50 protein-coding genes, 2 pseudogenes and 1 riboswitch (2 of these 53 cut by a window edge) are annotated in these 55,706 nt (G+C 73.3%); of the genes and pseudogenes, 31 read left to right on the forward strand and 21 right to left on the reverse strand.

The genetic code is table 11. The features are described from left to right. The 4 genes and pseudogenes from ABTY61_RS20230 to ABTY61_RS20245 form a co-directional block, all read left to right on the forward strand. Positions 1-995, forward strand: partial view of a serine hydrolase domain-containing protein gene (locus ABTY61_RS20230; protein ID WP_350506386.1) — the 3' portion only. It extends 73 nt beyond the left edge of the window; the window shows 995 of its 1,068 coding nt (coding positions 74-1,068); its start codon lies off the left edge, out of view; its stop codon occupies positions 993-995. A gap of 242 nt (positions 996-1,237) precedes the next feature. Beyond that, entirely contained in the window at positions 1,238-2,065 is an 828-nt protein-coding gene (locus ABTY61_RS20235; protein WP_350506387.1) for a hypothetical protein, read from the forward strand. Next, positions 2,064-2,294 (forward strand): annotated as a pseudogene (locus ABTY61_RS20240) (steroid 3-ketoacyl-CoA thiolase); the annotation flags it as partial. The gene ABTY61_RS20235 and the pseudogene ABTY61_RS20240, both read left to right, overlap by 2 nt. 107 nt (positions 2,295-2,401) lie before the next feature. Continuing rightward, positions 2,402-3,613, forward strand: a complete 1,212-nt coding sequence (locus ABTY61_RS20245; protein WP_350506388.1) for an alpha/beta hydrolase family protein — start codon at positions 2,402-2,404, stop codon at positions 3,611-3,613. Positions 3,614-3,716: 103 nt separating this feature from the next. On the opposite strand, the gene ABTY61_RS20250 is transcribed toward ABTY61_RS20245, so the two are convergent. Continuing rightward, a complete protein-coding gene (locus ABTY61_RS20250; RefSeq protein ID WP_350506389.1) occupies positions 3,717-4,256 on the reverse strand; it encodes a winged helix-turn-helix transcriptional regulator in 540 nt (179 codons plus the stop codon). A gap of 121 nt (positions 4,257-4,377) precedes the next feature. Between ABTY61_RS20250 and ABTY61_RS20255 the strand changes: the two genes are divergently transcribed. The 3 genes from ABTY61_RS20255 (at position 4,378) to ABTY61_RS20265 (ending at position 11,137) form a co-directional block, all read left to right on the forward strand. Further along, a complete protein-coding gene (locus ABTY61_RS20255) occupies positions 4,378-5,850 on the forward strand; it encodes an MFS transporter (RefSeq protein WP_350506390.1) in 1,473 nt (490 codons plus the stop codon). Between the two features lie 1,088 nt (positions 5,851-6,938). Continuing rightward, positions 6,939-10,619: a SpoIIE family protein phosphatase gene (locus tag ABTY61_RS20260; RefSeq protein ID WP_350506391.1), complete on the forward strand. Its 3,681-nt coding sequence runs from the start codon at positions 6,939-6,941 to the stop codon at positions 10,617-10,619. A gap of 113 nt (positions 10,620-10,732) precedes the next feature. Next, positions 10,733-11,137: a nuclear transport factor 2 family protein gene (locus ABTY61_RS20265; protein WP_350506392.1), complete on the forward strand. Its 405-nt coding sequence runs from the start codon at positions 10,733-10,735 to the stop codon at positions 11,135-11,137. A 36-nt stretch (positions 11,138-11,173) separates the two neighbouring features. On the opposite strand, the gene ABTY61_RS20270 is transcribed toward ABTY61_RS20265, so the two are convergent. The 3 genes and pseudogenes from ABTY61_RS20270 to ABTY61_RS20280 all read right to left on the reverse strand — a co-directional run. Further along, positions 11,174-12,241, reverse strand: a complete 1,068-nt coding sequence (locus ABTY61_RS20270) for an S-adenosylmethionine:tRNA ribosyltransferase-isomerase (protein ID WP_350506393.1) — start codon at positions 12,239-12,241, stop codon at positions 11,174-11,176. After that, the gene (locus ABTY61_RS20275) at positions 12,238-12,996 is read right to left on the reverse strand and encodes an SDR family NAD(P)-dependent oxidoreductase (protein ID WP_350506394.1); all 759 of its coding nucleotides are present in this window, start codon (positions 12,994-12,996) and stop codon (positions 12,238-12,240) included. Before ABTY61_RS20275 ends, ABTY61_RS20270 begins: the two co-directional genes overlap by 4 nt. Positions 12,997-13,167: 171 nt before the next feature. After that, positions 13,168-14,088 (reverse strand): annotated as a pseudogene (locus ABTY61_RS20280) (pseudouridine synthase); the annotation flags it as partial. A gap of 174 nt (positions 14,089-14,262) precedes the next feature. Between ABTY61_RS20280 and ABTY61_RS20285 the strand changes: the two are divergent. Both ABTY61_RS20285 and ABTY61_RS20290 read left to right on the forward strand, forming a co-directional pair. Next, a complete protein-coding gene (locus ABTY61_RS20285) occupies positions 14,263-15,351 on the forward strand; it encodes a PP2C family protein-serine/threonine phosphatase (protein ID WP_350506395.1) in 1,089 nt (362 codons plus the stop codon). A 179-nt stretch (positions 15,352-15,530) separates the two neighbouring features. After that, positions 15,531-15,917, forward strand: a complete 387-nt coding sequence (locus tag ABTY61_RS20290; RefSeq protein WP_350506396.1) for a DUF3224 domain-containing protein — start codon at positions 15,531-15,533, stop codon at positions 15,915-15,917. Positions 15,918-15,947: 30 nt separating this feature from the next. Here the strand turns inward: ABTY61_RS20290 and ABTY61_RS20295 are convergent, their stop codons facing one another. Further along, positions 15,948-16,784 carry a poly-gamma-glutamate hydrolase family protein gene (locus ABTY61_RS20295; RefSeq protein WP_502895377.1) on the reverse strand — a complete coding sequence of 279 codons (837 nt, stop codon included), beginning with the start codon at positions 16,782-16,784 and terminating at the stop codon, positions 15,948-15,950. Positions 16,785-16,973: 189 nt separating this feature from the next. On the opposite strand from ABTY61_RS20295, the gene ABTY61_RS20300 reads away from it, so the two are divergent. Then, positions 16,974-17,924: a DUF5995 family protein gene (locus tag ABTY61_RS20300; RefSeq protein ID WP_350506398.1), complete on the forward strand. Its 951-nt coding sequence runs from the start codon at positions 16,974-16,976 to the stop codon at positions 17,922-17,924. A 57-nt stretch (positions 17,925-17,981) separates the two neighbouring features. On the opposite strand, the gene ABTY61_RS20305 is transcribed toward ABTY61_RS20300, so the two are convergent. Then, the gene (locus ABTY61_RS20305; RefSeq protein WP_350506399.1) at positions 17,982-19,421 is read right to left on the reverse strand and encodes a GuaB1 family IMP dehydrogenase-related protein; all 1,440 of its coding nucleotides are present in this window, start codon (positions 19,419-19,421) and stop codon (positions 17,982-17,984) included. 306 nt (positions 19,422-19,727) lie between these two features. Here ABTY61_RS20305 and ABTY61_RS20310 point away from each other — a divergent pair, with 306 nt between their 5' ends. Further along, complete coding sequence (locus ABTY61_RS20310; RefSeq protein ID WP_350506505.1) at positions 19,728-21,212, forward strand: SDR family NAD(P)-dependent oxidoreductase; 1,485 nt, start codon at positions 19,728-19,730, stop codon at positions 21,210-21,212. 22 nt (positions 21,213-21,234) lie between these two features. Continuing rightward, complete coding sequence (locus ABTY61_RS20315) at positions 21,235-21,687, forward strand: nucleotide triphosphate diphosphatase NUDT15 (RefSeq protein WP_350506400.1); 453 nt, start codon at positions 21,235-21,237, stop codon at positions 21,685-21,687. A gap of 144 nt (positions 21,688-21,831) precedes the next feature. Here the strand turns inward: ABTY61_RS20315 and ABTY61_RS20320 are convergent, their stop codons facing one another. From ABTY61_RS20320 to ABTY61_RS20330, 3 genes are read right to left on the reverse strand one after another with little or no spacing between them, the layout of a single operon-like run. Further along, on the reverse strand, positions 21,832-24,066 hold the full coding sequence (locus tag ABTY61_RS20320) for an FtsX-like permease family protein (RefSeq protein ID WP_350506401.1): 2,235 nt from the start codon (positions 24,064-24,066) through the stop codon (positions 21,832-21,834). Further along, the gene (locus tag ABTY61_RS20325; protein WP_350506402.1) at positions 24,063-24,749 is read right to left on the reverse strand and encodes an ABC transporter ATP-binding protein; all 687 of its coding nucleotides are present in this window, start codon (positions 24,747-24,749) and stop codon (positions 24,063-24,065) included. Before ABTY61_RS20325 ends, ABTY61_RS20320 begins: the two co-directional genes overlap by 4 nt. After that, entirely contained in the window at positions 24,746-25,270 is a 525-nt protein-coding gene (locus tag ABTY61_RS20330) for a PadR family transcriptional regulator (protein ID WP_350506403.1), read from the reverse strand. Before ABTY61_RS20330 ends, ABTY61_RS20325 begins: the two co-directional genes overlap by 4 nt. A gap of 361 nt (positions 25,271-25,631) precedes the next feature. Between ABTY61_RS20330 and ABTY61_RS20335 the strand changes: the two genes are divergently transcribed. Then, positions 25,632-26,297 (forward strand): Rv1733c family protein, encoded by a 666-nt coding sequence (locus ABTY61_RS20335; protein WP_350506404.1) that lies wholly within the window; start codon positions 25,632-25,634, stop codon positions 26,295-26,297. A gap of 30 nt (positions 26,298-26,327) precedes the next feature. Here ABTY61_RS20335 and ABTY61_RS20340 read toward each other — a convergent pair whose 3' ends face one another. The 3 genes from ABTY61_RS20340 to ABTY61_RS20350 all read right to left on the reverse strand — a co-directional run bounded on the left by ABTY61_RS20340 (position 26,328) and on the right by ABTY61_RS20350 (position 29,580). Next, positions 26,328-27,005 (reverse strand): YoaK family protein, encoded by a 678-nt coding sequence (locus ABTY61_RS20340; RefSeq protein ID WP_350506405.1) that lies wholly within the window; start codon positions 27,003-27,005, stop codon positions 26,328-26,330. 57 nt (positions 27,006-27,062) lie between these two features. Beyond that, entirely contained in the window at positions 27,063-27,797 is a 735-nt protein-coding gene (locus ABTY61_RS20345) for an MgtC/SapB family protein (RefSeq protein WP_350506406.1), read from the reverse strand. A 118-nt stretch (positions 27,798-27,915) separates the two neighbouring features. After that, positions 27,916-29,580: an NRAMP family divalent metal transporter gene (locus tag ABTY61_RS20350; RefSeq protein WP_350506506.1), complete on the reverse strand. Its 1,665-nt coding sequence runs from the start codon at positions 29,578-29,580 to the stop codon at positions 27,916-27,918. Positions 29,581-29,958: 378 nt separating this feature from the next. Then, a riboswitch (M-box (ykoK) riboswitch) is annotated at positions 29,959-30,135 on the reverse strand. 168 nt (positions 30,136-30,303) lie between these two features. On the opposite strand from ABTY61_RS20350, the gene ABTY61_RS20355 reads away from it, so the two are divergent. From ABTY61_RS20355 to ABTY61_RS20370, 4 genes are all read left to right on the forward strand, one after another. Then, positions 30,304-31,074 (forward strand): ABC transporter ATP-binding protein, encoded by a 771-nt coding sequence (locus ABTY61_RS20355; protein ID WP_350506407.1) that lies wholly within the window; start codon positions 30,304-30,306, stop codon positions 31,072-31,074. Beyond that, positions 31,071-33,812: an FtsX-like permease family protein gene (locus ABTY61_RS20360; RefSeq protein WP_350506408.1), complete on the forward strand. Its 2,742-nt coding sequence runs from the start codon at positions 31,071-31,073 to the stop codon at positions 33,810-33,812. The genes ABTY61_RS20355 and ABTY61_RS20360 overlap by 4 nt, the downstream gene beginning before the upstream one ends. A 141-nt stretch (positions 33,813-33,953) precedes the next feature. Continuing rightward, a complete protein-coding gene (locus ABTY61_RS20365; RefSeq protein WP_350506409.1) occupies positions 33,954-34,325 on the forward strand; it encodes a BlaI/MecI/CopY family transcriptional regulator in 372 nt (123 codons plus the stop codon). Beyond that, a complete protein-coding gene (locus ABTY61_RS20370; protein WP_350506410.1) occupies positions 34,322-35,230 on the forward strand; it encodes a M56 family metallopeptidase in 909 nt (302 codons plus the stop codon). Before ABTY61_RS20365 ends, ABTY61_RS20370 begins: the two co-directional genes overlap by 4 nt. A 57-nt stretch (positions 35,231-35,287) precedes the next feature. On the opposite strand, the gene ABTY61_RS20375 is transcribed toward ABTY61_RS20370, so the two are convergent. Continuing rightward, positions 35,288-36,361 carry a C40 family peptidase gene (locus ABTY61_RS20375; RefSeq protein ID WP_350506411.1) on the reverse strand — a complete coding sequence of 358 codons (1,074 nt, stop codon included), beginning with the start codon at positions 36,359-36,361 and terminating at the stop codon, positions 35,288-35,290. 441 nt (positions 36,362-36,802) lie between these two features. Between ABTY61_RS20375 and ABTY61_RS20380 the strand changes: the two genes are divergently transcribed. Genes ABTY61_RS20380 through ABTY61_RS20395 form a run of 4 tightly spaced genes read left to right on the forward strand, consistent with a single transcriptional unit; the run spans position 36,803 to position 42,327 of the window. Next, positions 36,803-38,671: a methylmalonyl-CoA mutase family protein gene (locus ABTY61_RS20380; protein WP_350506412.1), complete on the forward strand. Its 1,869-nt coding sequence runs from the start codon at positions 36,803-36,805 to the stop codon at positions 38,669-38,671. After that, on the forward strand, positions 38,668-40,893 hold the full coding sequence (gene scpA, locus ABTY61_RS20385; protein ID WP_350506413.1) for a methylmalonyl-CoA mutase: 2,226 nt from the start codon (positions 38,668-38,670) through the stop codon (positions 40,891-40,893). Before ABTY61_RS20380 ends, scpA begins: the two co-directional genes overlap by 4 nt. 13 nt (positions 40,894-40,906) lie before the next feature. Beyond that, positions 40,907-41,899, forward strand: a complete 993-nt coding sequence (meaB, locus tag ABTY61_RS20390) for a methylmalonyl Co-A mutase-associated GTPase MeaB (protein ID WP_350506414.1) — start codon at positions 40,907-40,909, stop codon at positions 41,897-41,899. 14 nt (positions 41,900-41,913) lie between these two features. After that, complete coding sequence (locus ABTY61_RS20395; RefSeq protein ID WP_350506415.1) at positions 41,914-42,327, forward strand: SRPBCC family protein; 414 nt, start codon at positions 41,914-41,916, stop codon at positions 42,325-42,327. A gap of 161 nt (positions 42,328-42,488) precedes the next feature. Here ABTY61_RS20395 and ABTY61_RS20400 read toward each other — a convergent pair whose 3' ends face one another. Next, positions 42,489-42,980: an ATP-binding protein gene (locus ABTY61_RS20400; protein WP_350506416.1), complete on the reverse strand. Its 492-nt coding sequence runs from the start codon at positions 42,978-42,980 to the stop codon at positions 42,489-42,491. Between the two features lie 225 nt (positions 42,981-43,205). Between ABTY61_RS20400 and ABTY61_RS20405 the strand changes: the two genes are divergently transcribed. Together ABTY61_RS20405 and ABTY61_RS20410 are read left to right on the forward strand one after the other, a co-directional pair. Then, positions 43,206-43,532: a putative quinol monooxygenase gene (locus tag ABTY61_RS20405; RefSeq protein ID WP_350506417.1), complete on the forward strand. Its 327-nt coding sequence runs from the start codon at positions 43,206-43,208 to the stop codon at positions 43,530-43,532. Continuing rightward, positions 43,529-44,767, forward strand: a complete 1,239-nt coding sequence (locus tag ABTY61_RS20410; protein ID WP_350506418.1) for a helix-turn-helix domain-containing protein — start codon at positions 43,529-43,531, stop codon at positions 44,765-44,767. Before ABTY61_RS20405 ends, ABTY61_RS20410 begins: the two co-directional genes overlap by 4 nt. A gap of 88 nt (positions 44,768-44,855) precedes the next feature. Here ABTY61_RS20410 and cyaB read toward each other — a convergent pair whose 3' ends face one another. Together cyaB and ABTY61_RS20420 are read right to left on the reverse strand one after the other, a co-directional pair. Beyond that, on the reverse strand, positions 44,856-45,425 hold the full coding sequence (gene cyaB, locus ABTY61_RS20415; protein WP_350506419.1) for a class IV adenylate cyclase: 570 nt from the start codon (positions 45,423-45,425) through the stop codon (positions 44,856-44,858). A gap of 13 nt (positions 45,426-45,438) precedes the next feature. Then, the gene (locus ABTY61_RS20420; protein WP_350506420.1) at positions 45,439-46,323 is read right to left on the reverse strand and encodes a helix-turn-helix domain-containing protein; all 885 of its coding nucleotides are present in this window, start codon (positions 46,321-46,323) and stop codon (positions 45,439-45,441) included. A 101-nt stretch (positions 46,324-46,424) separates the two neighbouring features. On the opposite strand from ABTY61_RS20420, the gene ABTY61_RS20425 reads away from it, so the two are divergent. The 3 genes from ABTY61_RS20425 to ABTY61_RS20435 are packed head-to-tail and all read left to right on the forward strand — an operon-like array spanning position 46,425 to position 48,311. Beyond that, on the forward strand, positions 46,425-46,598 hold the full coding sequence (locus ABTY61_RS20425; protein ID WP_350506421.1) for a hypothetical protein: 174 nt from the start codon (positions 46,425-46,427) through the stop codon (positions 46,596-46,598). Continuing rightward, positions 46,595-47,821, forward strand: a complete 1,227-nt coding sequence (locus tag ABTY61_RS20430) for a methyltransferase domain-containing protein (RefSeq protein ID WP_350506422.1) — start codon at positions 46,595-46,597, stop codon at positions 47,819-47,821. Before ABTY61_RS20425 ends, ABTY61_RS20430 begins: the two co-directional genes overlap by 4 nt. Beyond that, positions 47,814-48,311: a phosphoribosyltransferase gene (locus ABTY61_RS20435; RefSeq protein ID WP_350506423.1), complete on the forward strand. Its 498-nt coding sequence runs from the start codon at positions 47,814-47,816 to the stop codon at positions 48,309-48,311. The genes ABTY61_RS20430 and ABTY61_RS20435 overlap by 8 nt, the downstream gene beginning before the upstream one ends. 40 nt (positions 48,312-48,351) lie before the next feature. Here the strand turns inward: ABTY61_RS20435 and pcp are convergent, their stop codons facing one another. The 3 genes from pcp to ABTY61_RS20450 are packed head-to-tail and all read right to left on the reverse strand — an operon-like array spanning position 48,352 to position 50,712. Then, positions 48,352-48,996, reverse strand: coding sequence for a pyroglutamyl-peptidase I (pcp, locus tag ABTY61_RS20440; RefSeq protein ID WP_350506424.1), 645 nt, complete (start codon positions 48,994-48,996; stop codon positions 48,352-48,354). Between the two features lie 28 nt (positions 48,997-49,024). Then, a complete protein-coding gene (locus ABTY61_RS20445; protein WP_350506425.1) occupies positions 49,025-49,993 on the reverse strand; it encodes a DUF979 domain-containing protein in 969 nt (322 codons plus the stop codon). Next, entirely contained in the window at positions 49,990-50,712 is a 723-nt protein-coding gene (locus ABTY61_RS20450) for a DUF969 domain-containing protein (RefSeq protein WP_350506426.1), read from the reverse strand. Before ABTY61_RS20450 ends, ABTY61_RS20445 begins: the two co-directional genes overlap by 4 nt. Before the next feature lie 159 nt (positions 50,713-50,871). Here ABTY61_RS20450 and ABTY61_RS20455 point away from each other — a divergent pair, with 159 nt between their 5' ends. Genes ABTY61_RS20455 through ABTY61_RS20470 form a run of 4 tightly spaced genes read left to right on the forward strand, consistent with a single transcriptional unit; the run spans position 50,872 to position 53,972 of the window. Next, positions 50,872-51,621, forward strand: a complete 750-nt coding sequence (locus ABTY61_RS20455; protein WP_350506427.1) for a GntR family transcriptional regulator — start codon at positions 50,872-50,874, stop codon at positions 51,619-51,621. After that, positions 51,618-52,442, forward strand: coding sequence for a LamB/YcsF family protein (locus ABTY61_RS20460; RefSeq protein WP_350506428.1), 825 nt, complete (start codon positions 51,618-51,620; stop codon positions 52,440-52,442). The genes ABTY61_RS20455 and ABTY61_RS20460 overlap by 4 nt, the downstream gene beginning before the upstream one ends. Continuing rightward, positions 52,439-53,062, forward strand: a complete 624-nt coding sequence (locus tag ABTY61_RS20465; RefSeq protein ID WP_350506429.1) for a 5-oxoprolinase subunit B family protein — start codon at positions 52,439-52,441, stop codon at positions 53,060-53,062. The genes ABTY61_RS20460 and ABTY61_RS20465 overlap by 4 nt, the downstream gene beginning before the upstream one ends. Before the next feature lie 46 nt (positions 53,063-53,108). Further along, positions 53,109-53,972, forward strand: coding sequence for a 5-oxoprolinase subunit C family protein (locus tag ABTY61_RS20470; protein WP_350506430.1), 864 nt, complete (start codon positions 53,109-53,111; stop codon positions 53,970-53,972). 136 nt (positions 53,973-54,108) lie between these two features. Here ABTY61_RS20470 and ABTY61_RS20475 read toward each other — a convergent pair whose 3' ends face one another. Next, a complete protein-coding gene (locus ABTY61_RS20475) occupies positions 54,109-54,402 on the reverse strand; it encodes a putative antibiotic biosynthesis monooxygenase (RefSeq protein WP_350506431.1) in 294 nt (97 codons plus the stop codon). 122 nt (positions 54,403-54,524) lie between these two features. Here ABTY61_RS20475 and ABTY61_RS20480 point away from each other — a divergent pair, with 122 nt between their 5' ends. Next, entirely contained in the window at positions 54,525-55,121 is a 597-nt protein-coding gene (locus ABTY61_RS20480) for a TetR/AcrR family transcriptional regulator (protein WP_350506432.1), read from the forward strand. Between the two features lie 15 nt (positions 55,122-55,136). On the opposite strand, the gene ABTY61_RS20485 is transcribed toward ABTY61_RS20480, so the two are convergent. After that, a protein-coding gene (locus tag ABTY61_RS20485; protein ID WP_350506433.1) for a glycosyltransferase family 2 protein crosses the window boundary here: on the reverse strand, positions 55,137-55,706 show its 3' portion. 486 nt of this gene lie beyond the right edge of the window; 570 of the gene's 1,056 nt are visible here — the last part of the coding sequence; its start codon lies beyond the right edge, outside the window; its stop codon occupies positions 55,137-55,139.

The following is a 55,706-nucleotide window of genomic DNA, read 5'->3' on the forward strand; positions in this document are numbered from 1 at the left end:
CCGGGCTGGCCGGTGACGCCGTGGCGGTCCACGGCGCCGGGCGGACGGGGCCGGGGGGCCAAGTCCCGGGGGCCCGAACCCTGTTCGACATCGGCTCGGTCACCAAGGTGTTCACTTCACTCACGCTCGCCAAGCTGGCGCTCGACGGCGTCGTACGCCTCGACGAGCCGCTCGCGGAGGCGCTCGAGGAGGTGCTCCCCCGCCCGGCGGCCGTGCCGACCCGGCACGGGGAGGCGATCACCCTGCGGCACCTCGCCACCCATACCTCGGGGCTCCCCCGGTTGCCCCGGGGCATGGTGCTGCGCGGACTGCTCCGGCCCAACCAGCCCGACCCGTACGCCCATTGCACGACCGAGCGAATACTCTCCGGGCTCGCGCGGACGCGGCTGCGCTCCGTCCCCGGGCGCGACTTCCGCTACTCCAACCTCGGCGCCGGACTGCTCGGACTGGCCCTCGCCCACCGGGCCGACACCGGGTACGGGGAACTGGTGGCGCGCGAGGTCTGCACGCCGCTGGGGCTGACCGACACCTGCCTGCGGTCGGACGCCGAACAGTCCGCACGGCTGGCCCCCGGCCACGCGCCGGGCGGGCGGCCGGTGCCGTCCTGGGACTTCGCGGCGCTCCCGGGCATGGGCGGGCTCCGCTCCACCGCGGCCGACCTCGCGGCGTTCCTGCGGGCGCAGTTGGCGGCCGAGCGCGAGCCTGACGCGCCGTTGGCACCCTCGATGCTGCTCACCCGGGAGACCCGCCACCGGGTCAACCCGTGCGCCTGGACGCACCTCGGCTGGCTCGGGCACCGGCTGCACGCCCAGCAGGGCAGGCACCTGCAGCTGTGGCACAACGGGGGGACGGGCGGGTCCAGCTCCTTCCTGGCGTTCGACCCGGAGCAGCAGGTGGGGGTGGTGGTGCTGGCCAACTCCCGGCGGCCGGTGGACGCGGCGGGCACGGCGCTGCTGCGGCGGCTGCAGGTGGGGCTCGGCGCGGCCGGGCGCTGAGCGGCGGGGTACCGCTGCTTGGCGGCCGTCCCGGAGCCCGATAGGCCGAACGGCACCCCTGCTCCGGACACAGTCCGGCTGTTTCGGGCCAAAAGGTGTCGATTGGCACTGTCCCCGAAGGCGGTGGGTGATCGATCCTGGTGATCCGACAGCCGCAGTTCCGGTTGGGGGCGGTTGGCCGGTGGGGGACGGTTGGCCGGTGGGGGGCGGTTGAGGAGAGCGCCGAGGGCAAGGAGGCCGAAGTGGCGATGGTGTGGTCGCCCGCGTGGGCGCAGTCGTTCATGGAGAACGGCCAGGCCCGGTGCGGGCCGGCCGGTCCGCTCGGACCGGTGGTGCGGGTGCACCGGGCGTTCCGGCCGGTCCCGTGGCGGGCGCGGACGTGGCTGGACGCGGCTGCGGCGGTCCTGGCGCTGGCGTTCTGCCTGGCGCTCGGTGAGTGGTGGCCCGCGCCCGTGGTGGCGGCTGTGGCGGTGGTGGCCGTGAGCGGGTACGGCGTACTGCGACGCGCGCCCGGCCTGCACTCCGTGCGGGTCCACGAGGGCGGGCTGGCGCTGGTCGGGGCGGACGGCGGCGAGCGGCGGCTGCTGTGGGCGGGCATCGAGGCCGCCGAGTACTCCCCCGGCGGGCACCGCCGGGAGCCCGAGCGGGGTCGAATATGGCTCGCCGACGCGGACAGGCCCTTGGTGCTGACCCAGTTGCACGGCTTGGAGGGGCTGGTGCGGGAGGTGGACGAGCGCCTCTCCCCCGGCCTCCGGGCCGCCCTTCACGAGACGCTGCGCACCGAGGGGAGCGTCCGGTTCGCCCGGGGGCGGCTGACCGTGACGGCCGCCGGGCTGGTGCACCGGCCCGCGCATCACCTGGCCCCGACGGAGGCCCATCGGTGGGCGGAGGTGCACTCGGTCCGGGCGTCCGGACTCGGGGAGTTGGAGATCCGGACGCGGCCGGTCGGACTGCCGCTCACCCTCCCGGTGTCCAATGCCCGCGCGGCGGCGGAGTTCCTGGAGGAACTCCGCTCCCGACCCGGACCCCGGCCCCGCCCCCGGCCCCGGAGCGCCTTGGCGAACGCCTGACGAGGCCTTCGCCAGCGTGGTCCTGGCCTGGCTGCAGGAGACCGGCGCCGACCCGGCCCGGCTCAACGCCAACGGCGGCGCCATCGCCCCCGGCCACCCACTGGGCGCCGGCGGCACCCGCCTGATGACCACCCTGGTGTACGAACTGCTCAGCAGCGGCGGGCGGTTCGCCCTGCAGACCATGTGCGAGGCGGGCGGCCTGGCCGACGCCACCGTCCTGGAGGCGCTCGACCGATCCACAGCTTCCCCTAGGGGCCGCCGAAGGCCCATCCCCCAAGGGATCAGTACATCGCTGAGCGGACGTCAGTTCCCGCGTCCCGACCTACCGTCGGTCGCATGAGCCGACACACGAACCGCCTTCGCACCACCGCGGCCGCAGCCGCCCTGCTGCTCGCGCTGCCCCTGTCGATCGCCGCGGCCGCACCGGCCCTGGCGGCGCCCGCCACCCCGGCCGCCGCCACCGGTTCCGCCGCCGGCGCCACCACCGCCCCGACCGCCGTCCACGTCGAACTCCCGCGCCCGACCGGGCCGTACGCGGTCGGGCAGGAGGTCCTGCACCTGGTCGACCAGAACCGTCCGGACCCGTGGGTCCCCTCCGCCGGGCCGCGTCAGCTGATGGTCACGATGTACTACCCCGCGCACGCCGGAACCGGCAGCCCGGCTCCATACATGACCGCCGCGGCCGCCCGGATGCTGCTGGACGGCAAGCTCCCGGGCAACACCCTCCCGACCGAGGACGTGACCAACACCCGTACCTGGTCCGCGACGGACGCGCAGCCGAAGGGCGGCCACTACCCGCTGGTGGTGCTGTCGCCCGGCTTCACCATGCCGCGCGCCTCGCTCACCAGCCTCGCCGAGGACCTGGGCAGCCGCGGGTACGTGGTGGCCCTGGTCGACCACACCTACGAGAACACCGGCACCACCTTCCCGGACGGGCAGACGCTGCCCTGCGTGGTGTGCGGCACGCTCAAGACGCCCGAGGCCTGGCAGGGCCTGGACGAGAGCCGGGCGAAGGACGTCTCCTTCGTCATCGACCAGCTGACCGCCCGCCCCCACCCCGCCTGGCGCTACGCCCGCATGATCGACCGCGACCGGATCGGCATGGCCGGGCACTCGGCCGGCGGCGCGGCCGCCGTCCCGGCACTGGTGACCGACGACCGCATCCAGGCCGGGGCGGACCTGGACGGCAGCATGGACTACCTGGTGCCCGAGTCCGGCATCGGCGGCAAGCCGTTCCTGATGATGGGCCACCCGCTGCCCGGCGGCGGGGAGGACACCAGCTGGACCAAGAGCTGGTCCCGGCTCGACGGCTGGAAGCGGTGGCTGACCGTCGACGGCGCCGACCACGGCAGCTTCACCGACTTCCCGCTGTTCTTCGAGGCGCTCGGCATGCCCCAGGGGCCGGACACCACCCTGTCGGGCCAGCGGGCCGTCCAGCTGACCCGCCAGTACGTCGGGGCGTTCTTCGACCTCCAGTTGAAGGGCATCGACCAGCCGCTGCTCGACGGACCGACCGCCGCCAACCCGGAGGTGCGGTTCAACTCCTGACCGGCAGCAACCCCCTGAGGTACCGCACCCCGAGGCCGCCGGCGACCAGCCGGCGGCCTCGTCGGCCTGCCCGCCGCCCTGGCGGCGCTCCGGAGGAGACGGTCTAAGCAGCGGCGGCCGAGGCGATCGGTTCGAGGAGCGGGTGCGGGCGGACCAGGGCGCGGGAGACCGGGTCCTCGCGGCGGCCTCCGGTGTGGGCCGGGTTGGGGCGCATGGTGACCTCGGCCGGGGGGACGGGCCCGCCGCCGCAGGCGGGGCAGGCGCCGATGAGGTCCAGGTCGGTGCCGCAGGCGAGGTGCGCGAACAGGTGGTGCGGGCCGCCCGGGGTGGCGTGCCGGCCGCCCCAGCGGCTCAACTGGTAGAGCGGGCCCCAGAGTTCGAGGCCGACGTCGGTGAGCAGGTAGCCGTGGCGCAGCGGCGCCTGCTGGTACGGCTCCTTGCGCAGCACCCCGGCCGCGACCAGGGCGTTGAGGCGCGCGGTGAGTACGGCGCGCGGGATGCCGAGGTGGGCGAGGAAGTCATTGAAGCGCTGCACACCGTAGAACGCGTCGCGGACGATCAGCAGGCTCCAGCGTTCGCCGACCACCTCCAGGGCGCGGGCCAGTGCGCAGTCCTGCAGTTCGTAGTCGGTTCCCAGCGCCATGCGGGCCAGCGTAGTCCACGGCCGAAGTGGGTTCAATGAACAGACTCACAGTGGTAGCGTGCTGCCCGAGACGAAGGTTCATTCACCAGACCAATCGGTCCGCCCTCCGGAGGGAACACCCATGCCCCCCGCGCCACCCAACACGTCCGCCCCTCCCGTTCGGCCCGTCCGGCCCGTCCGGCCCGGTGCCACGCTGGCCGTCACGGCGGCCGCGACCGCCCTGGTCACCGTCGCCTACACCGCCCCCACCGCCTCGCTCGCCGCCACCGCCCAGGCCGCCCACCTCGGCGCCTCGGGTCTCACCTGGATCCTCACCGGCACCCTCGTCGGCATCTCGGCACTCCTGCTCACGGCCGGCAGCGCCGCCGACGACCACGGCCGCAAGCGGGTCTTCACCTCCGGCGTGCTGCTGTTCGCCGTCGCCGAAGCCCTGGCCGCGCTCGCTCCCGGCGGCACCGTCTACCTGGCCGCCCGGGTACTGCTCGGCGTCGCCTCGGCCGCCGTCCTCGCACCCGCGCTCGGCCTGATCAGCCACGCCCACCCGGCCGGACCCGAACGGATCAGGGCGCTCGGCATCTGGGGCGCGGCCGTCGGCCTCGGCATCGCGGTCGGGCCGGTGTACGGCGCGCTCGTCCAGCAGTGGGCCGGCTGGCGCGCGGTCGGCGGCGGACTCGCCGTCGTCTCCGCCGCCGTGGCGGCCTGCGCCGCCGCCTGCCTCACCGAATCCCGGGCCGAACAGCCCCGCGCGCTCGACCCGTACGGTGTGCTCACCCTCGCCGCCGGCACCACCCTGCTCATCGCCGGACTCGCCGAAGGCCGCAGCGGCTGGGGGCGGCCGTCGGCGGTGGTGCTGCTGGTCGGCGGCGTGGCGCTGCTCGCGGCCTTCGCGGTGGTGGAGGCGAGGGTCCGCGAGCCGATGCTCGACCTGGCCCTGTTCCGTAGCCCCGGATTCATCGCCGCAACCGGCGGCGCCCTGTTCACCGGGCTTTCGCTGGTCGGCTTCATGAGCTACCTGCCCACCCTGTTGCAGGGCGTGCTCGGCCTCTCCGGGCTGGCGGCGGGCGGCGTGCTGGCCCTCTGGTCCGGCCTCTCCGTGGTCGCCGCCCTCCAAGCCCGACGGCTGGCCGCCCGCCTCGCGGCCACCACCCAGGTCGCCCTCGGCCTGCTCGTCTGCGGCCTCGGCGAAGCCGGCCTGTACGGGCTCACCCCCGGCTCCTCCTGGCTCCGGCTGGCCCCCGGCCTGGCCGTGGCCGGTCTCGGCAGCGGCGTCCTCAACGCCGCCCTCGCCCGGCTGGCGGTCAGCAGCGTCCCCGCCCACCGCGCGGCCATGGGCTCGGGCGCCAACAACACCTCCCGCTACCTCGGCTCCGCCCTCGGCGTCGCCGTGACGGTCACCGTCGCCGCCTCCGCCCACCCCCACACCCCCGGCCCCGAAGCCGCCGCCCGCGCGCTCGCCACAGGCACCGACCGCGCCGTCCTGGTCGCCGCCGCCCTCTGCCTCCTCGGCGCAGCCCTCGCCCTGGCCGCCCACCGCGCCGACCGCCGCCCCGCCCCCACCCCAGAGCCCACCCGCACCCCCGCCCCGGCCCGATGACCCAGCAAGCGCACAGGAAGTCGACCCGGCCGACTTCCACACAGCCCGGCCCCCGAACACGAACCGCTCAACCCCAGTCAACCGAGTCGGAACAGGAGATCGACCCACCCGACGTACCACGCACCCCGGCGACCGGCTGCCCGCAGCGGGAAGGGCCGCTTAGGCCCGGCCCGAACCGACACAGGAAATAAGGCCCGCCGACTTTCCGTGCACAGCCACCACATTCGCACAACGCGGCGACCGGCCACCCGCAGCGAATAGGGCCACTTGGACTCGGTTCGATCCTGCGCAGGAAGTCGGCCCCGCCGACTTTCCGTGCACAGCAACCGAGACAGAAAGTCGGGCTCGCCGCCTTCCGCACAAGACGGCGACCGAACGCCGACCGATCAGTCCCCGCCGAAGTCGGGTCCATCGACCTTTCACGCAGGAATGCAAGACCGGTAACCGCTGCGCCCGGCGCAGTCGCTCGGCCGCACCCCGGCCGCACAGAGAGTCGACCCGGCCGACCTCCTGCGCAATGTGGCGACCAGCCCGCCGCCGGTGCGGGAATCCCCGCATGGCCTCGGGCCGGACCGGTACAGGAAGTCGGACCCGCCGACTTCCTGTGGACGGCCACCAGATTCGCGCCGGGCGGCCACTGCGCCAACCAGCCGCAATCAGGGCGCATAGAAAGTCGACCCGGCCGACTTCCCGCGCGAGGCGGCGAGTGCCCGGCCGCGGCGGGAAGGGCCGCTTGGCCGCGAGCCGAGCCGAGCCGACGGAGGAAGTCCAGCCCCGAAAGGCCGCCGAATGCGCACCGGGCGGCCGTTGCGCCCGATACGGCTGCGCAGAAAGTCGAGTTGGTGACTCAGTTGGTCGACTTCCTGTGCGGGGCGTGGGAGTCATCGTTGGCGGTGGTGGTCGTCCGGGGGTGGTGGATCCTCTGCTGGAGGCGGGCATGGGGCCCTCGGCGTGGTGGGGTGGGGTGGCCGAAGAAGCCCGGTGTTCTGTCCGTGTCCGGCAGGGGTGGGCCACGAGGGGCGGGGCGTGGGGGCCGCGTGCGAGGATGGCAGGGCTGGTGGGAACGAGCTCCGGGCGGGTCTCTGGCCATGGTGGACGACGACGCGCAGCGCCGGGGGGAGCCACAGCAGCACGCCCTGCTGATGGTGCCGATCGCCACGGCGCTGATCGACGCCGACGGGCGGATCCTGGACTGGAGCGGCGACGCGGAGGCGCTGCTCGGTTACCGTGCGGACGAGGCGGTGGGGGCGAAGGCGGCCCGGCTGCTGACCTCGAACGAGCACCGGCCCGAGGTGCTGGCGCTGTTCCGGGAGATCCTCGCGGGCCGGGAGTGGTCCGGGGTCTTTCCGGTGCGGCACCGGGACGGGCATCTGGTGAAGCTGGAGTTCCGGACCCATCCGGTCCGGGGGCCCGGCGGGGTGCCGCTGGTGCTCGCGGTGGCGTCGGAGGTGACGACGTTGCGCCGGATCCAGGCGGACCTGGCCGTGCTGGACGGTTTCTTCACCCAGTCCCCGGTCGGCATGGCGGTGTTCGACACCGGGTTGCGCTACGTCCGGCTGAACGAGGCGCTGGCCGTGGCGAACGGCCTGCCCGCGCGGGAGCACCTGGGCCGCCGGCTCTCCGAGGTCCTGCCCGGGATCAACGGGGCCGAGGCCGAGGCGGTGATGCGGCAGGTGCTGGCGAGCGGCCGGCCGGTGGTGGACTTCCGGTCGCAGGGCCGTACGCCGGGGGATCCGCAGCGGGACCGGGCCTGGTCGGCCTCGTACTTCCGGCTGGCGGACCGGGGCGGGCGGGTGCTCGGGGTGAGCGCGACCATCATCGACGTCACGGAGCGCTACCGGGCCGACGCCCGGGCGGCCCGGGCGCAGGAGCGGCTGTCGCTGCTGGTGGACGCGACCGCGTCGATCGGCACCACGCTTGACCTGCGGCAGACCGCGCGGGAGCTGGCGGACGCGATGGTTCCCCGGGTGGCGGACATCAGCGGGGTGTTCGCGCTGGAGGCGCTGATCGCCGGGCGCAACGTCGAGCCGCCCGTGCCGGACTCCGCCCAGTTGGTGCGCCGGCTGGCGTTGGCCACCGCGGATCCGCTGTACCCGGCCGATGCGCTGCCGGTGGACTCGGTGTACGAGCTGCCCGCGGACTCCCCGTACGCCCGGGCGCTGATCACCGGGCGGACGGTGGTGGTGCCGTCCTGGGAGCTGTCGCCGCTGGCCGACGCGCTCAGCGAGAGCCGCCGCCGGGCGTTCCTGGGCGACCGGCCGCGCTCGGTGCGGATCACCCCGCTGGTGGCGCGCGGCACGACGCTCGGCATGGTGGTGTACTCGCGGCGCGGTGAGCGGGAGTCCTTCGCGGAGGCCGACATCACGCTCGGCGACGAGCTGGCCTCGCGCGCGGCCGTCGCGATCGACAACGCCCGGCTGTACCTGCGCCAGCACCAGACGGTGCTGGCCCGGCAGCAGGCGCTGCGCGAGGCGAAGGCCGCGCAGGAGCGGCTCGCGCTGGTGAACGCGGCCTCCGCCCGGATCGGCACCACGCTCGATCTCGACCGCACCGCCCACGAGTTGGCCGAGGTGGCGACGCCCCGACTGGCGGACACGGTGGTGGTGGAGGTGCTGGAGGAGCTGGTCCGCGGCGAGCGGGAGGCGCACGCACCGGCGGACGGTTCGGCGCTGCTGCGGCGGATGGCGTTCCACTCGGTGCACGGCTCCACCCTGGCGCCGATCGCCCGGCTGGGCGGGGTGCACCGGTTCCTGCCCGGTTCCCCGTACGCGTGGAGCCTGGCGCACCGCAAGCCGGTGCTGGTGCCGCGGATGGACGAGGAGGGCATGGCCTGGTTCGCCGAGGATCCGGTGCGCACGGCCGCCGTGCGGGAGCAGAACGTGCGCTCGTTCATGGTCGTCCCGCTGATCGCGCGCGGCAATCCGGTCGGGGTCGCGGGCTTCTACCGGACGTTGGTCGCGCGCCCGTACGAGGACGAGGACCTGGCGCTGGCCGGGGAGTTGGCGGTGCGGGCGGCGGTGTCGATCGACAACGCGCTGCTGTTCACCCGCGAGCGGGACGCGGCCGCGGCCCGGCAGCGGGCGCTGGACGAGGCCTGGGCCGCCCAGCAGCGGCTGGGCCTGCTGAACGAGGCCAGCACCCGGATCGGCACCACACTCGATCTGCACAGCACCGCACGGGAGTTGGTGGACGTGGTGATCCCGCGATTCGCGGACTTCGTGACGGTGGACCTGCGCGACGCGGTGCTCGGCGGCGAGGAGCCGGGGCCGGTGCCGAGGGCCGGGCCGGTGCTGATGCGAGCGGTGGCGGTCGGCGAGGCTGCGGCGGACGGCACCATGACGGCCGCCGCGGACCAGGTCGGCGAGACCTCGCAGTCCGCCGAGGTGTACGCCCAGAGCCTGCGCACCGGGCGGTCGATCCTGGTCCCCGAGGTGACGGAGAAGGAGCTGCGCCGGATCGTCGCCTCCCCCGACCGGGTGCAGCCGGGGCTGGCCGCCGGGGTGCACTCGTACCTGATGGTGCCGCTGATGGCGCGCGGACTCGTGCTGGGCGGCGCGGAGTTCGTCCGCACCCACAATCCGGTGCCGTTCGACCCGGCGGACCGTTCGCTGGCCGAGGAGCTGGCCGCCCGTACCGCGCTGGCGATCGACAACGGCCGGCTCTACCGCCGGGAGCGGGACACCGCGCTGACCCTCCAACGCAGCCTGCTGCCGCAGGAGATCCACCGAACCCTCGGCCTGGAGCTGGCCCACCGCTACCTGCCCAGCAGCGTGGTCAGCGAGGTCGGCGGCGACTGGTTCGACGTGGTGCCGCTCTCCTCCGGCCGGGTCGCCCTGATCGTCGGCGACGTGATGGGCCACGGCATCCGGGCCGCCGCCACCATGGGACAACTGCGGACGGTGGCAAGGACGTTGATCACCCTGGAGCTCAGTCCGGTGCGGGTCCTGCACCGGCTGGACGAGGCCACCTCGGCGCTCGGCGATGGCCAGTTCGCCACCTGCGTCTGCGTGGTCTACGACCCGGCGGACCGCAGCTGCACCGCCGCCTGCGCCGGTCACCTGCCGCCCGTGGTCGCCGACACCGAGGGCAACGCCCACCTGGTCGAACTGCCGCCGGGCGCACCGCTGGGCGTGGGCGGAGTCCCGTTCGAGAGCGTCGAGTTCACCCTCCCCGAGGAGGCCATCCTGACCCTCTACACCGACGGACTGGTCGAGCGCCGGGGCCACGACCTGGACGAGGGGCTGGAGCTGCTCTGCCGTACGGTCGCCGACCGGCGCCGCTCGCTGGAGCAGACCTGCGACGCCGTCCTGACCCGGCTCACCGGGCGCACCCAGGACGACGACATCGCCGTCATCATGGCGCAGGTCCGCCCGGCGGGCGCCGACCGGATCGCCGCCCTGCCCCTCACCGGCGACCACTCGATGGTCGCCCACTCCCGGCACTTCACCCGCGAGACACTCACCACGTGGGGCCTGACCGCGCTCGCCGACGGGGCCGAGCTGCTCACCAGCGAGCTGATCACCAACGCCCTGGTGCACGCCGGATCGCCCACCCAGCTGCGGCTGTTCTGCGACCGGGTGCTCACCGTGGAGGTCGCCGACCGGGAGAGCGAGACGCCCCGGATCCGGCGCGCCCGCAGCGAGGACGAGGGCGGGCGCGGCATCCACCTGGTCAACGAGCTGGCGCACCGCTGGGGCAGTCGCCGGACCGGGGAGGGCAAGGTGGTCTGGTTCGAGCTGGAGCTGCCGCCAGGCTTCCCGCCTGCGTGAACAACCAGTGGTTGTCGGCGGCCGGCCGGGGTTGTTGGCCGCCGGGGCGACCATGGGGCTTTGCTGGTGCCACGGCGGGAGAGCCCCGGCCGGACGGACCACAGGAGCCCACCATGCAGCAGAACGACGCCCGCACCGTCGTCACCGAGTACGTCACCCGGCTGGCCGCGGGTGAACTCGACGCCGCCATCGCGCTGTTCGCCGAGGATGCCGCCTGGACGTACCCGGGCGGCCTGGCGCTCTCCCGCACCTGGCGCGGCAAGCAGGAGATCTTCGGGGACTTCCTCGGCCAGGTCGGCACCCTGTTCGCCCCCGACGGCCTGCCGAGCATCACCCTCACGAGCGTCCTCGCCGACGGCCCGCAGGCGGTGGCCGAGTGGACCGTCGTCGGGAGGGCCGCCAACGGCGCCGCGTACGAGAACCACTGCCTGGGCGTGTTCACCGTGGAGAACGGCCTGATCACCGCCGTCCGCGAGTACCTGGACACCCACCACGTGGCGCAGACCCTGCTGGCATGAACCCGCGGCGCCCCCGATCGGCACCAGGAACACCGGTCAGTCCGGCAGCAGCAGGTTGACGTCGCCGAACTCGTGCCACAGGTAACGCTGTTGCACGGCCCCGCGGTAGCAGGCTGCCAGCAGCGGGCGGCCCGCGACGGCGGCCAGCAACAGCAGGTGGGAGGCGCGCGGCTCGTGCCAGCCGGTGAGCAGGCCGTCCACCGCGCGGACCCCGCGCTCCGGGGTGACCACCAACTCCGTCCAGCCGCCCGCCTCCTGGAGCGTGCCGTCCGGGGCGACCGCCGACTCCAGGGCACGCACCACGGTGGTGCCGACGGCGATCACCCGGCCGCCCTCGGCCCGGACACGGCCGACCAGCCGGGCGGTGGCCGCCGGGACGTGGAAGCGCTCCGCGTACGGGGCCTCGTGCGCCTCCGGCGAGGCGACCCCGGTGTGCAGGGTGAGCGGCGCGACCAGCACGCCCCGGCCGGCCAGCCGTGCCACCGTGTCCGGCGTGAACGGACGCGCAGCGCTGGGCATTTCGCTGCTGCCGGGGACGGTCGCGAAGACCGTCTGGTAGGCCTCGAGCGGCCAGTCGCGGTCCACGTAGCCGTACCGGATCGCCCGGCCGTGCAGCGCCAGGTACGACAGCAGGGGTGCGGGCAGGGAGAGTTCGGCGAACCAGAGGCGGTCGGTGAAGGACTTCACCAGGACGGCCGCGCCGCCGGCCGGCAGGGCGACGCTCAGGCCCGGGCGGGCCGGGGACTCCTCCGGCGGGTAGTAGGCCGCCGCCGAACCCGGCACCGACCGGCGCAACTCGACCAGGTGGGAGCCCCGTTGATCGGGTTGGGCGGAGGACAGGTGCAGGGCGACCGGGGTGCCGTCGGGCAGCCGGCCCGGCAGGGCCGCCGGGAGGGTGGCCGAGTTGTTGACCACCAGGAGGTCCCCAGGGCGCAGCACCTCGGGCAGTTCGGTGAAACGGCGGTGCTCGACGGCGCCGCCCGCCCGTCGGCCGACCAGCATCCGCACCCCGTCCCGGGCCGCGCCGCGGGCCTCCGCCGGTGCACGGGCGGAGAGTTCGGGCGGGACGGTCACGTCGAGGCCGAGTGCGGCCAGGGTCGTCATCGTCCACCCCGGGCGGGGGCGGGCACGGCCGCCAGGTCCTCGGCGCGGTAGCGGCCGGAGGGGGTGCGGTCACGCAGCAGGTCGAGCAGCAGTGGGGCGACCTGCTCGGGCAGCGGCTCGCCGGAGATGTCCTCGCCGGGACTGGCCTCCTGCAGCATCCGGGTGCGCATGCTGCCCGGGTCGACCGCCCAGACGCTCAACTCCGGCTCCTCCCGGGCGAGTACGGCACTGGCCAGGTCGAGCGCGGCCTTGCTGGCGCCGTAACCGCCCCAGCCGGGGTAGGGGACCACGGCCGCGTCCGAGCTGATGTTGAACACGGCGCCGGAGCGGGCCCGCAGTTGGGGCAGGACGAGCTGGGTGAGGGCGATCGGGGCGAGCGCATTGACCTCGAAGAGCTCCAGCAGATCCGGCAGCGGGAAGTCGGCCAGCCGGGGCAGCGGTTCGGCGCCGGGCGCGGCGGCGCCGTTGAGCGAGCCGGCGTTGTTGATCAGGAGGCGCGCGCCGCCGAGGCGCTCGGCGGCCTCGGCGAGGTGGGCCCGGTGGTCGTCGTCGACGATCGAACCCGGTAGGGCGACGACCTCGGTCACGGCTGCCAAACCCGCCGCGGCCCCGGCGAGTTCGGCCGCGCCCCGGGCGGTGATCACCAGCCGCCAGCCTTCGGCGGCGAGGGCGTGGGCAAGGGCCAGCCCGAGGCCGCGGGAGGCGCCGGTGACCAGGGCGACGGGGGCGGAATCGGTGTGCGGTGCTGCGTTCATGGCTCAACGATCGCGCCGCCGGGCGGCCGGCGGATCGGCCGACCGAACCGGGACCCGGTCCTCCGTTCGCCCTAGACCGCGAGCCGGACCTAGGACCGGGACCGGGACCGGGGTGGCCCGTGACCCGTGACCCCGGCGAGACGTCAGCCCCCCGGCCGCCCAGCCGGACGGGTCGTCCCAGGCGGCGAGCGTGCGGCGGCTCTCGAAGCAACGCTCCCGACCCGTCAGCGGATCGGTGAACTCGACCGTCGAGGCGAGCAGTTGCAGCGGCCGGCGGAAGTCGTCCGGGTCCGGCTCGGGCAGCACCACCGGGTACACCGGGTCACCGAGGATCGGCACTCCGAGACCGCTCATGTGCAGCCGCAGCTGATGGGTGCGCCCGCTGAGCGGCTGCAGCCGGTACCGGCCGAGGCCGTCGCGGCGCTCCAGCAGCTCGATCCGGCTCTCGCTGTTCGGCGGCGCGTCGAGCTCCCGGGCGGCGATCACCCCGCGCTCCTTGACGATGTGGCTGCGCACCGTGCGCGGCAGGTTCAGCTCCGGGTCGTACGCGGCGATCGCCTGGTATTCCTTGCGCACCTGGCGGTCGCGGAAGAGCGTCTGGTAGGCCCCGCGGTCCTCGGGGCGGACCACGAACATGGCCAGGCCCGCGGTGAGCCGGTCGATCCGGTGCGCGGGGCTGAGCGCCGGCAGGTCGAGGCCGTGCCGAAGCCGGGAGAGCGCCGTCTCGACGACGTGCCGGCCGCGCGGGGTGGTGGCCAGGAAGTGCGGCTTGTCGACCACCACCAAGTGCTCGTCGCGGTGCAGCACCACCAGTTCGAAGGGGACGGTCACCTCCGCCGGGAGGTCCCGGTAGAACCACAGGTGCGCGCCGGGGCGAAACGGTTCGTCGAAGGCGATCGGGCCCTGTTCGCCGACGATCTCACCCTCGCGCAGCGCCGCCTCGATCCGCACCGCGGCCACCGCGGGCAGCCGCTCGACCAGGTGCTCCCGCACGGTCGGCCAGTCGCCCTCCAGGGGCAGCCGCAGGTGCACCGGGTCCACGCCGAGGCGCTGCGGGAGGGGCGAGGTCGGGCGGCGGTTCTTGCGTCTCATCTCCCGGCCCAGCCTAGTGCGCGCCCCGCTCACCCCCGCAGCGAGGTGCCGGGGCCCGGGGCACCGGCACGCCGGTGCGCCCCCCGCGCCGAGGTGCTGACCCGGGGCCGGGCGGGGAAAGTGGTTCGAAGGCCCTCGGGCTCCTGAAGCTTTTCCCGTACTGGAGGAGGACGCGTGAGCGCCGACGGCCCGGACGGGCTTCCGCCGCTGCACCTGCCACGGCGGACCCGGCTGCTGCTGTACGGCGCCCTGGTACTGCTGGTCGCCGCCGTGGTGGCCGCCCTGGCCCTCGGCCCGGGGGCGACCCTGTCCCCGCTGCTCGCGGTGGCCCCGGTGCTCGCCGGGGCCACCACCCGCAAGGCCCGGGTCCCGCTGCTGGTCGGCGCGGCGGCGCTGGTGGCGGTCGGCGCGCTGGAGTCGGGGAACACCCAGCTGCCGCCCTCGGTGCGGATCAGCGTGCCGGTCACCGTCCTGGCGGCGACCCTGGCCAGCGCCGCCAGCGTGGTGCTGGTGGCGGCCCGGGAACGGCAGCTGTACCAGGTCCGGACGGTGGCCGAGGCCGCCCAGCGGGCCCTGCTGCGGCCGCCCGCCGAACGGATCGGACCGCTGCGCCTGGCCGTGCGGTACGTCGCGGCGACCGCCGAGGCCCGGATCGGCGGGGACCTGTACGCCGTGGTGGAGACCCGCTTCGGGGTGCGGATCCTGCTGGGCGACGTTCAGGGGCACGGACTCCCGGCGGTGGAGACGGCGGCGGATGTGCTGGGGGTGTTCCGGGAGGCCGCCCGGACCGAGCCCGACCCCGGGCGGCTCGCCGAACGGCTGGACGCGGCGCTGACCGCGCGGCCGGGCGACGGCCGGTTCGCCACCGCGCTGCTGCTGGACGTCCCGGCCGACCGGGAGCCGGTGCGGGTGGTGAACTGCGGCCACCCGCCGCCGCTGCTGCGCCGGGCGGGCAGGGTCGACGAGCTGGCGCCGGCCGTCCCGGCCCCGCCGCTGGGCCTGCGCGAGCTGACCGGGGAGGACTACGCGACGAGCCGGTTCCAGCCGTGCCCGGGCGACCTGCTGCTGCTCCACACCGACGGGGTGTCCGAGGCCCGGGACTCCGGGGGCCGGTTCTACCCGCTGGCGGAACGGCTGCCCGGGCTGCACGGCAGCAGTCCGGCGGACCTGCTGGACGCCGTGCTGACGGACGTCCGGGCTTGGACCGGGGACGCCGGGCTGGCCGACGACGCGGCACTGCTGGCGCTGCGCTGGGACCACTGAGGCGGCTGCGCCGGGTGTGCGTGGTGTGTGCGGTGAGCGGGCGGGGACGATTGTCAGTCGCGTGTGCAACGCTTCACGCACGGTCGCCGGAACGCCGACAGGGTGTCGCCGGGGCGGCGACCGTACGCGCCGAGGGGTGCGTGCCGAAGGCGTGTGAGGACTGACGAGGGGAGCGTGCCATGGCCGAGGCGAGCGGGTCGTTCGAGGTGACGGCGTTCGAGCCGGTGGAGACGGAGCAGCTCGAAGGTGCCGCCTTCGGGCAGGTCAGGATCTCCAAGACCTTCACCGGCGGGCTGAGCGGGCACGGCGAGGTGCGGATGCTGTCCGTCGGCGATGCCTCCGGCGGGCCGGCCTCGTACGTCGCGGTGGAGCATGTGACGGGCGAACTGGACGGGCGCACGGGCTCCTTCGTGCTGCAGCACGCGGCCTGGGACACCACCGGGGTGACGATACGCGTGGTGCCGGGAACGGGGGCGGGCGAGCTGGCCGGGATCAGCGGCGAGTTCCGGCTGTCCGTCGACGCGTCCGGCACCCACACCTACGTACTGGCGTACGAGCTGGGCTGACGCCCACCCGACCGCGCCCGACCGCGCCCGTCACAGGATCGGCTGGGTCGCCTCCAGTCGTTGGATCGCGGCCCGGACGGCCGTCGCGAAGCTCCAGAACAGGGGCAGCGTGTTGGCCGCCCGGTCGGCCCGGGTGTTCTTGCCGGGGGCGAACATCGCGGCCCGCAGCTCGGTGGTCAGCTCCAGCTGGGCACCCATGCCGAGCATGCTGCGGTTGCAGATGTTCTCCGGGGAGATACCCGCGATGCCCCCCTCGCCGGACGCGGCCACGGCGCGTACGCCCACCGCGGCGAACTCCTCCAACAGGTACTGACGGAAGTTCGGGTTCAGACCGCCGACCAGCACGGCCTGGGCGCCCGTCTCCAGGCCGGCCCGGGCGGTGGTGGTGCCGTGCAGCGACAGCACGTTGAGGCTGCCGGAGCACATCGCCCGGACCACGGTGTCGTCGCAGTGGGTCGAGGTGACGTGCAGCGCGCTGTTGTTCGAGGAACGCAGGCCCTCGAACATCCAGAAGTCGTGCGCCGACCCGACGGCCGGGATCGGGGCGAGGTCGGCGGGGTGGTAGCCGGCGACGGCCAGGCACAGTTCCGAGGTGCCGGCCTCGATGCCGCCGCCGTGCGGGGCGATGACGGTGGTCCGGAGGAACCCCGGACGGCCCTGCGGGCTCTGGTCGTCGATCAGGTGCCGGCGGTAGCGGCGGCCGTAGTCCACGCCCTCGACCAGCGTCGGGTCGGCGTACAGCGCGGTGTTGGAGGGGTAGAGGTCGGCGGCGTGCGCGGGAGTGCCCCGCAGGACGACGCCGATGGAGGCGAGGGCCGGGGCCGCGGCGAAGGCGGTCATCAGGGTGCGGCGGTTGATCACGGCCACAGATCATCTCAGGAGGCGAATGAAAGGTAAAAGTCTAGAAAAGTCATAACAAAATAGAAGTCAGGGCGGATTCGGTGCGGTCGGCCCGGCCCCGCGTCACCTTGACGGACGCGCGCCGCGACCACCGGGGACAACTCCACGCTGCCACGATGATGCGATCAGTGCACGATCGGCCTCGAAGGGTGGCGCATGCCCAGCACAGCAACAGGCCCTGCCGTAACAGCCCCTGCAGCAACGGCCGTCACGGCTGCGGCCCGCCCGCCGGCGACGGTCGAGGAGGTGGTCGGCCGGCTGCGGGAGATCGCGGCGGCACTGCCCATGGCCGACGGGGTGGCGGTCTTCAACCGGCTCTACCTCACCGTCACGGAGGCGGTCCGCGACCGGCTGTCGGACGGGTACTTCGCCGACCCGCCGGCGATGGCCGAGCTGGACGCGGTCTTCGCCGGGCGGTACCTGCTGGCGGTGGCCGCCGATGCGGCCGGACAGCAGCCGCCCGCCTGCTGGCGGCCGCTGTTCGCGCTGCGCGCCCACCCGGGCGTGCACCCGCTGCAGTTCGCGCTGGCCGGGATGAACGCCCACATCCAGCACGACCTGCCGCTCGCCGTGGTGGAGCTGTGCCGTCGCCGGGGCTGCGCGCCCGCCGAGGTCGAACCGGACTACCACCGGATCAACGGGGTGCTGGCCGAGGTGGAGTCGGTGGTCCGGGAGCAACTGCTGCCCGGGCCCGAGCTGCCGGAGTGCGCCGAGCCGCTCAGCCACCTGCTCGGCACCTGGTCGGTCGAGGCCGCCCGGGAGGGTGCCTGGTCCGCCGTCCAGGCACTCTGGGAGCTGCGCGGGCTCCCGGCCGCCGCCCGGGCCTTCGCCGCGGTGCTGGACGGGACGGTCGGGCTGCTCGGCCACGCCCTGCTGCTCCCGCTGGTGCCGTACGACGGCTGCGACGGCCGCGACGGTTACAAGGACTACGAGGACTGCGACATCGACGGCGTCCAGGACGACCACCCCGACCACGACACCCGCGCCGAGTGCCCCGACCGCACCGGGAGCCCCGGAACGGCCGCGGCCGCCCGGCTCCCCGAAGCGAGGAACCGGGCGGCCGACGGTACGGACGCGGGCGGGCTCAACCGGCCCGATCCCGGCTAGCCCGTCCCCGCCGGCCGCAGGGCCGACGGCCCTGCGGCCGGCGACCCAGCGACCCGATCAGGCCCAGCTGGAGTGCAGCGGCTTGCCCTCGGCGTAGCCGGCCGCGCTCTGGACGCCCACGATCGCCTTCTCGTGGAACTCCTCCAGGGTGTTGGCGCCCGCATAGGTGCAGGAGCTGCGCACGCCGGCCACGATCGAGTCGATCAGGTCCTCGACGCCCGGGCGGGCCGGGTCGAGGAACATCCGGGAGTGCGAGATGCCCTCCTCGAAGAGCGCCTTGCGGGCCCGGTCGTAGGAGGAGTCCTGGGCGGTGCGGTTGCTGACCGCACGGGCCGAGGCCATGCCGAAGCTCTCCTTGTACTGGCGGCCGTCGGCGGCGGTCTGGAGGTCCCCCGGGGACTCGTAGGTCCCGGCGAACCAGGAGCCGATCATCACGTTGGAGGCACCGGCGGCCAGCGCCATGGCGACATCGCGCGGGTGGCGCACGCCGCCGTCGGCCCAGACGTGCTTGCCGAGCCGGCGGGCCTCGGCGGCGCACTCCAGGACGGCGGAGAACTGCGGCCGGCCGACGCCGGTCATCATCCGGGTGGTGCACATGGCGCCGGGGCCGACACCGACCTTGAGGATGTCCGCGCCCGCCTCGACCAGATCGCGGACACCGGCGGCGGAGACCACGTTGCCGGCCACGATCGGGATCTGCGGGTCCAGGCCGCGCACGGCGCGCAGCGCGCTGATCATGCTCTCCTGGTGGCCGTGCGCGGTGTCGACGACGAGCACGTCGGCACCGGCGTCGATGAGCGCCTTGGCCTTGCCCGCGACGTCGCCGTTGATGCCGACGGTGGCGGCGATCCGCAGCTTGCCGTTCGCGTCCACGGCCGGGGTGTACAGGGTGGCGCGCAGCGCGTTCTTGCGGGTGAGCAGGCCGACCAGCTTGCCCTCGCCGTCGACGACCGGAGCGAGCTTGCGGTGCGCCTCGGTGAGCTTGTCGAAGGCGGTGCGCGGGTCGAGGCCCTCGTCCAGCAGCAGCAGGTCGCGGGACATGACGTCGGCGAGGCTGGTGAAGCGGTCGACACCCTGGCAGTCGGAGTCGGTGACCACGCCGACGGGCTTGCCGTCCTCGACCACCACGAGGGCGCCGTGGGCGCGCTTGGGCAGCAGCGAGAGCGCCTCGGCGACGGTGGCGCCGGGGGCCAGGGTGATCGCGGTGTCGACCACCAGGTGGCGCTGCTTGACCCAGGAGACGACCTCGGCGATGACCTCGGTGGGGATGTCCTGGGGGATGGCGACCAGGCCGCCGCGGCGGGCGACGGTCTCGGCCATCCGGCGGCCCGCGATGGCGGTCATGTTGGCGACGACCAGCGGGATGGTGGTGCCGGTGCCGTCGTTCGAGGAGAGGTCGACGGCCTGCCGGGAGCCCACGGAGGAACGGCTGGGGACCATGAAGACGTCGTCGTACGTCAGGTCGTACGAGGGCTTGAGGTCGTTCAGGAAGCGCATGAAGGGGGCTCTCCGGCTGGGGGAAGGTACACCTCGGGTGCGGTTGCGGCGATGCCGCCGGGGCGCACTCGGGCGCCCGGCACCCAGCATTCGATTCTCCGTGACGGTGGGGACAAAAGCCAGTTCGAGCACCAGTGCTGGGTGTGCACACAAAGCATGATCAATGCTCCGCGCGTAGACATGTGCGATCCTCCAAAGGGTGGCTCCACGCTCGGGCTTTCGCCCCGGCCGGGGCCGCTCCCGTAGCATTCACGCGGTAAAGGCAGCGGGGCGATCGGGAAAGCAGCGGGCGTGAGCATCGAGCAGATGGACATCGAGCAGGGTCAAGGCGAGGAGGAGATCGACTACGGTCCGGGCCTCGACCCCGAGCGGCTGCGTCTCTGCCTGGAGGTGCTCGCCGAGCTCGACGAGCTGCACGTCGACCACCCGGACGCGATCACCGTGCGCCAGGCCGTCGGCGGCATATTCCGGACGCTCAAGCAGCGCCGCCGCCAGGAGACCCGGGCCCGCAAGACGGCCAACGACCGCGAGGTCACCGCCCGCACCGCCACCGGCGCCCCGACCCGGATCGACGACGAGACGGCCGGCGCCTTCGGCCTGACCACCATCACCACCACCGAGATCGCCGGCATCCTGGAGCGCCCGCGCTCCTGCTACACCTGCAAGACCCGGTACGTCGAGGTCGACGCCTTCTACCACAACCTGTGCCAGAAGTGCGCCGCCGTGAACCGGTCCCGCCGGGACGCCCGGGCCGACCTCACCGGCAAGCGCGCGCTGCTCACCGGCGGCCGGGCCAAGATCGGGATGTACATCGCGCTGATGCTGCTGCGCGACGGCGCCCACACCACCATCACCACCCGCTTCCCCAACGACGCGATCCGCCGCTTCACGGCGATGCCGGACAGCGCCGACTGGATCCACCGACTCAAGATCATCGGCATCGACCTGCGCGACCCGGCCCAGGTGATGGCCCTGGCCGACGAGGTCGCCGCCGACGGCCCGCTGGACATCCTGATCAACAACGCCGCGCAGACCGTCCGCCGCCCGGCGGAGTCCTACCGCGAGCTGGTCAACGCCGAGTCCGCCCCGCTGCCGGCCGGCGCACTGCCGCAGGCCACCACGATCGGCCGCTTCAACAGCGGCAGCGTCGACCTGCCCGCCCTCCCCCAGCAGGCGGGCGGCGGCGAGCAGCGGCTGGCCGCCGAGGACGTCACCTCCCTCGCGCTGGTCACCGGCTCCGCCACCCCGGCCCGGATCGAGGCCGGGACGGCGATCGACGCCGGCGGCCTGGTGCCCGACCTCGCGCCCACCAACAGCTGGGTGCAGACCGTGAGCGAGGTGGGCCCGGTCGAACTGCTGGAGGTACAACTCTGCAACTCCACCGCGCCGTTCATCCTGATCAGCCGACTGCGCCCGGCGATGGCCGCCTCCGCGTCGCGCCGCAAGTACGTGGTCAACGTCTCCGCCATGGAGGGCGTGTTCCAGCGCGGCTACAAGGGCGCCGGCCACCCGCACACCAACATGGCCAAGGCCGCGCTGAACATGCTCACCCGCACCAGCGCCCAGGAGATGTTCGAGTCCGACGGCATCCTGATGACCGCCGTCGACACCGGCTGGATCACCGACGAGCGGCCGCACCCGGACAAGATGCGCCTCGCCGACGAGGGCTTCCACGCCCCGCTCGACCTGGTCGACGGCGCGGCCCGGGTGTACGACCCGATCGTGCGCGGCGAGGCCGGCGAGGACCTGTACGGCTGCTTCCTGAAGGACTACGAGCGCGGCAACTGGTAGGCACCACAAGGAAGGACGCGAGTTGACCACCGCACCGATGCTCGGCGCCGGGATCGTCGTACCCACCGGGGACGGCCGGGTGCTGATCGGCCGCCGCACCACGGCCGGCGAGCCGCCGACCTGGAGCCTGCCCGGCGGCAAGGTCGACCCGGGCGAGTCCTTCGAGCAGACCGCGGCCCGCGAACTGGCCGAGGAGACCGGGATCGTGCTGCCGGCCGAGCGGATGCGGGTGCTCGCCGTGCACCTGGACCACGAGCTCGGCCGGCCCCGGCTGACCGCCGCCGTGCTGGCGCCGCCGAGCCTGGCCGAGGCCGTGGTCACCGAGCCGCACGCCTGCGCCGGCTGGGAGCGCTTCCCGGTGGACGCGCTGCCGGAGCCGATGTTCTACCCGTCCGCGCTGGTGCTCGGCAGCTGGCTGCCGCAGTACACCCCGGCGCTCCGGGCCGCGACGCACGGCTACCCCGTCGCCCGCTGAACGCGGACGACGGGGCAACCGACGGGGTGGCCGACTCCTTTGCGGGCCTTGGCCGTTGCGGGCCTCAGCCGGTACGGGCCCTGGCCGTTGCGGGCCTCAGCCGGTACGGGCCCTGGCCGGCACGAGCCTCGGCCGTTGCGGGCCTCAGCCGTTGCGGGCCGCCTCCGGCCCGGTGATCCGCCGCAGCAGCGGCAGGGTCGAGGCGATGATGCCGAGCGAGGCGACCAGGCCGAAGCCGGTCAGCGCGTAGTAGGTGAGGTCCGGCGACACCAGGTCATAGCCCATCTGGGCCTTGAGGAACATCGCCGCCGCGGCGAAGCCCGTCGCGATCGCGAGCGCCGACACCACCAGCAGCGGCAGCGCGCTCTCCAGTGCGACCACCCGGCGCAGCAGCCGCAGCGGTGCGCCGGTCAGCCGCAGCATCGCGAACGGCCTCCTGCGGTCGGACAGTCCGGCGACCACGCTCACCGCGAGGCTGCACCCGGCGACCGGCAGGGTGGTCAGCAGCACCACGTTCGCCAGCTGCCGCCAGCCCTGGACCCTCTTCTGTCCTTCGGAGGCGTAGTCCTCGGCCATCCTGGTCAGGTACGCCGGGAACGCCTCGGTGAACAGGGTCCGCAGTTGCTCCTTGGCCGCCTGGGAGTCGTCGGTGGTCGCGTAGACGATGAACACCGGGAGGGCGGCGACCTCCTCGGCGGAGACCGGCGCCGCCGGCCACTCCTTGTCCGGGTGCGCCTGCAGGTCCAGGACGCCGTTCCGGTCGACGGCCGCGACCACGGCCCCGGGCGCGCAGTGGCCGACGGCGGGGATCTGAGCCAGTTCCGAGCAGCGGACCAGGACGGGCACGAGCCGTTCCCGGCCGTACTGCGACGCACCGATCCCGGCCGGGTTGTCGTGCAGCAGCGCCATCCCCTCGAAGCCGGGGACGGCCCGGGCCCTGGCCATCACCCCGTCGGGCACCGAGGGGAGCACCGCCGGCCGCTCCGGGCCGAGCAGCGGGGTGGCCACGACCGCCTTGCGGACCTCGGGAGCGCCGTCGATCGAACCACGGTTCACATTGATGGTGCTCATGATGCCCAGCGTCGCGGTGGTGACGAACAGCGCGAGCACCAGACCGGCCACCGAGCGGAAGCCGGCCCTCGGGTCGTCCCCCAGGCGACGCATGGCGATCAGCGTGGCCGGCCGACTCGTCCGCCTGGCGACCGCCCGGGCGGTCGCCAGGGTGAGCCACGGACCGGCGATCACCAGACCGAGCATGACCAGGACGAAGCTGCTCAGGTACGCCAACGACTGCCCGTTGGTGGTCTTCGGGTGGTCGGCGACGAAGTAGCCGAGCTCGGCGAGACCGACCACCAGCGGGGCCGGCCGCCAGGGGCTCGGCGGCTTCGGGGTGACCCGACGGGAGACCCCGAGCGGCGAGATGGTGACCCTGCGCAACGCGAACCGGGCGGCGAGCGCGGCCGCCAGCGGCACGCCCAGCACCACCCCGGCCACCTGGGTCGGGGTCAGGCTCAGGTCGGAGGCGAAGAAGCGGGCGCCGGTGAACGGTACGTCGGCCACCAGCGGTTTCAGCACGAAGTACAGACCGAAGCCGACGACCGTGCCGACCACCGCCGCGACGGTGGACTCCACCGCCGAGATCACCGATACCTGGCCCGGGGTGGCCCCCACCAGCCGCATCGCGGCGTAGCGCTGCTCGCGGGTGGCGGCGGACAACCGGGTCGCGGTGCCGATGAAGATCAGCACCGGGAAGATCAGCGCGGCGGCCACCACCGTGAGCACGAGGACGAGTGCGTCCCCGTGCACGCCCGCGCCGTAGCAGTCGTACTCGCAGTCGGTGGGCAGCGTGGTGGCGATGCTGGTGACGCCGGCGGCCCGCGGCATCGCCCGGACCTCGTCGGCGGTGCGGCCGGTCACGACCGCGAGGGTGTCCGGTGAGGGCAGCGCGTCCTCACCGAGGGTGCCGACCTGCCGTCCCGGGAAGCGGTCGCCCAGCTCGACGGCCGGGGTCTCGCGCAGCAGCTTCGCCAGCGCCGGGGACGCGTAGTACTCGCCGGGCGCGGGAAACCGGGTCAGACCGGGCGGCAGTGGCGAGGTGGGCCCGGTCGGGGCGAGGTCGGCCCGGAAGACGCTCTCCCCCCGGTAGTAGTCCATCCGCGCGTGCCACCAGAGCGGGTCCGCCGGGGCAGCCGCCGTCGCGCCCTTGGCCCCCGTGTTCATCCAGACCTGCCGGGCGTTCATGCGGTCGATCGCGTTCATGCTGGAGACGGTGGACAGCAGCAGTCCCACCCCGATCGCGACCGCCGCCGCGATCATCAGCAGCCGGGCCACGGCCTCCCGGCCGCCGCTGACGGCCAGCCGGAGCGAGAAGGCGATCACGGGGCCACCGATCCGGCGGAGAGCGTACGGGCCTGGCCGTCGCGGACGATCGCCTCGCGGTCGGCGTAGGCGGCGACCCGCGGTTCGTGGGTGACCAGGATGACGGTGGTGCCCTGCTCCCGGGCCGAGGCCACCATCAGCTCCATCACCTGCTCGCCGGTGAGCGAGTCCAGCGCACCGGTCGGCTCGTCGGCGAACAGCAGCCGCGGCCGGGCCACCAGGCCGCGGGCCAGCGCCACGCGTTGGGCCTGGCCGCCGGAGAGTTCGCCGGAGCGGCGCTGCTCCAGGCCGTCCAGGCCGAGCCGGGCGAACCAGGGGCGGGCCTGGGCCAGTGCGGCGCCCCGGCGGACGCCGTTCAGCAGCAGCGGCAGGGCGACGTTCTCCTCGGCCGTCAACTCCGGTACCAGCTGGCCGAACTGGAAGACGAAGCCGAACCTGTCGCGGCGCAGGGCGCTGCGCTGGGCCTCGCTCATGCGGTCCAGGCGCTGCCCCTCGAACAGCACCTCGCCCGCGTCGGGCACCAGGATGCCTGCCAGGCAGTGCAGTAACGTCGACTTGCCCGAGCCGCTGGGGCCCATGATGGCGAGCACCTCGCCGGCCTGGACGGACAGGCTGGCCCCGCGCAGGGCGGGCGTCTCGCCGAAGGCGAGGGCGAGGTCGCGGGCCTCGATGACGGGGGTCATCCGCGCACCTCCGCGGCGAGGGCGTCGAGCCGGGCGGCGGTCAGGTCGATCCAGCGCAGGTCGGCCTCCAGGTGGAACAGGCCGTGGTCGGCGAGCAGGGCGTCCACCAGGGCGCCGTTGCGGCGCAGTTCGGTGAGCTCGCGCATCCGGCGCAGGTGGGCGGCCCGCTGGGTGTCCAGGTACAGCTCGGCGTCGCGGCCGAGCAGCAGGGCCAGCACCACCTTGGTGAACAGCACGGACTGCAGGGTGGGTTCGGGGGCGACGGGCTCCTGGAGCCAGGTCTCGAACTCGGTCGCCCCGGTTTCGGTGATGACGTAGCGCTTGCGCTCGGGCCCGTCGCCGGGCTCGGCCTCGCCGGCCATCACCTTGCCGTCGCGGGCCAGTCGGCCGAGGGTCGCGTAGACCTGGCCGTACGGGAGGGGCTTGCCCCGGCCGAAGAAGGAGTCGTAGTCGCGCTTGAGGTCGTAGCCGTGACTCGGCTCCCGCTCCAGCAGCCCGAGGAGGGTCAAAGGAACACTCATGCGGAGGACCATACACCAGGGATATACATCGAGTGTATACCTGGCGAGAACAAGCCTCTGACCTGGTGGAACGTCAACTCGTCGACAGGGGCGGGCAGGAGGCGGCCGCACGACCACCCCCTGCTCCGCACCGCGGCCCGGCACCCCCACGGTCACCGGCCCGGGGCCGCGCCCAGGCACGGGGGGCGCGGCCGGACTCCAGCCTGCCGGGGCCGCCGACTGCTGCCGAGGGCCGAACGTCCCGGGTGGACAGGGCCGAGCAGCACCACAGGTGCATCACACTCTTGTGCGAGAGAGGCGGTCGGGTGGAGATTGGGTGATGAAACCCCCTGCGCACCCGCGTCCCTGAGGAGGCCTCAGCGTGCCCAGCACACCCCGCCCGGCCCGGCCCGCGTCGCGCCCGCGGCGAACCGGACGTCAGCTGCGGCGGGCCCTCGGCGCCCGGCACGAACCGTTGGCGCGCCCCCTCGACCGGTCCCGCGCCCGCGCCTGGCTGCTCACCGTGGTCGGCGGGCTGCTGGCCGCCGCCCTCTCCGTCGGCGGCGCGCTGCTGCTCTTCCGCGCCACCGCGCCACAGGCCGACACCGACCGGGCCCGGGTGCACCGGATCAACGCCGTGGTGACCGCCGGGAACTCCGGAAACACCCGTGACGCGGCCTCCACCAGCCGGTTCTCCGGCGGCTACGGCGACCGGGTCGAGGTCGAGGCCTCCTGGACCTACCCCGGCACCACCCCGCACACCGGCGCCGTCGAGGCCCCCGGCTCGTCCGTCAGCGGCTCCGTCGTCCCTCTCTGGGTCGACCCCGACGGCAACGCCACCGCTCCCCCGCTCGACCCCGCCGCCCTCGCCGTCTCCGCGGCCTGTACCGGGGCCGGCGCCCTCCTCGTCCTGTCCGCCCTGCTCACCCTCGGGCTGCGACTTCGGCTCAGGGCGCTCGACCGCCGGGCCGAAGCCGGCTGGACCGCCGACTGGGCCCGGCTGGAGCCGCTCTGGAGCGGCCGCGCCGGGCACCGCCGGGAGGAGTGAACCCGCCTCGGTCGATCCCCCGCCGGCTGCTCAGCGGCGCGCCGTCCAGGCCGGGGCCGGGACGGCCCTCGCGGCGAGGTGGGTGAGGACGCCCACCGCGACCAGCAGCGCGAGGGCCAGCGCCAGCGCGACCGGGACGGCGGCGTGGAGGACCAGCAGGGCGCCGAGCAGCGCACCGGCGAACATCCAGACCGCCGAGGCGAACCGGCGCGGGCCGGTGCGGTCCGCGGCGAGGGCGGTGATGGTCATGGTGAGCACGGTGGTGGTGAGGTCGGGGACCTTGAGCGAGCGGACCACCGCGTTCTGGCCGCCCATGGCGAGGGCGAGCAGGCCGATCAGCGCGTAGCGGGCGGGCTCGGTGCCGTGGCCGAGCCCCGCCGCCAGCGCGGTGCTCACGGCGACCAGCACCGCCTGGGCGGCGACGGCGGCGGTCAGCAGTCGGCCCCGGTGGCCGGGCAGCCGCCGGGCCAGGTGCCCACCGGCCAGCGCGCCGAGCAGGAAGGCGGCCAGGGCGGCCAGCGAGGCGGGGGCGGACAGGCCGGGGGCGCCGGCCAGGGCGAAGCCGAGGAAGACCACGTTGCCGGTCATGTTGGCGACGAAGACGTGTCCGAGTGCCAGGTAGCTGACCGCGTCCACCACCCCGGTGACCAGGGTCAGCACCAGCAGCATCGGCACCAGCGGCCCGTGCTCGGGGTCGGCTCTCAGCATCGGACGGCTCCCGGAAGGTACGCGTGACGGTCCTTCCGTTCTACTACCTCGGCGGGCTCAGGCGAGTGCCGTACTGCTCGGGTCGTCCGACTCGTCGTCCAGGTGCCAGTGCAGGTCCCGGACGCCCGGCTCCAGCGAGAGCCGGGAGACGACCTGCTCCAGCGCGGGGGCGACCTGGCCGCTGATCGCCACGGTGGCCCGCAGGTTGGTGGCGTCGCCCTGCTCGGTGCGCCGGGCGCGCAGGCCGGTGGGAGCGAGGCCGGAGGCGGTCAGGGCCTGCAGCAGCAGGGCGCGGATGTGGGTCTCGGACTTGCGGTCGCACTCCAGGTGGACGGTGGCCCGGGAGGTGGAGTCCGGGTCGCTGCCGGACTGCGGGGCCCGGTCGAGCAGCCGGCCGGCCGGACGCAGCACCAGGTGCACGGCGAGCACCGCCAGCGTGCCGAGGGCGGCCAGCTCCAGCTTTCCGGAGGCGGCCAGCACCCCGACGGCGGCCGAACACCACAGCGTGGCGGCGGTGTTGAGGCCGCGCACGCCGGCGCCGTCGCGCAGGATCACGCCACCGCCGAGGAAGCCGATGCCGGAGACGACGTAGGAGGCGACCCGGGTGGGGCTGCCGGTGTCGCCGACGGCCTCGCTGTACAGGACGAACAGGGTGGCGCCGGCGGCGACCAGCGCGTTGGTGCGCAGGCCGGCCATCCGGGCCCGCCACTGGCGCTCGATGCCGATCAGCGCGCCGCAGGCGACGCCGGTGGCGAGCCGGACCAGGAACTCGACGGTGGTCAGGGTGTGCACGGCGGCACCTCCTCCAGAGGATCCACGGGGAAGACGGGCAGGGGAATCACGGGCAAAAGGAACGGACGGGTGGCGGGCCGCTGCCCGCCACCCGTCCGTACGGGTTCCGCTCGGCGGCTCAGTGGTTCAGCGCGGTCTGGACGACCTTGATGATGACCATGATCATCGCGATCAGCAGGTAGGCGCGCAGGGCACCCATGCCGACCTTGCGGGCGGTGGACATGACCGGCTGGCCCAGGGTCTCCAGCGGGGGCATCCGCCAGTTCTCCCGGCCGGTGCGGTCGATCGGGTCCTCCTTGGTGCCGGTGCGGCCGGCGGTGAAGAAGTACCCGGCGACCAGCACGCCCGCCACGCCGCACCCGGCCATGATCCAGAGGATCGCGCCCGAGCTGATGTCCGGCCAGACCACCGAGGCGGTGAGGATCAGCGAGAGCATCACCAGCACGCCGACCACCGTCGAGGTGAAGGCGTTGGTCCTGGGCCCGTTGGCCCAGGGGCCGAGCACGGCCTTGTCGTTGCAGAGCAGCAGCAGGAAGACGGTGGCGGAGGGCAGCAGCACCCCGGCCAGCACCTGGACGAACTGGGTGATCAGGCCCTGGGTGTAGCCGTTGGACAGCAGGGTGATCGTCGCGGCGACCGCGACCAGGCCGGCGTAGACGGCGTAGAAGCCCTTGGCGCCCTTGACCCCGCGGTGCAGGGAGTGCTTGATGCCGAAGACGTCGCCGATCGCGTAGGCGGTGGAGAGCGAGACGGCGAAGGCGCCGATGATCGAGGCGTCCAGCAGCGCGATGGCGAACAGCACGCCCGCCAGGTGGCCGGCCTTGTCCTCGATGCCCTTGGCCACGGCCGCGGTGTCGGAGAACTGGCCGAAGCCGTCGGTGCCGGCGAAGGCCGCCGCCGTGAGGCCGATCAGCGCGGCCGCACCGATGATCACGATCGCGATGCCGATCCACAGGTCGACCTTCTCGTACTTCATGAAACGCGGGGTGATCCGCTTGTCGATGACGTACGACTGCTGGAAGAACAGCTGCCAGGGGGCGACGGTGGTGCCCACGATCGAGATGATGACCATCATGACGGCCGCGAGCTGGCCGGCGCCGCCGGGCATCTGCGGCGTCACGAAGTCGTGGGCCATCTGCGAGGTCTTGGGGTGGACCATGAAGTAGATCGGCACCAGCAGCAGCGAGCCGACGCACAGCGTGATGGCGACCCGCTCGAAGCGCTGGAAGGAGCCGGTGAAGGCCGAGGCGATGATGATCGCCGCCGCCAGGACCACGGAGAGGACCTTGGGCAGGCCCAGGTACCCGGCCGCCATGGTGACGCCGATGAACTCGGTGACCAGGGTGAGGGCGTTGAGCAGGAACAGGTCGATGACGCTGAACGCGCCCCAGAACTTGCCGAACCGCTCCAGGATCAGCCGGGCGTGGCCGACGCCGGTGACGGCGCCCAGCCGCAGCACCATCTCCTGGTTGACGTACAGCACGGGCACCAGCAGGAGCAGGGTCCACAGCAGCTGGGTGCCGTAGTTCTGGCCGGCCTGGCCGTAGGTGGAGAAGGCGCCGGCGTCGTTGTCGCCGACCATCACGATCAGGCCGGGGCCGACGATCGCCAGCAGGGTCTTGAGCCGGGCGGAGAGTCCGCTGCGGGGGGCGGTGTCGTCGAGCCGGATGGTGCCGAGCGCACCCTTGATGTCGCCGACGTGGGCGTCGTCCAGGACGGCGGACTTGGCGGCGGCGGGAGCGGCGGGGGCGGTGGGGACCGTCTGAACCTTCGGGTCCAGCATCACGTTGGTCATGGCGGGGGCCTCCCTCCCCCTACCTTGAGGGGGCGTCAGGGGGCACGCAGCGGCAATCCTCCCCACGGGCGCACGGCATCCACGCCGTACGGCGACGCTGAGCGGCGGCGGCCGTGCGGGCATGAGGATGCTGACGGTGCGTCAGGCGGCGTGCGTCGAGGCATGGTCGAGCGCAGGACGAATCGCCGGGTGAACGCGCAGGGAAGGTTGTTACCGCGTGCCGGAGGTGTGCGAGAGCATGCGGAGGTAGGGGCTACTGTGGCCCGGACTATCGCAGTCCATGTCTCTCGCCTCCTCCCGGTCGGGAGCGCACCGTCTGTGCGCCGCATCACGACACGGCAAGGAGCACACCGGCCATCGAGGACCGGTACACCCCAACTCGTCAGAGCTTTGGCACTCCACGGCGTGTCCAGCCGGATCGGCCGGAAGCCACTTGGGGTCAACCCTTAACTCGGGAAGACCTGTCCTGAACCTGGGCGTCTCTCGACGTCGTCGGGTCAGTGGCCTGTGTCCGTGAAGACGCCTCACCGAACGAGGTGCCTTTTCAAACCTCCCAAAGCATAGACCCGGCGCGCCGGGCCCGTGTCACCTTTTCGGCTGATCTTCGACAGCTTTGTAGAACCTTGACCAAAACCGTGACGCCTTGTGCACCCTTCCCCGGCATATATAGTTCACCGACATATGCAGCTGAACAGCTCACGAGGGGGAAGCATGTCCCACATCGATCCGAGCCGACCCGCGCCCGTCCTGCAGTTGGCCGGGGTCTCCCGGGTGCACGGCCGCGGCGCCGCCGAGGTGCACGCCCTGCGCGAGGTCGACCTGACCGTCCACGCCGGCGAGTTCGTCGCCGTGATGGGGCTCTCCGGCTCCGGCAAGTCGACCCTGCTCACCCTGGCCGGCGGACTGGACCTGCCCAGCGGCGGCGAGGTGCTGGTCGAGGGCGTGACCCTCGGCGGCCTCAGCCGGGGCAGGCTCGCCGACCTGCGGCGGCGCTCCGTCGGCTACGTCTTCCAGGACTACAACCTGATCCCGGCGCTCACCGCCGCCGAGAACATCTCGCTGCCGCGCGAACTCGACGGCGTCTCCGGCCGCGCCGCCCGCCGGGAGGCCCTCGCCGCCCTGGAGGAGCTCGGCATCCCCGAACTCGCCGACCGCTTCCCCGACGACATGTCCGGCGGCCAGCAGCAGCGCGTCGCCATCGCCCGCGCCCTGATCGGCGAGCGCCGCCTCGTCCTCGCCGACGAGCCCACCGGCGCCCTCGACTCCGCCACCGGCGAAGCCGTGCTCGCCGTGCTCCGCGCCCGCTGCGACGCCGGCGCCGCCGCCATGATGGTCACCCACGAGGCCGCGCACGCCAGTTGGGCCGACCGGGTGGTCCACCTGCGGGACGGCGCGGTCGCCTCGGAGAGCGCCGGACGCCGCTCCGCCGGCTGCCAGGCCGCCGTCCACCGCTCCAACTCCCTGGGTGAGGTGGCCCGGTGAGGTTCGGAGCATGGAAGGTCGCGCTGCGGATGGCCCGACGCGACGCCCTGCGGGCCAAGGGGCGCAGCGCCCTGATCCTGGCCATGATCGCGCTGCCCGTGCTCGGCGTCACCGGCGCCGACGTGGTCCACCGCAGCACGCAACTGACCCCCGCCGAACGGGTCGAGCGGGTGGTGGGCGGCGCGGACGCGCTGGTCACCGCGCTCAGCCCGGGCCAGGCCGTCGAACAGGCCCCGGTCGCCGAGGACGGCGCCTTCGCCGTCCGGGCCCGCCCCGGGCAGCAGCCCACGCCCGAGCAGCTCAAGGGCGCGAGCACCGACCCGACCGTCCTGGTCGGCTCGCTGCTGCCGCCCGGCAGCGCGCTCACCCCCGTCCGGACCGGTCCGGAGACCGGCGCCACCTCGCCCGAGGGCCTGGTCCGCACCCTCACCACCGAGGCCGAACTGGGCGACCCGGTCTGGCGCGGCCGGATGGACCTGGTCGAGGGCCGCGCGCCCGGCGCGCCGCACGAGATCGCCGTCACCCAGGCCTTCCTGGACCACTCCGGGCTCCGGCTCGGCAGCGACACCACCGTCCAGGGGCTGGAACGGACCACCTTCCGCATCACCGGACTGGTGGAGCACCCGGACGACCTCAAGCGGGTCGAACTCGTCGCCCGGCCGGGCGAGTTGCTCGACCAGCTGGCCGCCGCGGCGGAGCCCGGACAGCCCGCCCCCGAGCCGGGCCGCAACGGCCACAGCTCCTGGCTGGTGCACCTCCCGGGCGGGGCCGCCCTCGACTGGGCCGCGGTCCAGTCGTTCAACGCCCACGGCTACACCCTCACCGCGCGCGCCGTCGCGCTCGACCCGCCGCCCTCCGGCGCCGTCCCCTACTACCGGGACTCGGCCGTCTACCGCGACCCCGCCGGCGGCAACACCACCAAGGTCGTCGTCGCCACCGTCACCGGCATGGCGCTGCTGGAGGTCGCCCTGCTCGCCGGGCCCGCCTTCGCGGTCGGCGCCCGCCGCTCCCGCCGCCAGCTCGCCCTGCTCGGCGCCGCGGGCGGCCGGCGCACCCACATCGGCGCGGTCGTGCTCGGCGGCGGCCTGGTGCTCGGCCTGGCCGGTGCCGCGCTCGGCGTGGCGGTCGGCACCGGCCTGGTCGCCGCCCTGCGACCGGTGATCGAGGAGGTCGGCGGCGCCCGCTTCGGCCACTTCGCCCTCTCCCCGCTGGACCTGCCCGCGATCGCCGGCATCGGCCTGCTCACCGCGCTGCTCGCGGCCGCCCTGCCGGCCTGGCAGGCCGCCCGGCGCAGCGTCACCGCCGGCCTCACCGGGCGGGACTCCGTCCGGGCGCCCAACCGCCTGGTCACCGTGGGCGGCGTGGTGCTGCTCCTCGGCGGCGGCGTGCTCGCGATGTACGGCGCGGGCGCCGTCCAGCGCGGCCTGCCCGTGGTCAGCACCTACGACGCCCGCACCCTCACCGTGCTGGGCGGCTCCGTCACCGCCGAACTCGGCCTGCTCGCCTGCACCCCCGTCCTGATCGCCCTGTTCGGCCGGTTCGCCGGACGGCTGCCGCTCGGCCCCCGGCTGGCGCTCCGGGACTCCGCCCGCAACCGCTCGCGCACCGCACCGGCCGTCGCCGCGGTGATGGCCGCCGTCGCCGGAGCCGTCGCCATCGGGGTGTACAGCACCAGCACCGACGCCGAGAGCCGGCGCGACTACCGGCCGGAGGCCCCGTACGGCGCCGTCCAGCTGATCACCCACAGCGACGGGCCGCAGAGCGCCCAGCTGCCGGCCGAGGTGGAGAAGCAGCTCGCCGGACTCGGCCCGCGCGCCGAACTCGGCCAGGCCGTCTACAAGTTCTGCGACAACTGCGCCAGCACCGTCACCCTCAAGGGCGCGGTGGAGCTGCGCCGGCTCGAGGGGAACCCGCACCTCGCCACCGGCGACGCCACCGTGCTGCACAACCTGTTCGACGTCCGCGACCCGGCGGCCGAGCAGGCGCTGGCCGCCGGGAGGCTGCTGGTCTTCGACCGGTCGCTGATCGGCGCCGACGGCAAGGCCGTCATGCTGCTGCGCGGGGGTGGCGGCGCCCCGCTGCAGCCCGGGCAGATTCCCAAGCCCGACCTCCAGGAAGTCCCGGTGGACGCGGTGCTGGTCGACAACCCGGACGCCGCCCGCTACGCCCAGGGCCTGATGCCGACCACGGCGCTGGCCAAGCTCGGCCTCACCTCGGCGCCCCAGGGCGCGGTCTGGCGCCCGGCCACCCCGCCCGACCGCAAGGCCCAGCAGCGGGCCGCGGCCGCCGCCGCCCGGCTGGACCACTACGCCGAGCTGACCGTCGAGCGCGGCTACCAGTCGAAGGGTGACGCCCTCACCCTGGCGCTCAGCGGCTTCGCCGGGCTGGTCGTGCTCGGCGCCGCCGGGATCGCCACCGGCCTCGCGGCCGCCGACTCCCGGCAGGACCAGGCCACCCTGGCCGCCGTCGGCGCCCCGCCGCGGATCCGCCGGACCATGGCGGGCCTCCAGTGCGCGCTGATCGCCCTGCTCGGGGCGCTGCTCGGGGCGGCGAACGGCTTCGTCCCGGCGGTGGGACTGCTGAAGTCCCGGGCCGGCGGGTTCGGTTCGAAGCCGATGCTGCTCGCCGCGCCCTGGGGGGAGCTGCTGTTGGTGGTGCTGGTGCTGCCGGTGGTGGCCGGACTGCTCGCGGCGCTGTTCACCCGCTCCACGGTGCCGCTGGGACGGCGGCTGTCCTGAGCAGCCGTTCGGACTCCGTGGGCGCCCGTCCCTTCGACCAGGGGCGGGCGCCCGGCGCGTTCCGTACGCTCGCCGTACGATGGGCCGCGTTCCAGCGGGCGAAGAGCGCCGGCGGCCGGTGCGGCGAGGGAGACGAGGGCGGTGCTACGGGGTTTCGGCGATCTCGAGGCCGAGATCATGGACCGGTTGTGGTCCTGGGGCCGTCCGGCCACGGTGCGCGAGGTGGTCGACGACCTCCAGCAGCAGCGGGCAGTCGCGTACACCACCGTGACCACGGTCGCCGACATCCTGCACACCAAGGGCTGGCTGCGCCGGGACAAGGTCGGCCGCGCCTGGGTGTACGAGCCGACCTGCACCCGGGAGGCGTACACCGCCCAGCTGATGCACCAGGCTCTGGAGACCACCACGGACCGGGCCGGCGCGCTGCTCCACTTCGTCGACCGGATCAGCGGGGACGAGGCCTCCGCGCTGCTGGCCGCCCTCGAACAGGTGAAGACCCGGGACGCCGAGTGACGCTCGCCCTGCTCGGCCTCTACCTGGCCGCGACCGGCGTAGTACTGCCCCGCCGGCTGGTCGGCTCGGCGCGGCTCCAAGCCCGGCTCCAGGCCCGTCCCGCCCTCGGCGCCGCGCTGTGGCTGGCACTGATGGCCTCCTTCACCGTCGCCCTGGTGCTCGCGGCGCACCACGCGCTCGAACCCGCCGCGCACGAGCCGGCCGGGCTGATCGGCCTGTTCCCGCACCTCGAACCGACCGGGCCGCTGCTGCCGCACACCCACGACTGGTGGCTGCTCGCCGCCGTCGGGGCGGTACTCACCGGGCTGCTGGCCACCGTCGGCGCCCGGGCCGGGCGGGCCCGGCGGCGGCACCGGGCGGTGCTGGACGTGGTCGCCGTACGGGACCGGCGCTGGGGCGCCCTGGTGCTGGAGCACGCCCACCCGACGGTCTACTGCCTGCCCGGCCGGCGCTCCCGGATCGTGCTGTCGCGCGGGGCGCTGCGACTGCTGGACGAACGGCAGTTGGCCGCGGCCGTCGCCCACGAGCACGGCCACATCCGCGGCCGCCACCACCTGTTCCGGCTGCCCGCCGACACCTTCGCCCTGCTGCTGGGACCGCTGCCGCTGGCCCGGCTGGGGCGCTCGGAGGTGGCCCTGCTGCTGGAGATGGCGGCGGACGACGCGGCGCTGGCGGAGGTGTCCCGGGGCGAACTGGCCTCCGCGCTCTGCGCGTTGGCGACCTCGGGGGCGGCCTCGGGGGCGACTCCCGGTGGTTCGCTGGGAGTCGCCTCCACCGGGGTGCTGGCCCGGGTCCGCCGCCTGGCCCGGCCGGGCGGCGGAAGGCGGCGCCAACTGGCCTGGCGGCTCGGGGTGTTGACGCTGCCGGCGCTGCCGTACCTACTGGCCTGCGCACCGCACCCGTAGCACCGTCGGCGCCCGCCGCGGCTACGGGTGCTGCCGGCGTTGCGGGCCTTGCCGGCGCTACGGGCGGACGGCACCCATGTAGGGCATCGCGGAGATCGGCAGGACCTCCACGTTCTTGCCGGTGCGCGGCGCGTGGATCATCTTGCCGTCGCCGATGTAGATCCCGACGTGGTGGATGTCCTCGTAGAAGAAGACCAGGTCACCGGGCTGGAGGTCGGCGCGGGCGACCCGCGGGCCGTCGTTCCACTGGTCCTGGGACATCCGGGAGAGCTTGACGTCGGCCGCGCGGTAGGCGGCGCCGGTGAGGCCCGAGCAGTCGAAGCTGTTGGGGCCGGTGGCGCTCCACTGGTAGGGCTTGCCGAGCTGGGCGTAGGCGAACTGGACGATCGCCGCGGCCCGGCCGCCGGCCGCCGGCGGGGCCGGGGTGTTCAGGTCCGGGCGAGCCGCGGAGCGGGAGGCGCGGTCGGCGGCGGCCGCCTGCTGGGCCTCGGCCTTGGCCTTCTCGGCGGCCTGCTGGGCGTTGACCCTGGCCCGGTCCTCGGCGCTCAGCTTGTTGAGCGTCGCCTGGGCCTGGGCGAGCTTGGTCTGGATCTGCTGCTTCCTGGCCGCCAGTTCGGTGCCCACCGAGTCCAGCTGGGCGAGTGTGGCGGTGGCCTCGGCGCGGTCCTGGTCGAGCCTGCGCTGCTCGGTCTGCGCCTGCTTGAGCAGGGCGGTCTGGGTGTCGGCGACCTGGTTCTGCGCCGAGGCGCGCTCCAGGTAGCCGGCCGGGTCGGAGTCGAGCATCAGCTGGACGGACGGATCGATGCCGCCGTTGCGGTACTGGTCGGCGGCGACGGCGCCGAGCCGGGTGCGCAGCTCGTTCATCGCGTCCTGACCGCGGGCGACCTTCTCCTGGATCCGGTTGGCTTCGGTCTGCAGCTTCTGCTGCTTGTCCTTGAAGCCGTTGTACTGCTCGATGGACTGCTCGGCCTCCTCGTTGAGCTTGTCCACCTGCTCCTTGACGGAGGCCAGACTCGGGGCCGGCTCGGCGTGGGCGGTTCCGGCGGCGAGCACCGCACCGCCGGCCATCGCCGTGGTGAGGACCGCCATGCGGGCCCGGCTCGGGGGGCTGGGCTTGCGGCGCTTTCCCATCGCGATGAGCACTCCTTCGGGGGACGGGTGGGGACGTGCGGTGACGGGCTGGGGCTTGCGGGGACGTACCGGGGGGCTTGCGGGGGCCTGCGGTGACACTGGAGGAACGGAGGGGAGACGTCCGTACGTTCATCCGAGGCGTCCGAAGGCGCGTACGACGGTGCCCGGGAGCACGCATGCCGCGTCCCGGGACGGCGAAGGACGGGCGGGGCCGTACGGGGGATGCCGCCCCCGCCCGCCTTCTTCGAAGTAACTTAATAGATGAGGGGCGGGGTTCCGCAATCCCCCTGTTCGGGGCACTCCCACCCCTTCTGCATCCCCCTCGTGGCACTCCCCGCCGGGCGGAGTGCTGACCCCGGACCGGACGTGCGCCAAAATCGAGAACAAGGTCACACGCGACGCCCCTCCTTCCGCTCCGTTGACGGGCGCTAACCTGCGGACATGAAGGTCCCGCCCGAAAGGCTCCCCCTCGCCGCCGAGTTCCCGGCCGCGCACCGAGAGCAGTGGCAGCAGCTCGTCGAGGGCGTGCTGCGCAAGTCCGGCGCCCAGCCCGAGGACGGCGCCGCCGCCGAGCAGGCGCTCACCACCGCGCTCCCGGACGGGCTCCGCGCCCGCCCGCTGTACACCGCCGAGGACACCTCGGTCGAGGCCGGCTACCCCGGCTTCCCGCCGTTCATCCGCGGCGGCCGGCCGCAGGGCTCCGCCGTCGCCGGGTGGGACGTACGCCAGCGCCACGCCGACCCGGACCGGCGGCGCACCAACGAGGCCGTGCTGGCCGACCTGGAGCACGGTGTCGGCTCGCTCTGGCTGGAGCTAGGCGACGCGGGCCTGCCGGTCGCCGCCCTGCCCGAGGCGCTCACCGGCGTCTACCTGGACCTGGCCGCCGTGGCACTCGACGCCGGGCCCGAATTCACCGCCGCCGCCGAGCAGCTGTTCAAGCTCTACGAGGAGCGTGAAGTCTCCCCCGGCTCCGCCGCCGGCAACCTCGGCGCCGACCCGCTCGGCCTCCAGGCCCGCACCGGCTCCGCCGACCGTACCGAGGCCCTGCTCGCCGAGGCCACCGCGCTGGCCGCCCGCTGCGCCGCCGGGTACCCGCAGCTGCGCGCCCTCACCGTGGACGCCCTGCCGTACCACGAGGCCGGCGCCTCCCCCGCCCAGGAGCTGGGCTGCGCGCTCGCCACCGGCGTCGCCTATCTGCGCGCGCTGACCGCTACCGGCCTCTCGGTGGACGCCGCGCTCGGCCAGCTGGAGTTCCGCTACGCCGCGGACGCCGACCAGTTCCTCACCATCGCCAAGTTCCGCGCCGCACGCCGCCTCTGGGCCCGCGTCGCCGAGGTCTCCGGCGCCGGTGACGAATCCTCGGCACAGCGCCAGCACGCCGTCACCTCCCGGGTGATGATGACCGCCCGCGACCCGTGGGTGAACATGCTGCGCACCACCGTCGCCTGCCTGGCCGCCGGAGTCGGCGGCGCCGACGCCGTCACCGTGCTGCCCTTCGACAGCGCGCTCGGCCTCCCCGACGCCTTCGCCCGCCGGATCGCCCGCAACACCCAGTCGATCCTGCTGGAGGAGTCCCACCTGGCCCGGGTGATCGACCCGGCCGGCGGCTCCTGGTACGTCGAGCAGCTCGGTGAGGAGCTGGCGCAGGCCGCCTGGGCCTGGTTCCAGGAGATCGAGCGGGCCGGCGGCCAGCAGGCGGCCCTGGAGTCCGGTCTGGTCGGCGAGCGGATCGCCGCGACCTGGGCGGAGCGCTCCACCAAGCTCGCCAAGCGGCGCGAACCCGTCACCGGCGTCAGCGAGTTCCCGAACCTTGACGAGCAGCCGCTGGTCCGCGAACCGGCCCCGGCCGGGCCCACCGGCGGGCTCCCGCAGGTGCGCCGCGCCGAGGCGTACGAGGCGCTGCGGGACCGCTCGGACGCGCACCTCGCAGCGACCGGCGCCCGTCCGGCGCTGTTCCTGGCCTCGATCGGCACCGCCGCCGCGCACACCGCGCGCACCACCTTCGCGGCCAACCTGTTCCAGGCGGGCGGCATCGCGACCTCCTCGCTCGCGTCGGTGGACCCGGCCGCGTTCGCCTCGGCGTTCCGGGACTCCGGTGCGAGCGTCGCCTGCCTGTGCTCCAGTGACGCCCTGTACGGCGAGCACGCCTCGTCCGTCGCCCAGGCCCTCAAGGACGCCGGCGCCCAGCGGGTGCTGCTGGCCGGCCGCCCGGCCGAAGTACCTGCCGGAGTGGACGAGTTCATCTACGCGGGCGGGGACGCGGTCGCCGTCCTGACCTCCCTGCTGGACCTCATTGGAGTGGCGCGATGATCCCCGACTTCACCGGAATCGGGCTGAACGGCGACAGCGCCCGCCCTGACACCACCGACGCCCAGAGCGTCACCGACGCCCAGTGGCAGGCCGCCTGGCGCCGGTCCACCGGCAAGGACGCCGACGAGCTGGTCTGGGACACCCCCGAGGGCATCGGCGTCAAGCCGCTGTACACCGCGGCCGACCTCGAAGGCCTGGACTTCCTGGAGACGTACCCCGGCATCGCCCCGTACCTGCGCGGGCCGTACCCGACCATGTACGTCAACCAGCCGTGGACCGTCCGCCAGTACGCGGGCTTCTCCACCGCCGAGGAGTCCAACGCCTTCTACCGCCGCAACCTCGCGGCCGGCCAGAAGGGCCTCTCCGTCGCCTTCGACCTGCCGACCCACCGCGGCTACGACAGCGACCACCCGCGCGTCACCGGCGACGTCGGCATGGCGGGCGTCGCCATCGACTCGATCTACGACATGCGCCAGCTGTTCGACGGCATCCCGCTGGACAGGATGTCGGTGTCGATGACCATGAACGGCGCCGTGCTGCCCGTGCTCGCGCTGTACATCGTCGCGGCCGAGGAGCAGGGGGTGCCGCCGGAGAAGCTGGCGGGGACCATCCAGAACGACATCCTCAAGGAGTTCATGGTCCGCAACACCTACATCTACCCGCCGCAGCCGTCGATGCGGATCATCTCGGACATCTTCGCGTACACCTCGCAGAAGATGCCCCGGTACAACTCGATCTCCATCTCCGGCTACCACATCCAGGAGGCCGGGGCCACCGCCGACCTGGAACTCGCCTACACCCTGGCCGACGGCGTCGAGTACCTGCGCGCGGGCCTGGACGTGGGGCTGGACGTGGACGCCTTCGCGCCGCGGCTGTCGTTCTTCTGGGCGATCGGCATGAACTTCTTCATGGAGGTCGCCAAGCTGCGCGCGGCCCGGCTGCTGTGGGCCAAGCTGGTCAAGCAGTTCGACCCGAAGAACCCCAAGTCCCTTTCGCTGCGCACCCATTCGCAGACCTCCGGCTGGTCGCTGACCGCCCAGGACGTGTTCAACAACGTGACGCGTACGTGCGTCGAGGCGATGGCCGCCACCCAGGGCCACACCCAGTCGCTGCACACCAACGCCCTCGACGAGGCGCTGGCGCTGCCGACCGACTTCTCCGCCCGGATCGCCCGCAACACCCAGCTGCTGCTCCAGCAGGAGTCCGGCACCTGCCGGGTCATCGACCCGTGGGGCGGCTCCGCGTACGTCGAGAAGCTCACCAACGACCTCGCCACCCGCGCCTGGCAGCACATCCAGGAGGTCGAGGCGGCCGGCGGCATGGCCAAGGCCATCGACGCCGGCATCCCCAAGATGCGCGTCGAGGAAGCCGCCGCCCGCACCCAGGCGCGCATCGACTCCGGCCGCCAGCCGGTGATCGGCGTCAACAAGTACCGGGTCGAGAACGACGAGCAGATCGACGTCCTCAAGGTCGACAACTCGGCCGTGCGGGCCCGGCAGATCGAGAAGCTGCGCCGGCTGCGCGAGGAGCGCGACGAGGCCGTCTGCCAGGACGCCCTGCGCGCGCTCACCGCCGCCGCCGAGGCCGGCCCCCAGCGCGGCGGCTCGCTCGACGGCAACCTGCTCCACCTGGCCGTCAACGCCGCCCGCGCCAAGGCCACCGTCGGCGAGATCTCCGACGCCCTGGAGAAGGTGTACGGCCGCCACTCCGGCCAGATCCGTACCATCTCCGGTGTGTACCGAGACGAAGCGGGCCCGTCGGCCTCCCTCCAGCGCACCCGCGACCTGGTCGAGCGGTTCGAGCAGGCCGAAGGCCGTCGGCCGCGCATCCTGGTCGCCAAGATGGGCCAGGACGGCCACGACCGCGGCCAGAAGGTGATCGCCACCGCCTTCGCCGACCTCGGCTTCACCGTCGACGTCGGCCCGCTGTTCCAGACCCCGGCCGAGGTCGCCCGCCAGGCCGTCGAGGCGGACGTCCACATCGTCGGCGTCTCGTCGCTGGCCGCCGGGCACCTGACGCTGGTGCCCGCGCTGCGCGCCGAACTCGCCGCGGCGGGCCGGGAGGACATCACCATCGTGGTCGGCGGCGTCATCCCGCCGCAGGACTTCGAAGCCCTGTACGAGGCCGGCGCGGCAGCCGTGTTCGGCCCGGGCACGGTCATCCCGGACGCGGCCTTCGACCTGCTGACGGCCCTGGCGGCCGAGCTCGGCCACGAGCTGTGACGGCCTGATCGCCATGCCTCCGCGGACGATCGACCTCGACAGCTACGTGACGGGAGTACTGGACGGCTCGCGCGCCTGGATCGCGCGCGCCGTCACCCTCGTCGAGTCCACCCGGCCCGACCATCGCGTGCTCGCCCAGCAGCTGCTCCGACGGCTGCTCCCGCACGCGGGCGGCGCGGTCCGGGTGGGCATCACCGGCGTACCCGGCGTCGGCAAGTCGACCTTCATCGACTCCTTCGGCACCATGCTCACCGGGCAGGGCCACCGGGTCGCCGTACTCGCCGTCGACCCGACCTCCACCCGGACCGGCGGCTCCATCCTGGGCGACAAGACCCGGATGGAGCGGCTGGCCGTCGACCCGGCGGCGTTCGTACGCCCCTCGCCGACCTCCGGGACGCTCGGCGGGGTCGCCAAGGCCACCCGGGAATCCATGGTGGTCATGGAGGCCGCCGGGTACGACGTCGTCCTCATCGAGACGGTGGGGGTGGGCCAGTCGGAGACGACGGTCGCGGGGATGGTCGACACCTTCCTGCTGCTCAGCCTCGCCCGCACCGGAGACCAGCTCCAGGGCATCAAGAAGGGCGTGCTGGAGCTCGCCGACGTCATCGCCGTCAACAAGGCGGACGGCCCGCACGAGCGGGACGCTCGCGCGGCGGCGCGTGAACTCGCGGGCGCGCTGAGGCTGTTGCAGCCGCCGGACGCGGCGTGGACACCGCCGGTGCTCACCTGCAGCGGGCTCGACGGGGCCGGACTCGACGTGCTGTGGGAACGGCTCCAGCAGCACCGCAAAGTGCTCGACGCGACGGGCGCGCTGGCGGCGAAGCGGCGGGAACAGCAGGTCGAGTGGACGTGGTCGATGGTCCATGACCAGCTGTACGCCCGGCTGCACGAACACCCGGAGGTGCGGAGGATCGCCCCCGAGCTGGAGGAGCAGGTACGGGCCGGTACGCTGCCGGCGGGGCTGGCCGCACAGCGGATCCTGGACAGCTTCTTCGGCAATTCCTGAGGGAGGCACGGGCGTTGGCCACCATCGTCGAGGACGTTCAGATCGACGCCGACGCGGAGTCGGTGTGGGACGCCGTACGGGACGTGGGCGCCGTGCACCGGCGCCTCATCCCCGGCTACGTCCTCGACGCCCGGGTGGAGGGAGACGTCCGCTACCTGACCATGCCGGGCGGGTCCGTGATCCGCGAGCTGATCGTCAGCGTCGATGACGAGCTGCGGCGCTTGGCGTACTCGGCGGTCGAGGGCTTCAAGATTCCGCTGACCCACCACCACGCCTCGTTCCAGGTGATCGCGGAGGGGCCTGGCCGTTGCCGTCTGGTGTGGACCACCGACGTGCTGCCGCATGACATGGCCGACCAGGTCCGGCTGCGGGTCGCGCGCGGAGCCCAGGTGATGAAGGAGACCCTGGAGACCCTGGAGACCGGCTGACGGCTACGCGGCGGGCAGGCGGCAGTGCCCGGCCCCCGATGCGCCAGATCCTCCTCTGAGCATTGGTGATCAGCGATTGTGACCCGATGCGAACGCCGTCAACACCGCAGCGGAGAAGAGCAGCCACCACACGAGACGCACCAGGCAGACGGCCCCGGGCATCACGCCACCTCGGAGAGCCGGCGGAGTTCGTGCGCCGTGCCCCACCCGTGCGTGGGGCACGGCGCTTCGGTGTTCTCCAGGTACTCGAACCAGACCACCTTGCCCACGTCCGCCGGACGCCACCCCCACGCGTGGGCGAGCGCCCGCACCAGCAATAGGCCGCGCCCGGTGGTCCCTTCGGGATCACGCTCTCGATGCGGAAGGCCCGGACATCGGTCGGCCACCTCCACCCGCACCCGGCCACTGCGCCAGCCGACGGACACGACACACCGCTCCCCCGTGTGCAGGAGCGCGTTCGCGATGACCTCGCTCGCGCACAACTCCACATCCTGGAGCCCGTCTTCCGTCAGCGGCACCTCCCACTCCCGCAGGATCGCCCCCACCAGCCGACGAGCCGCCGGCACGGCATCGGCCCCCGGCGGCACACCCCACTCCAGAGGAACCGGAAACCGGGCGGTGTTGAGCGGACTGACGATCAGTTCCGATCCCATTGCTTCTCCATCCCTACGGGTGGGCGAGTTGCCGATTTCGACACTCCGCTCCACCGGCGAGCGGTGACCGTCAGCCAGACGGCAGCGAGAGAGACCCACACGTAGCTCTCCGCTACGGTGACGAAACTGAAAGTAGTCGCAGAATTTCTGCGAGTCAAGGGGATCTGCTACTCGCAGACCTTCACTCAGTCGTGCGAGACTCAACCAACCAGGAAGGGGAGAACCATGGGATTCGGTCTTGTCGTTCGCTTCATCGCTCACGACCCAACTGCCGCTCAGGCCTTCGACCGTCTGGCGGAGGAGGCGCTCAACGGCATCCGCGCCCAGGAGCCCGGAACCCTCGTCTACGTCAACCACGCTGTTGCGGACGAACCGCGCGTCCGGGTCTTCTACGAGCTGTACGCGGACCGCGAGGCCTTCGAGGAGCATGAGCGTCAGCCTCATGTCCGCCGATTCCTGGCCGAACGCGGCCAGTACCTCGAATCGTTCGAGGTCACCTTCCTCGACGAGATCTCCGGCAAGGGCACCGCCGGCGACCAGGCTCTCCAGTGAGCCCGGAAGAGAGGCGTGCCTTCGGCGCCCGGGTCGCACAGCTTCGCAAGAGTCGCGGTATGAGGCAGGACCAACTTGCCGCCGCTATCAGCCGGACTGCCAGCTGGGTGTCACAGGTCGAGCGAGGCGTCCAGCCCGTCGTGCGCCTCGACGTGCTCCAACTTCTGGCCAACGGACTCGGTGTCTCCGTCCAGACACTTCGGCCCGACGCCCCGCCTCCCGCCGCTTCGCCACCTGCTGCTTCGGACCAGCCCAACGACCTCGACCTGGCACGGCTGTCGCTCTCGGGGCACCCTGCTCTCGATGCGCTGCTCGCCACTCAGGACCGGGCAGTCGCCCATGACCCTGCCGAACTGGCAGGCACCGTCGAACGACTCTGGCAACTGACTCACACCACCCGGTTCGCCGAACTGAGTTCGGCCATCGCCGACGCCCTGCCCCGATTGGAGCGGGCGGCACGGACCGCCGACGCGGGCGATCGAGCCGAGATCCACCTACTCCTCAGCCAGGCGTACCAAGCACTCGCCGCCGCCTTCGTCCGGCAGGACGAGGCCGATGCAGCCTGGGTAGCCGCCGATCGCGCCATCCGAGCGGCCGAGCAGTCCGGCCAACCCCTGCACGTCTTCGCCGGCACCTTCAGGATGGCTCACGCGTTCGTCCGGCTGCAGCGGCTGGACCAGGCAGAACACGTGGCGAAAATGGCGGTCGCCGCCCTGCGGACGCACTCTTCAACGAGCAGACCATCACCGGAGACGCTCTCGGTCCTCGGATCACTCCACCTGGTTCTCGCGTTGGCAGCCGCACGTGGCGGCCGACGCGAGCAGGCCCGGAGAGAGATCGCCAGCGCCCGGGACATCGCCGCACAACTCGGCGAAGACCGGAACGACTTCAATCTGGAGTTCGGACCGACGAACGTGGAGATCCAAGCCGTCTCCACCGCCGTCGAACTCGGCGATGCAGGCGAGGCTCTGGAGCTGGGACACCGGATCGACGCCGGCCGGCTCTCGCCCGAGCGAAGGTCCAGACTTCTCATCGACCTCGGACGAGCCCACGCTCAACGACGGAATCTCGGAGAGGCGCTCGATTGCCTTCTTCGCGCCGAGGAGGTGGCACCGGAGAGCGTTCGAAACCACGTTGCGGCTCGGGCGACGATCCGTGAACTCATCCTCATCGCCGGCCGTGGCGCACCGCCGGATTTGGTGAAGCTCGCCAAGCGTGCGAACGCCACAGGATGACGTCAGGTACCAGCCCCACGGGCACTGCCGCCGCCGCCCTCCCACCGAGGGCGGCGGCGTGCGGCCAGGCCCACGGGTTCTGTGTAAGTCACACCGGCCGGGCGGCGGCAACGGCATCGGTGTACAGCTCGGTGGTCAAGTCGTCCTCCCCGATACCGAGTTCTGCCAGCACGAGACGAACCTCACCGAGAGCCGCAGCCAGATCGGCCTCGGTAGCAGTCGAGGTCTCCACCTCGATGAACGTCGCATCGTCCAGCTCGGGCACGCGCACCAACGTGGCCAGCAGACGCCACCCGTTCTGCTCGAAGCCGTAGTTGCGGCACCGCTTCTCGAACGCGATGCGCGGGACGAACCCCAGGCCCCGGACGATCTCGTGCATCGCCCCGGCGTCCTCAACCCGGGTCTCGGCCTCCGGCTTCGAGCCGGAGGCCTCGTCCACCCGGGCGCCCTTGTACGTCAACACCGTGCGGGTGTCGTCCGGGCCGTGCACGGTCCGGATCCGCAGCTCACGGTCGCCGCCCAGCAGACTGCCGTCCGGGGCGTCGTAGTACGTGTCGCGGTAGACCTCCGCGCGGCCGGTGCCGTACTGCTGCTCCAACTGCTTGAGCACGCCTTCCGGGTCACGCACGACCGCCTTGAGCTCCGCCTCGATCGCCATCCTCGTCCCTCCGTCAGATCACGCGCTCAGCGTTCTCCACCATCACGTCGAACTGCCGACGCCAGCCCCGGTACAAAGGGCCATGTGGGGTGGGCAGCACCTTATAGGTTGCCGACTCGTGTCCCTCCCAATCCGTGTCGAAGGACCCGACGAAGAGGGTGCGGTCCAGTCTGATGATCCGCCACACCGGCAGCGTCCGATACCGGTACACCTCGACCTGGCCGAACTCTGAGAGCTCCCTCATCCGAGCCTCGGCCAGCCGGATGCCGTCGGCGAGCGAGGCGGCGGACTCTCCGATCTCGGCGGCTCGACGCTCTGCGGCGGGCGACTCCGGATCCAGGAGCAGCACCCGTAAGCGCGGAGCGGGATCCTCCGACCGGTGGACGTGTTGACGCAACAGGGAGTCACGCAGGGCCAGGAGACCAAGCCCCCGCACCGCAAGCATGTCCAGCTCCGATACCGCCCTCGCCGTATCCCGGATTTCGGCGGCCGCCGACGCCTGGTTGCTGTACACGCGCACGATCTCGGGAAACGCGGCCAGGTCGAACGCAGATCCGGGAGCATGTCGTCCGTCCGATCGCGGCGCCAGCCCCAACAGGCGGCGAGCATCGTCGGGAAGGTTGAGCCCGTCCGCGATGCGCTCGAAGACGTCCAATTTCGTGACGATCCGACGCCCGTTGACGATCTCGTTCACCCGGGCCTGGGTCATTCCCACCTGCACCGCGAGCCGGGCCTGACTCGCTCCGCTGTGGTGCTGCACGTACCGGAACAGGGCGGCAACGTCACGGTCCCGCAGCGCACGCCGGACTTGTTCGTTCTGCCATGCGAGGTCGGCGAGCCTGATCGGTTCGAGCGCGGTACCCACAAGGTTCGCCCCTTGTCCGTCGATCCATCCCACGGTGAGATTACCGTCTGGATATGGGAGTTGACTTTCGGTGAAGCGATTCTGAGTGCGTGCCCCTTCGCGGGCACGACCATCACGATCCTCAGGAGATGACCATGGGATGGGGTACCGGCAAGGGCGGGAGCTCCGGCGGCGGAAGCGGCGGCAAGGACGGCGGCCAGGGCAAGCACGCCGGGAAGAAGGACTTCAACACGAGCAAGTCGACCCCGGACACGTCGTCCGGGCAGAAGACGGGCAAGCACAGCAAGGACGAGGGCGAGAACAAGTGACACTCCCGCAGCACTCCCCGGAGCAGGCCGCTTTCGCCGGCCTGCTCCGGGTCGTCTCCGACTTCCTCGGCCACGACGTGGCACCCGAGTGGCGCAGCGCCGCCGAAGCGGCTCCGCGCCACCGCTTCCTTCCCGACCGGATCTGGCTCTCCGGAGACGACGAGGCGCTGACGGCCTGCGATCGTGGGCGGGAGCCCGAACGGTGGTTCGCTGCCGCCTACAGTGACGTGCCGGTGGTGACGCAGCTCAACGACGGGAAGGAGCCGGAGGACAGCTCTGATGCCGTGCCCTCCTCCTCCGCCTCTGCCCCGTCGATCGTGTTCCGGATGCTCGAACTACTGGACCTCGCACCGGGGATGAGGGTTCTCGAGGTCGGCGCGGGCACGGGCTTCAACGCCGCACTGCTGTCCCATCGGCTGGGAGACGTCAACGTGACCACTGTCGAGATCGACCCGGTCCTGGCCGAGCAGGCGCGGGCCAACCTCAAGGCCACTGGCTACGCACCCGCCGTCGTCTGCGGTGATGGAAGCCTCGGCTGGACCCCCGAAGCACCCTACGACCGGGTGATGGCCACGTGCTCGGTCCAACGCGTTCCCCAGGCCTGGATCAGCCAGACCAGGCAGGGTGGCGCCGTGCTCACGCCCTGGGAGACCCCGTGGATCTGCGGCGGGCTGCTCCGCCTCACCGTCGGTGACGACGGGAGTGCCTCCGGGCGCTTCACCGCCGACAGTGCGTTCATGCTGATGCGGACGCAACGCCGGGATCTGCGGCTGTTCCGGGATGTGGTCATGGACGACCACGTCCCGGCCGAGTCCACCACCGCCCTCGACCCGTGGACGGTCGCGGACTCCTCCTTCGGGACCCAGTTCGCGCTCGGCCTCCGGCTCGGCGACCTCTGGTACGCCTGGCACCACGACCCCGACGTCGAGGGGGTGGAAACCCGGCTCTGGGTCGCCACGACCGGCGGCGACTCCTGGGCCGCCGTCGACTGGGACGGCACCCGGGACACCGCGCGCTACACCGTGTGGCAGCACGGTCCCCGCCGCCTCTGGGAGGAGGTGGAGGCCGCGCACCGGTGGTGGCTGGAGAACGGGCGACCCGGGCCGGAGCGGTTCGGGTTGACCGTGACGCCCGACGGGCAGTGGGTGTGGCTGGACGAGCCGCGTGCCGGGTCCGGATTCGCCGCTCGGCCGGCTCTCCAGGAGACTGATCGATGTGACTGATGTGCGAGAGATCCTGGACTACCAGACCTTCGGCCGGGCGGTGCGCGAGCTGGCGCAGACGATCGCCGACGACGGCTTCGAGCCCGACCTGGTGCTGAGCATCGCCCGAGGCGGGGTGTTCGTGGCGGGCGGGCTGGCGTATGCGCTGGACTGCAAGAACATCCACCTGGTGAACGTGGAGTTCTACACCGGGGTGGGCACCACTCTGGAGATGCCCGTGATGCTGGCGCCCGTCCCCGCCGCGATCGACTTCACCGACAAGAAGGTGCTGATCGCCGACGACGTGGCGGACACCGGCAAGACGCTGAAACTGGTGCACGACTTCTGCGTCAGCCACGTCGCCGAGGTCCGTTCCGCCGTGATCTACGAGAAGCCGCACTCCCTGGTGAAGTGCGAGTACGTGTGGAAGCGGACCGACGACTGGATCGAGTTCCCGTGGTCGGCGCAGGACCCGGTGGTCAAGCGCCCCGGCCAGGTGCTCGACGCCTGACCGGCCGGGTCCGGCGGAGGGTCCGGCGGAGGGGGCGGCCTCAGTGGGTCGCGCCCTCCGGGACGCGGAGGTCCACCGTACGGGTCGCCGCCGCCGTGAGGAGGGCGCGCAGGGCGTGGGCGACGGTTTCGGCGGGCAGGCAGGGCTGCGAGCCGTCGAGGACCTGCTCGGGCAGGGCGGGGATGTGGACGAAGCCGCCGCGGGCGGTGGGGTGCTCGGTGGCGAGCGTGTGCATCAGGGCGTAGAAGACGTGGTTGCAGACGAAGGTCCCCGCGGTGTGGGAGAGGGAGGCGGGCACGCCCGCCTCCCGGACGGCGGCCACGCAGGCCTTGACGGGCAGGGTGGCGAAGTAGGCCGCGGGGCCGCCGGGGACGACGGGCCGGTCGACCGGTCGTCGGCCCGCGTTGTCGGGGATGCGGGCGTCGTCGACGTTGATGGCGACGCGTTCGACGGTGACGTCCGGCCGGCCGGCTGCCTGGCCGAGGCAGACGACCAGGTCCGGGGCGCACTCCTCCATCGCGGTGCGCAGTTCCTCGGCCGCCTGCCCGAAGACGCAGCTCAGCCGGGTGGCGGTGACCAGGAGCCCCTCGGGCGGGTTGTCGGCGACGAGGCGGGCGACCTCCCAGGAGGGGTTGACGGCGGCGCCGTCGAACGGTTCGAAGCCGGTGAGCAGGACCCTGGTCATGGCGGAAGCCTTTCCGGAAGGGGGCCGGTCAGAATGCGAAGAGCGACATGATGGCGATGTTGCAGACCAACAGTGCCCCGGCCGTGGGGAGTTGCGCCTTGATCGGCCCGTACTGGTCCTTGAGTTCGAGCAGCGCCGCCGGGACGAGGTTGAAGTTGGCCGCCATCGGCGTGACCAGGGTGCCGCAGAAGCCGGCCAGCATGCCGACGGCCAGGACCACGCCCGGACTGCCGTGCAGTTGGGTGATCAGGATCGGCCAGCCGATCGCGGCGGTCATCACCGGAAAGGCGGCGAAGGCGTTGCCCATGATGATCGTGAACAGCGCCATGCCCACGCAGTAGAGCGCCACCGCAACGTACTTGCTGTTGTCCGGCAGGAAGTGGGTGGTGATCCTGCCGACTTGGGTGCCGACGCCGGCGCTCTGGAAGATCGAGCCCAGTACGGCGAGGAGTTGGGGCAGCAGCAGGGCCCAGCCCATGGCCTCCAGCAGTCCGCGGCCGGAGTGGAGAGCGACGACGGGATTGCGCTCGCGGGTGAGCAGCAGCGCCAGACCCAGGGCGACGAGCGAGCCGATGCCGAGCCCGAGCAGCGTCTCGCTGCCGGTCTGCAGCAGCAGACCGCCGCCCAGGTGCACGCCCTTGAGGAGCGTTCCGCAGACCAGCGCGACCAGCGGGAGCGCCAGCGCCGGGATGAACAGCCGGCTGCCGAGGCGCGCGGCGGAAGCGGCCCGCCGCTCGGGGGCGGCGGCCGTGGACGTGCCGCGGCCGGTGAAGCCGAAGCCGGCCAGACAGATCATCGCCAGGACGGCGACGCCCAGCGGCGCGGCGGGCGCGCTCTTGTCGGCGACCCACGTGCCGTAGACGAAGCTCGCGCCGAGCAGGCCCCAGAAGGCGGCGCTGCCGTGGCGCTTGGGGTTGCCGCGGTCCGCGGCCATCTGCGCGGCCATCGCGATGAAGACGGCTCCGACCAGCCAGTACAACCACTCGACCTTGATCACTTGCTGGTCTCCTCGATGCGGTCGGCGGCGGTGGCCGTGGTGGCGGGCGCTGCGAGCAGGTCCCGGGCGAGGGCGCGGTCCAGGCGCAGCAGGCGCGCGCCGTGGATGAGGGTGGCGCAGACCGCGGTGGGGATGGCCCACAGGGCGAGCTGCACCGGCTCCAGGTCGGTGTGGTACGTCGCGTCGACGAAGCCGGTGATCAGGAGGATCGAGCCGACGGCGAGGAAGCAGTCCTCGCCGAAGAACAGCCCGACGTTGTCGGCGCTCGCGGCGAAGGAGCGCACGCGTTCGCGGGCCTTGTCGGTCAGGGCGCCGTGGTGGCGCTCGGCGGCGGCCTCGGCCATCGGCGCGACCATCGGGCGCACCGCCTGGGCCGGTCCGCCGAGGCCGGTGAGGCCGAAGGCGGCGGTGAGCTGGCGGAGCACCAGGTAGACCGCGAGCACGCGTCCGGCACTGGCCTTGGCCAGCTTGTTCATCAGGGTGCGGGCCTGCTCCTGGAGGCCGTGGCGCTCCAGCAGGCCGATCACCGGCAGGGTGATCGCGAAGAGGGTCACCGAGCGGCTGGAGGCGAAGCCGGTGCCGAAGGCCTCCAGGACCTTCAACGGGCTCATCCCGCCCAGCAGTCCGGTGAGGACGCCGGCGGCGCCGACGACGAGGAGCGGATTTCGCCGGGTGGCGAACCCGGCCACCACGACGAGGATGCCGACAAGAACGATCATGTTCCTGGCCGCCTTTCGGACGGGCCTCCGCCCCGCGGGTGGCCGTCTGGGACACCACGGGCGGAGGAGGCCGCGGCCTGGGTGGGCCGCGACCGTGCGGGGGTTGCCGCGAGGCTAGGGGATTGTGGAACAATCCGACAAGAGTTCAGGAGGTGGAACGTGACCGGAGTTTTCGACGCACTCACGGCCGACCGGGGCCGGCTCGACCGCGCCAGCGCCGCCCAACGCGTGGCCGACGTGCTGCGCGACCACATCACCGAGGGCCTGCTCGCCCCGGGCACCCGGCTTTCGGAGGAGGCGCTCGGAGAAGCGCTCACCGTCTCGCGCAACACACTCCGCGAGGCGTTCCGACTGCTGGCCGACGAGCGGCTGGTCGTCCACAAGATGAACCGGGGCGTGTTCGTCCGGATCCTCGAACCGGACGACGTCGCCGACATCTACACGCTGCGCCTCGCCCTGGAGACCGCCGGTGTGCGCGCCCTGCGGAGCGCGACGCCCGAACGCCTGGCCGCGGTACGGACCGCGCTGAACCGCGCGGAGGCCGCCGAGGCGGCCGGCGACTGGATCACCGTCGGCACCGCCGACCTGCACTTCCACCAGGCCGTCGCCGGGATCGCCGGCAGCGAGCGGATCGACGAGTGCATGGCCCGCCTGATGGCCGAGCTGCGCCTGGCCTTCGCCGCCGTCCCGTCGGCGCGCGGGCTGCACGCGCCGTTCCTGCGCCGCAACCAGACGCTCGCCGGGCTGCTGGAGACGGGCGAGATCGACGACGCCGAGGTGGAGCTGACGAGCTATCTGAACGACGCGCGCGCGGTGATCGTCCGCGCGATGACGGACGGCTCCGTGACCGACGGCTCCGTTCCCGACGGCTCCGTGACGGACAGCTCCGTGACGGACGGCTCGGCGTGACAGCGCCGCCCGAAGACGCCCCCACCACGGTCGTCGACCTCAACGCCGATCTCGGCGAGGGCTTCGGCCGCTGGACGCTCACCGACGACGACGCCCTGCTGTCGGTGGTCACCAGCGCCAACGTCGCCTGTGGCTTCCACGCCGGGGACCCGAGCACCATGCAGCGGGTGTGCGAGCTGGCCGCGCCCCGGGGCGTACGGATCGGCGCCCAGGTCTCCTACCGGGACCTCGCCGGGTTCGGCCGCCGCGCGATGGACGTCCCGCCCGACGAACTGGCCCACGAAGTCGCCTACCAGATCGGGGCGTTGCAGGTGTTCGCCCGGGCGGCCGGGACGGACGTGGCGTACGTCAAACCGCACGGCGCGCTGTACAACCGGACGGTGCACGACGAGGAGCAGGCGGAGGCGGTGGTCCGGGGCATCCGCCTCGCCGGGCCGGCGTCGGCGCTGCCGGTCCTCGGGCTGCCCGGCTCACGGCTGCACGGGGCGGCCGAACGGGCCGGACTGCCAGTGGTCGCCGAGGCGTTCGCCGACCGCGCCTACACCCCGCACGGCACGCTCGTGCCACGCCGCGAACCCGACGCCGTCGTCCACGACCCCGACGCGGTCGTCGACCGCGCGGTCGCCATCGCCCGGGACGGCGAGGTCACCGCCCGCACCGGCGAGCGGATCCGGCTGCGGGCCCGCTCGCTGTGCGTGCACGGCGACACCCCGGGGGCCGCCGACCTGGCCCAGCGGGTGCGGACCGCGCTGTGGCGGGCCGGGGTCCGCATCGAGGCGTTCGCACCGGCACCGGACCGGGCCGGGAGAGGTACGGGATGAACCTGCGAGTACTGCGGGTCGGCTCGGACGCGCTGCTGGTCGAACTCGACGGCGCCGAGGAGACGATCGCCTTCCACGCCGAACTCCAGCGCCGCCGCGCGGCGGGCGGGTTCCCGTCCGTCACGGAGGTCGTGCCGGCCGAGCGCACCGTGCTGCTCGACGGCGTGGCCGATCCGGGCGCCCTGGCCGCCGAACTGCCCGGCTGGCGCGTGCCGCCGCTGCGGACGCCCACCGACCAGACCGTGACCGTCCCGGTGCGCTACGACGGTGCCGACCTCGCGGAGGTCGCCGCGCTGTGGGGCGTCGCCGAGGCCGAGGTCGCGCGCATCCACTCGGCGACCGAGTTCCGGGTCGCCTTCAGCGGCTTCGCCCCCGGCTTCGGCTACCTGACCGGCCTGCCCGAGCGGTACCGGGTGCCGCGGCGGGCCGCGCCGCGGGCCGCCGTCCCGGCCGGGGCGATCGCCCTCGCCGGCCGCTACACCGGCGCCTACCCGCGCTCCTCCCCCGGCGGCTGGCAGCTGATCGGGCACACCGACGCCGTGCTGTGGGACCCGTCCCGCGAGCCCGCCGCCCTGCTCAGCCCGGGCACCCTGGTCCGGTTCGTGATCGAGGAAGCATGAGCGAGGTCAGCGAGAAGAGCGACGAGAGCGACGAGAGCGAGCGAGCATGACCGTCACCATCACCCGCTCCGGCCTGCTGACGACCGTCCAGGACCTCGGCCGCCCCGGGCACGCGCACCTGGGCGTGCCGCGCTCCGGCGCGCTCGACCAGCCCGCCCACCGGCTCGCCAACCGCCTGGTCGGCAACCCCGCGACGGCGGCCACCCTGGAGACCACCGTGCTCGGCTGCGCGGTGCGCGTGGACCGCGCGGTGACCGTGGCCGTGGCCGGCGCACCGTGTGCCGTGCGGGTCGACGGGCGGCCCGCCGCCTGGGCCGCGCCGGTCCGGCTGCCCGCCGGGGCGCTGGTGGAGGTGGGTCCGGCGACCCGGGGCGTGCGCAGCTACCTCGCCTTCGCCGGTGGGATCGCCGCCGCGCCGGTCCTCGGCAGCCGCTCGACCGATCTGCTCTCGGGGCTGGGCCCGGCTCCCGTGGCCCCCGGGGACGTGCTGCCGCTCGGCGAACCGGCCGGTCCGCCCGCCGGGGTGGACGTGGTGCCGACGCCCGCGCCACCGGACCCGCTGCTCCTGCCGGTGCTGCCCGGCCCGCGCGACGACTGGTTCACCGCGCGGTCCCTCACCGTCCTCGCCGGCTCCGGCTACCGCGTCTCCCCCACCAGCAACCGGATCGGCCTGCGCCTGGACGGCCCGCCCCTGGAGCGGGCCCGCGAGGGTGAACTCCCCAGTGAGGGCATGGTCCTGGGCGCGGTCCAGGTCCCGCCCGACGGCCGCCCGGTGGTCTTCCTCGCCGACCACCCCACCACCGGCGGCTACCCCGTCATCGGCGTCGTCCCCGCCGCCGCACTGGCCGCCGCCGCCCAGGCCGCCCCGGGCACCCCGGTCCGCTTCACCCCGATGCGCCGGCCGCGGTGAGTCGTGCCGCAGCGGCACCGGGGGCGCCGGTCAACCGCATGCGGGCAGGGCGTCGAACCCGTCGAGCCCCTGCGGCCCGAGGGGGCGGCAGGGGCTCGACGGGCGTGCCGGGCGGAGGACCGGGTCGGGTCGCGCGCTAGCTCCGGCCGCCGGCTCGGCGGGCGAGCCTGGTCTCCGCCTTGAGGAGCAGGGGCATCAGGGCGTAGACGACGACCGGGACGACGAAGGCGGTCATCACCAGGGTGCGCAGTGGCACCGGGAGGTTGCCGAGGTGGGGCCCGAGGAGGAGGAACGCCGTGGTGATGGTCGGGTAGACGGCGAGCCAGGTGAGCAGGGCGCGGCGGTGGACGGACGGGGCGGCTGGGGCCGCAACGGGCGCCGCGGTGGGGGTGGTTGCCGGTGCCGCTGTGGTGATGGTGTCGGTGGTCATGGCGCGGGTCCTCCCCTTGGTGAGCGGGTGGAGACCAAATCTCCAACCCTTCGGTTGGAGTTTGGCACGCGCGGGCGCGGATGTCCAACCATTGGGTTGGAGATTTGGGATACCCTTGGGCCATGGCCTGGGACACCGCACGCACGCAGCAGCTCCTCCTTGACGCCGCGGTCGAGGAGTTCGCCGAGTTCGGCCCGGACGGGGCCCGGATCGCCCGGGTGGCGACCCGGGCGGGGGTGAACAAGGAGCGGATCTACCAGTACTTCGGCAACAAGGAGCGGCTCTTCTCCGCCGTGCTGACCTCCGAGCTCGGCAAGCTGGCGGAGGCGGTGCCACTCGCCCCGACCGGGCACCTGGACCTCGGCGACTACGCCGGGCGCGTCTTCGACTACCACTCGGCCAACCCGCACTTCTCCCGCCTACTGGCCTGGGAGGGCCTGCAACGGGGCACGGAGTCCGAGGAGTTGGCGGCCGGGCCGGAACGCACCGCGCACTACGGCGAGAAGGTCGCCGCCGTCGCCGCCGCGCAGCGCACCGGCGAGGCAACCGGTGACGTGGATCCGGGGCGGCTGATGTTCGCGGTGATCGGCCTGGTGAACGCCTGGTTCACCCTGCCCCAGATGGTCCGCCTGCTCCTCCCCGGCACGGCGGACGCCGCAACGAACCGGGAGGCCGTGGTCGGGCTCGTCAACCGCCTCACGAGGCCCGCGGCCGACTGAGCGACCCGGCCCCGTTCAGCCCCGGCGGGCGGCCGCGACCCGGCGGGCGGCGGCCTGGCGGGTGCGGCGGACGGTGCGGTGGAGGCGCTGGACGGCGATGAAGCGGTTCATCGCGTCGGCCAGGGTGAGGCGGTACTTGAGCCGCAGCTGGGCGTTGAGTCCGGCGATCCGGTCGGGGCCGATGGCCTGGAGGAGGCGGCCGACGTGCCGCTGGTAGACCTCCCAGTAGTTGCGGTCGCCGTCCGGGATGGACCAGAAGAACATCGGGATCTCTTCGGTCAGGCAGTTGCGGTCGTAGGCACGCAAGTACTGCTCGGTGAAGAGGGTTTCGGGGCGGGCGAGCAGCCACTCCCGGACGAGTTCCATCGAGCGGACCCGGTCGATCAGGCCGCGCGGGTCGGTCTTCTTCTGGGTGATGGAGAGGTTGCCGTCCTCGCGGACCCGCCAGTGGTAGATCGGCTCGGCGAGCACGTCGACCCGCTCGGCGAGGAAGTGGTGCGGGACGCTGACCGGGGCGTCCTCGTACAGGATGCCCTCGGGGTAGCGGATGCCCGCGGCGTCGAAGAAGGAGCGCCGGTAGACCTT

The organism is Kitasatospora sp. NPDC096128 (genome assembly GCF_040303105.1).
Classification (GTDB): Bacteria; Actinomycetota; Actinomycetes; order Streptomycetales; family Streptomycetaceae; genus Kitasatospora.

Bases quoted from the DNA above. Each gene is read 5' to 3' on its own strand.
- ABTY61_RS20310 (WP_350506505.1), top strand. From the start codon at position 19,728: ATGGACATCGAGCAGGGTCAAGGCGAGGAGGAGATCGACTACGGTCCG.
- ABTY61_RS20375 (WP_350506411.1), bottom strand. From the start codon at position 36,361: ATGGGAAAGCGCCGCAAGCCCAGCCCCCCGAGCCGGGCCCGCATGGCG.
- ABTY61_RS20480 (WP_350506432.1), top strand. From the start codon at position 54,525: ATGGCCTGGGACACCGCACGCACGCAGCAGCTCCTCCTTGACGCCGCG.
- ABTY61_RS20465 (WP_350506429.1), top strand. From the start codon at position 52,439: ATGAACCTGCGAGTACTGCGGGTCGGCTCGGACGCGCTGCTGGTCGAA.
- ABTY61_RS20275 (WP_350506394.1), bottom strand. From the start codon at position 12,996: ATGAACGCAGCACCGCACACCGATTCCGCCCCCGTCGCCCTGGTCACC.
- ABTY61_RS20270 (WP_350506393.1), bottom strand. From the start codon at position 12,241: ATGACGACCCTGGCCGCACTCGGCCTCGACGTGACCGTCCCGCCCGAA.
- ABTY61_RS20325 (WP_350506402.1), bottom strand. From the start codon at position 24,749: ATGACCCCCGTCATCGAGGCCCGCGACCTCGCCCTCGCCTTCGGCGAG.
- ABTY61_RS20300 (WP_350506398.1), top strand. From the start codon at position 16,974: ATGCCCAGCACAGCAACAGGCCCTGCCGTAACAGCCCCTGCAGCAACG.
- ABTY61_RS20350 (WP_350506506.1), bottom strand. From the start codon at position 29,580: ATGCTGGACCCGAAGGTTCAGACGGTCCCCACCGCCCCCGCCGCTCCC.
- ABTY61_RS20425 (WP_350506421.1), top strand. From the start codon at position 46,425: ATGGGATGGGGTACCGGCAAGGGCGGGAGCTCCGGCGGCGGAAGCGGC.
- ABTY61_RS20450 (WP_350506426.1), bottom strand. From the start codon at position 50,712: ATGATCGTTCTTGTCGGCATCCTCGTCGTGGTGGCCGGGTTCGCCACC.
- ABTY61_RS20400 (WP_350506416.1), bottom strand. From the start codon at position 42,980: ATGGGATCGGAACTGATCGTCAGTCCGCTCAACACCGCCCGGTTTCCG.
- ABTY61_RS20290 (WP_350506396.1), top strand. From the start codon at position 15,531: ATGGCCGAGGCGAGCGGGTCGTTCGAGGTGACGGCGTTCGAGCCGGTG.
- ABTY61_RS20470 (WP_350506430.1), top strand. From the start codon at position 53,109: ATGACCGTCACCATCACCCGCTCCGGCCTGCTGACGACCGTCCAGGAC.
- ABTY61_RS20255 (WP_350506390.1), top strand. From the start codon at position 4,378: ATGCCCCCCGCGCCACCCAACACGTCCGCCCCTCCCGTTCGGCCCGTC.
- ABTY61_RS20265 (WP_350506392.1), top strand. From the start codon at position 10,733: ATGCAGCAGAACGACGCCCGCACCGTCGTCACCGAGTACGTCACCCGG.
- ABTY61_RS20380 (WP_350506412.1), top strand. From the start codon at position 36,803: ATGAAGGTCCCGCCCGAAAGGCTCCCCCTCGCCGCCGAGTTCCCGGCC.
- ABTY61_RS20260 (WP_350506391.1), top strand. From the start codon at position 6,939: ATGGTGGACGACGACGCGCAGCGCCGGGGGGAGCCACAGCAGCACGCC.
- ABTY61_RS20330 (WP_350506403.1), bottom strand. From the start codon at position 25,270: ATGAGTGTTCCTTTGACCCTCCTCGGGCTGCTGGAGCGGGAGCCGAGT.
- ABTY61_RS20245 (WP_350506388.1), top strand. From the start codon at position 2,402: ATGAGCCGACACACGAACCGCCTTCGCACCACCGCGGCCGCAGCCGCC.
- ABTY61_RS20305 (WP_350506399.1), bottom strand. From the start codon at position 19,421: ATGCGCTTCCTGAACGACCTCAAGCCCTCGTACGACCTGACGTACGAC.
- meaB (WP_350506414.1), top strand. From the start codon at position 40,907: ATGCCTCCGCGGACGATCGACCTCGACAGCTACGTGACGGGAGTACTG.
- ABTY61_RS20250 (WP_350506389.1), bottom strand. From the start codon at position 4,256: ATGGCGCTGGGAACCGACTACGAACTGCAGGACTGCGCACTGGCCCGC.
- cyaB (WP_350506419.1), bottom strand. From the start codon at position 45,425: ATGGCGATCGAGGCGGAGCTCAAGGCGGTCGTGCGTGACCCGGAAGGC.
- ABTY61_RS20355 (WP_350506407.1), top strand. From the start codon at position 30,304: ATGTCCCACATCGATCCGAGCCGACCCGCGCCCGTCCTGCAGTTGGCC.
- scpA (WP_350506413.1), top strand. From the start codon at position 38,668: ATGATCCCCGACTTCACCGGAATCGGGCTGAACGGCGACAGCGCCCGC.
- ABTY61_RS20340 (WP_350506405.1), bottom strand. From the start codon at position 27,005: ATGCTGAGAGCCGACCCCGAGCACGGGCCGCTGGTGCCGATGCTGCTG.
- ABTY61_RS20405 (WP_350506417.1), top strand. From the start codon at position 43,206: ATGGGATTCGGTCTTGTCGTTCGCTTCATCGCTCACGACCCAACTGCC.
- ABTY61_RS20475 (WP_350506431.1), bottom strand. From the start codon at position 54,402: ATGACCACCGACACCATCACCACAGCGGCACCGGCAACCACCCCCACC.
- pcp (WP_350506424.1), bottom strand. From the start codon at position 48,996: ATGACCAGGGTCCTGCTCACCGGCTTCGAACCGTTCGACGGCGCCGCC.